At 44.3% G+C, this 57671-nt stretch carries 41 protein-coding genes (2 of these 41 running past the window's edge); 28 read left to right on the plus strand and 13 right to left on the minus strand.

The window, feature by feature from the left end:
* The 6 genes from BDE36_RS03475 to galB form a co-directional block, all read left to right on the plus strand.
* On the plus strand, positions 1–1687 hold the end of the coding sequence (locus tag BDE36_RS03475; RefSeq protein ID WP_141813737.1) for a hybrid sensor histidine kinase/response regulator transcription factor. It extends 2390 nt beyond the left edge of the window; only the last 1687 of its 4077 coding nucleotides appear in the window; its start codon lies off the left edge, out of view; it ends in the stop codon at positions 1685–1687.
* 170 nt (positions 1688–1857) lie between these two features.
* Positions 1858–4701: a TIM-barrel domain-containing protein gene (locus tag BDE36_RS03480; protein ID WP_141813738.1), complete on the plus strand. Its 2844-nt coding sequence runs from the start codon at positions 1858–1860 to the stop codon at positions 4699–4701.
* Positions 4702–4773: 72 nt separating this feature from the next.
* A complete protein-coding gene (locus BDE36_RS03485; RefSeq protein ID WP_141813739.1) occupies positions 4774–7878 on the plus strand; it encodes a SusC/RagA family TonB-linked outer membrane protein in 3105 nt (1034 codons plus the stop codon).
* A gap of 15 nt (positions 7879–7893) precedes the next feature.
* On the plus strand, positions 7894–9486 hold the full coding sequence (locus tag BDE36_RS03490) for a RagB/SusD family nutrient uptake outer membrane protein (RefSeq protein WP_141813740.1): 1593 nt from the start codon (positions 7894–7896) through the stop codon (positions 9484–9486).
* A gap of 30 nt (positions 9487–9516) precedes the next feature.
* Complete coding sequence (locus BDE36_RS03495; protein WP_141813741.1) at positions 9517–10935, plus strand: hypothetical protein; 1419 nt, start codon at positions 9517–9519, stop codon at positions 10933–10935.
* A gap of 67 nt (positions 10936–11002) precedes the next feature.
* Positions 11003–13447 carry a beta-galactosidase GalB gene (galB, locus tag BDE36_RS03500; protein ID WP_141813742.1) on the plus strand — a complete coding sequence of 815 codons (2445 nt, stop codon included), beginning with the start codon at positions 11003–11005 and terminating at the stop codon, positions 13445–13447.
* Between the two features lie 379 nt (positions 13448–13826).
* On the opposite strand, the gene BDE36_RS03505 is transcribed toward galB, so the two are convergent.
* On the minus strand, positions 13827–15050 hold the full coding sequence (locus tag BDE36_RS03505; protein ID WP_141813743.1) for a hypothetical protein: 1224 nt from the start codon (positions 15048–15050) through the stop codon (positions 13827–13829).
* A gap of 322 nt (positions 15051–15372) precedes the next feature.
* On the opposite strand from BDE36_RS03505, the gene BDE36_RS03510 reads away from it, so the two are divergent.
* Positions 15373–17697 (plus strand): glycoside hydrolase family 95 protein, encoded by a 2325-nt coding sequence (locus BDE36_RS03510; protein ID WP_141813744.1) that lies wholly within the window; start codon positions 15373–15375, stop codon positions 17695–17697.
* Here BDE36_RS03510 and BDE36_RS03515 read toward each other — a convergent pair.
* The gene (locus tag BDE36_RS03515) at positions 17669–18292 is read right to left on the minus strand and encodes an FISUMP domain-containing protein (protein ID WP_161987527.1); all 624 of its coding nucleotides are present in this window, start codon (positions 18290–18292) and stop codon (positions 17669–17671) included. The genes BDE36_RS03510 and BDE36_RS03515 overlap by 29 nt on opposite strands.
* A gap of 195 nt (positions 18293–18487) precedes the next feature.
* On the opposite strand from BDE36_RS03515, the gene BDE36_RS03520 reads away from it, so the two are divergent.
* Together BDE36_RS03520 and BDE36_RS03525 are read left to right on the plus strand one after the other, a co-directional pair.
* Positions 18488–20656: a glycoside hydrolase family 3 C-terminal domain-containing protein gene (locus BDE36_RS03520; RefSeq protein WP_141813746.1), complete on the plus strand. Its 2169-nt coding sequence runs from the start codon at positions 18488–18490 to the stop codon at positions 20654–20656.
* Positions 20657–20973: 317 nt separating this feature from the next.
* A complete protein-coding gene (locus BDE36_RS03525; protein ID WP_128771373.1) occupies positions 20974–22632 on the plus strand; it encodes a sodium:solute symporter family transporter in 1659 nt (552 codons plus the stop codon).
* Between the two features lie 211 nt (positions 22633–22843).
* Here BDE36_RS03525 and BDE36_RS03530 read toward each other — a convergent pair whose 3' ends face one another.
* From BDE36_RS03530 to dcd, 9 genes are all read right to left on the minus strand, one after another.
* The gene (locus BDE36_RS03530; protein ID WP_141813747.1) at positions 22844–24049 is read right to left on the minus strand and encodes a multidrug effflux MFS transporter; all 1206 of its coding nucleotides are present in this window, start codon (positions 24047–24049) and stop codon (positions 22844–22846) included.
* Between the two features lie 90 nt (positions 24050–24139).
* Complete coding sequence (locus tag BDE36_RS03535; protein ID WP_141813748.1) at positions 24140–24928, minus strand: L-fucose dehydrogenase; 789 nt, start codon at positions 24926–24928, stop codon at positions 24140–24142.
* Positions 24929–24979: 51 nt separating this feature from the next.
* Entirely contained in the window at positions 24980–25813 is an 834-nt protein-coding gene (locus BDE36_RS03540) for an amidohydrolase family protein (protein WP_141813749.1), read from the minus strand.
* On the minus strand, positions 25800–26657 hold the full coding sequence (locus BDE36_RS03545; protein WP_141813750.1) for a fumarylacetoacetate hydrolase family protein: 858 nt from the start codon (positions 26655–26657) through the stop codon (positions 25800–25802). Before BDE36_RS03545 ends, BDE36_RS03540 begins: the two co-directional genes overlap by 14 nt.
* 60 nt (positions 26658–26717) lie before the next feature.
* Positions 26718–27482 carry an SDR family NAD(P)-dependent oxidoreductase gene (locus tag BDE36_RS03550; protein ID WP_141813751.1) on the minus strand — a complete coding sequence of 255 codons (765 nt, stop codon included), beginning with the start codon at positions 27480–27482 and terminating at the stop codon, positions 26718–26720.
* Between the two features lie 142 nt (positions 27483–27624).
* Positions 27625–30105: a TonB-dependent receptor gene (locus tag BDE36_RS03555; RefSeq protein ID WP_141813752.1), complete on the minus strand. Its 2481-nt coding sequence runs from the start codon at positions 30103–30105 to the stop codon at positions 27625–27627.
* A 133-nt stretch (positions 30106–30238) separates the two neighbouring features.
* The gene (locus BDE36_RS03560; RefSeq protein ID WP_128771366.1) at positions 30239–30535 is read right to left on the minus strand and encodes an ATP-dependent Clp protease adaptor ClpS; all 297 of its coding nucleotides are present in this window, start codon (positions 30533–30535) and stop codon (positions 30239–30241) included.
* 111 nt (positions 30536–30646) lie between these two features.
* Positions 30647–33343: a carboxypeptidase-like regulatory domain-containing protein gene (locus tag BDE36_RS03565; RefSeq protein ID WP_141813753.1), complete on the minus strand. Its 2697-nt coding sequence runs from the start codon at positions 33341–33343 to the stop codon at positions 30647–30649.
* 78 nt (positions 33344–33421) lie between these two features.
* Positions 33422–33958, minus strand: coding sequence for a dCTP deaminase (dcd, locus tag BDE36_RS03570; RefSeq protein WP_128771364.1), 537 nt, complete (start codon positions 33956–33958; stop codon positions 33422–33424).
* 141 nt (positions 33959–34099) lie between these two features.
* Here dcd and BDE36_RS03575 point away from each other — a divergent pair, with 141 nt between their 5' ends.
* From BDE36_RS03575 to BDE36_RS03595, 5 genes are all read left to right on the plus strand, one after another.
* Positions 34100–34762, plus strand: a complete 663-nt coding sequence (locus BDE36_RS03575; protein WP_141813754.1) for a 4'-phosphopantetheinyl transferase family protein — start codon at positions 34100–34102, stop codon at positions 34760–34762.
* Between the two features lie 18 nt (positions 34763–34780).
* Positions 34781–35479, plus strand: a complete 699-nt coding sequence (gene lipB / locus BDE36_RS03580; RefSeq protein ID WP_141813755.1) for a lipoyl(octanoyl) transferase LipB — start codon at positions 34781–34783, stop codon at positions 35477–35479.
* 30 nt (positions 35480–35509) lie between these two features.
* Positions 35510–36874, plus strand: a complete 1365-nt coding sequence (locus tag BDE36_RS03585; RefSeq protein WP_141813756.1) for a DNA/RNA non-specific endonuclease — start codon at positions 35510–35512, stop codon at positions 36872–36874.
* Between the two features lie 241 nt (positions 36875–37115).
* Entirely contained in the window at positions 37116–37520 is a 405-nt protein-coding gene (locus BDE36_RS03590; protein WP_141813757.1) for a hypothetical protein, read from the plus strand.
* Positions 37521–37555: 35 nt separating this feature from the next.
* The gene (locus tag BDE36_RS03595) at positions 37556–37927 is read left to right on the plus strand and encodes a DUF2752 domain-containing protein (protein ID WP_141813758.1); all 372 of its coding nucleotides are present in this window, start codon (positions 37556–37558) and stop codon (positions 37925–37927) included.
* On the opposite strand, the gene BDE36_RS03600 is transcribed toward BDE36_RS03595, so the two are convergent.
* Complete coding sequence (locus tag BDE36_RS03600) at positions 37924–38661, minus strand: RDD family protein (protein ID WP_141813759.1); 738 nt, start codon at positions 38659–38661, stop codon at positions 37924–37926. The genes BDE36_RS03595 and BDE36_RS03600 overlap by 4 nt on opposite strands.
* 93 nt (positions 38662–38754) lie before the next feature.
* Here BDE36_RS03600 and BDE36_RS03605 point away from each other — a divergent pair, with 93 nt between their 5' ends.
* From BDE36_RS03605 to BDE36_RS03670, 14 genes are all read left to right on the plus strand, one after another.
* Positions 38755–39714, plus strand: coding sequence for a stage II sporulation protein M (locus BDE36_RS03605; RefSeq protein ID WP_141813760.1), 960 nt, complete (start codon positions 38755–38757; stop codon positions 39712–39714).
* Entirely contained in the window at positions 39714–40580 is an 867-nt protein-coding gene (locus BDE36_RS03610; RefSeq protein WP_141813761.1) for a hypothetical protein, read from the plus strand. Before BDE36_RS03605 ends, BDE36_RS03610 begins: the two co-directional genes overlap by 1 nt.
* A 43-nt stretch (positions 40581–40623) precedes the next feature.
* Entirely contained in the window at positions 40624–41400 is a 777-nt protein-coding gene (locus BDE36_RS03615) for a DUF4129 domain-containing protein (RefSeq protein WP_141813762.1), read from the plus strand.
* Entirely contained in the window at positions 41397–42578 is a 1182-nt protein-coding gene (locus BDE36_RS03620) for a DUF4350 domain-containing protein (protein ID WP_141813763.1), read from the plus strand. The genes BDE36_RS03615 and BDE36_RS03620 overlap by 4 nt, the downstream gene beginning before the upstream one ends.
* Positions 42578–43555: an AAA family ATPase gene (locus tag BDE36_RS03625; protein WP_141813764.1), complete on the plus strand. Its 978-nt coding sequence runs from the start codon at positions 42578–42580 to the stop codon at positions 43553–43555. Before BDE36_RS03620 ends, BDE36_RS03625 begins: the two co-directional genes overlap by 1 nt.
* Before the next feature lie 20 nt (positions 43556–43575).
* The gene (locus tag BDE36_RS03630) at positions 43576–44922 is read left to right on the plus strand and encodes a DUF58 domain-containing protein (protein ID WP_141813765.1); all 1347 of its coding nucleotides are present in this window, start codon (positions 43576–43578) and stop codon (positions 44920–44922) included.
* Between the two features lie 86 nt (positions 44923–45008).
* Positions 45009–45584, plus strand: coding sequence for an RNA polymerase sigma factor (locus BDE36_RS03635; RefSeq protein ID WP_141813766.1), 576 nt, complete (start codon positions 45009–45011; stop codon positions 45582–45584).
* A 74-nt stretch (positions 45585–45658) separates the two neighbouring features.
* Positions 45659–46699, plus strand: a complete 1041-nt coding sequence (locus BDE36_RS03640) for a FecR family protein (RefSeq protein ID WP_141813767.1) — start codon at positions 45659–45661, stop codon at positions 46697–46699.
* A gap of 151 nt (positions 46700–46850) precedes the next feature.
* Complete coding sequence (locus tag BDE36_RS03645; protein WP_202618182.1) at positions 46851–50222, plus strand: SusC/RagA family TonB-linked outer membrane protein; 3372 nt, start codon at positions 46851–46853, stop codon at positions 50220–50222.
* A gap of 17 nt (positions 50223–50239) precedes the next feature.
* Positions 50240–51751, plus strand: coding sequence for a RagB/SusD family nutrient uptake outer membrane protein (locus BDE36_RS03650; protein ID WP_141813768.1), 1512 nt, complete (start codon positions 50240–50242; stop codon positions 51749–51751).
* Between the two features lie 126 nt (positions 51752–51877).
* The gene (locus BDE36_RS03655) at positions 51878–53089 is read left to right on the plus strand and encodes a sialidase family protein (protein ID WP_161987528.1); all 1212 of its coding nucleotides are present in this window, start codon (positions 51878–51880) and stop codon (positions 53087–53089) included.
* 78 nt (positions 53090–53167) lie between these two features.
* Positions 53168–54232 carry a glycoside hydrolase family 43 protein gene (locus tag BDE36_RS03660; protein ID WP_141813770.1) on the plus strand — a complete coding sequence of 355 codons (1065 nt, stop codon included), beginning with the start codon at positions 53168–53170 and terminating at the stop codon, positions 54230–54232.
* 213 nt (positions 54233–54445) lie between these two features.
* Positions 54446–55522 (plus strand): aldose epimerase family protein, encoded by a 1077-nt coding sequence (locus BDE36_RS03665; RefSeq protein ID WP_235904387.1) that lies wholly within the window; start codon positions 54446–54448, stop codon positions 55520–55522.
* Between the two features lie 172 nt (positions 55523–55694).
* On the plus strand, positions 55695–57146 hold the full coding sequence (locus BDE36_RS03670; protein WP_211360905.1) for a family 43 glycosylhydrolase: 1452 nt from the start codon (positions 55695–55697) through the stop codon (positions 57144–57146).
* A gap of 128 nt (positions 57147–57274) precedes the next feature.
* On the opposite strand, the gene BDE36_RS03675 is transcribed toward BDE36_RS03670, so the two are convergent.
* A protein-coding gene (locus BDE36_RS03675; protein ID WP_141813772.1) for a mechanosensitive ion channel family protein crosses the window boundary here: on the minus strand, positions 57275–57671 show its 3' portion. Its footprint extends 389 nt past the window's final position; 397 of the gene's 786 nt are visible here — the last part of the coding sequence; the start codon falls outside the window, past its right edge — the gene reads right to left on this strand; it ends in the stop codon at positions 57275–57277.

Genomic DNA, 57671 nt, shown 5'->3' on the forward strand with positions numbered 1-57671 from the left:
CTGGAAAACGCCGCTTGCCTATGCAGCCTATATCGTTGCGATACTTGGACTTTTATTGTATATCCGCTGGCGGGGTATCAAAGAGCTCAAAAGTCAGTTTGCTGTCGAACAGGAACGGCAGGAGGCACAGCGGATGCATGAACTTGATATGATGAAGATAAAGTTCTTTACAAATGTCAGTCACGAATTCCGTACCCCACTTTCGCTTATCTTGAGCCCTCTCGATAAGCTGTTAAAGAACATATCCGACAGCAGTGATGAAAAACGTCATTTGCAGTTGATTCAGCGAAATGCGCGCCGTCTTCTCAATCTTGTAAACCAGCTAATGGACTTCAGGAAAATGGAAGTGAATGAGTTGAAGCTGCAGTTAGAAGAGGGTGATATAGTTGACTTTATCAAAGAGAGCTTTCAATCTTTTACTGATCTTGCAGAAAAAAAAGACATCAGGTTTTCGCTTAAATCTGCATTAAACAATTTCGTTACGGCGTTCGACCATGACAAGGTAGACAGGATCCTGTTCAATTTACTTTCAAACGCTTTTAAATTTACATCCGACGGAGGGACTATTTCCCTGGAACTCGCCCTGGAGCAAAGGGCGGGAGAGGCTTATGTCCTCAAGATCTCCATCCGGGATAGTGGAATAGGTATACCGAAGGAAAAACAGGAGTTGATATTTGAACGCTTTTTTCAAAACGATGTGCCGGGCTCTATGGTAAATCAGGGAAGTGGAATAGGACTGGCAATAACACGGGAGTTTGTAAATCTGCATCATGGAACGATCAGAGTCGATAGCGAACCGAATAAAGGAAGTTGTTTTACCGTAGAACTGCCGGTAAAAGCGTCAGGACAAATACTTTCGACCGTTATAGATGAGCCAGGCGCTCTTTTGAAAGGACGAGAGGAGTTTAGCGAGAAAAGGTTAACCATACTTCTGGTTGAAGACAATGAAGACTTCAGATTCTATTTGAAAGATAACCTGAGACAGTACTATAATGTCATAGAAGCCGAAAATGGAAAAACGGGATGGGCCAGGGCGCTTGGGAATCATCCGGACCTTATTGTGTCGGATATAAGCATGCCCGAAATGAACGGCATAGATCTGTGTCTGAAAATACGAAACGATAAACGTACTGTTCATATACCGGTTATTCTGCTTACCGCAATGACTGGCGAAGAGCAATTACTCAGAGGTTTGGAAACCGGAGCGAGCGATTACATGACTAAGCCATTTAATTTTGAAATCCTGATTTCGAAGATTAAAAATCTGCTAACACAGCATGAGTCATTGCGCAAGACATATCAAAGGCAGGTTGAAGTTAAACCTACCGAGATAGATGTTGTTTCTGCTGATGAGAAATTTATCCGGCAGGCATTGGCAATTATAGAGCGCAATATATCTAACCCGGATTTTTCCGTTGAAGAATTTAGTAAAGAAATGTGCATGAGCAGGGTGGCGTTATACAAAAAACTACTCCAGCTGACGCGCCAAACTCCTAGTGAGTTTATTCGAACTATCCGGTTAAAAAGAGCCGCCCTCCTGCTCGATAAGTCACAAACTACAGTTTCTGAAATAGCATATGAGGTAGGGTTTAATAATCCGAAGGCGTTTGCGAAGTATTTCAAGACTGAGTTTGGCGTTCTGCCATCGTCCTGGTCTAAACTCAAAAAGGAGGATAACTCTGAGTAGTTTAGCGTTTTATGGCCTATTGGCGAACATTTCGTATGCTGGTTAACATTTGCTCTCCTATTTGTAAACATTTCTGTACCCTCCGATTTTATAAGCTCCTGTAGTTTTACGGCAGTAAATAAGGCAATTCTGATTTCCGAAATATGCTTTATTAATTAACTAACCGAGTTATGCGTAAAAGAATACTAACTGTTTTTTTGACCTGCTTTTTTGTATCAGTGAAAGTTTTTTCCCAGTCTGCTGAGGTGAAGCGTCTGTCCGACGGAGTGCGGATAAGTGTGCCAGGCAAGGCCGGTTTGCCGGCACAGAGTATTCGCCTTCAGGTAATTTCTGACAATATCATCCGGGTTACTTCGGCCATTTCCGGCTTCCCGGTTACCTATAAAAGCCTTATGGTAGTCGACAGTCTTCCTAAGGCTCCTTCCTGGCATTTAAGCCAGTCCCCGGAAGCAGTCAGTCTCAAAACTGCGTTATTAACTGCCAACGTTAGCTTAATCAACGGAGCAGTAGCCTTTACGGATAACAATGGGCAGCCTATACTAAAAGAAGCGATCCGCACTAATGCTTCTTTTGTTAACTCCTCCTATTCTGGCGACGCTTTTTATAAGATTAACCAGGTATTTGAGACCGATGCGACAGAAGGTTTTTATGGATTGGGCCAGCATCAGAATGGCGTGATGAATTACCAGGGGCGGCAGGTTGTCCTGTCGCATTATAATACAGACGTAGCTGTCCCCTTTTTGATGTCAAGCAAAAATTATGGCATCTTATGGGATAATTATTCGATCACGAAGGTGGGAGATGTTAGAGACATTCAACCCTTGTCGGGACTGAAACTTTATTCTAAGGAAGGGAAGTACGGATGGCTTACTGCTACTTATAGCGGTAAAGAGAAGAGCAACGTGCTTGTTTCCCGTGCAGAGTCAGACCTCGATTACTCTTTCCTGAAGGATATGAAAACCTTTCCCGACAGCTTCAAGCTGGCGGATGGAAAAGTGAGGTGGGAAGGTTCTATCGAATCGCCTTACAATGGTCAGCATACTTTTTTTGTTAAGTACGCCGGATATATAAAAATATGGATAGGAGAGAAGCTTCTTGCTGACAGATGGCGTCAGCCCTGGAACGCTGGAGCCATAGAGCTTTCGTATGCGTTCGAGAAGGGCAAAAAATACCCGCTGACTATCGAGTGGATCCCCGACGGCAGCGAGTCTTATCTTTCACTAAAATGGCTGGGGCCGGTTCCGCTGGGACAGCAGAACCAGCTGGCCTTTAGCTCCGAGGCAGCCGATCAGATCGACTATTATTTCATCAGCGGAAGAAACCCTGATGAGGTTATCAGCGGCTACCGCAGTCTGACAGGGAAGGCCCCGATCATGCCTAAGTGGGCCATGGGCTTCTGGCAGAGCCGCGAGCGGTATAAGACGCAGGATGAAATATTAAATACCGTAAAGACATTCCGGGAAAGGAAGATTCCACTGGACAATATTGTTCTCGACTGGTCTTACTGGGCCCAGGACCAATGGGGCAGCCAGGAGTTCGATCCAGATCGTTTCCCTTCGCCCGGAAAGATGCTGAGCGATCTGCATATAAAATACCACACCCGCCTCATGATCTCTGTCTGGCCGAAGTTTTATAAGGGTATTAAAACTTATAACGACTTCGAGAAAAAAGGATGGCTCTATATGCGCAACATAGAGGACGGACGTAAAGACTGGATAGGCAAGGGCTACTCATCGACGTTTTACGATCCCTTTAATGCGGAGGCAAGAGCCGGCTTCTGGAGTCTATTGAATGATAAGCTGTATAAGAAGGGCATAGATGCCTGGTGGCTTGATGCTACAGAACCAGATATTCACTCAAACCTGGATGTGGAGACTCGTAAAACATTAATGAGTCCCTCTATTGGCTCAGGAATGCGGTATTTCAACGCCTTTCCGCTGCAGAATGCTAAAGGAATTTACGAAGGACAGCGGGCTGCCAACCCCGAAGACCGGGTATTTATCCTTACCCGTGCATCGTACGGCGGGCAGCAACGCTATTCGGCAGCTACATGGAGCGGGGATATTTCTTCCCGCTGGCATGATATGAAAGACCAGATCCCCGCAGGAATAAACTTTTCATTGTCAGGATTACCCTACTGGACCATGGATATTGGAGGTTTTTCAGTAGAGAAGCGCTTCGAAGATGCCAAAGAGAAGGATCTTGACGAATGGCGTGAGTTGAATGAACGCTGGTACCAGTTTGGGGCGTTTACGCCAATCTTCAGGGTGCACGGCCAGTTCCCATACCGCGAAATCTATAATATAGCGCCCGAAGATCACCCCGCATATAAAAGTATGCTGTACTATAATAAGCTCCGCTATCGTCTCATGCCTTATATCTATTCGCTTGCTGGTAAAGCTTATCATGAGAATTACACGATTATGAGAGGATTGATTATGGATTTTGCATCTGATACAGCGGTGAAGAATATCGGTGATCAATACATGTTCGGCCCATCGCTTCTGATCAACCCTGTATATGAATATAAAGCAACGGACCGGCAAGTGTATTTACCTCGCGGATCCGGCTGGTATGATTTATATAACGGCGAATACAAGGCGGGCGGGAACACTATCATGGCGGATGCTCCATATGAGAGAATACCGGTTTATGTGAAGGAAGGATCGATCATTCCATTCGGGCCGGAATTGCAGTATACTTCAGAGAAGGCGGCCGATCCTATAACCTTATATGTCTATGCAGGACTTGACGCCAGCTTTACCCTCTATGAAGACGAGGGAACCAACTACAACTACGAGAAAGGGGCATACAGCACTATTCCCTTTACCTATACAGAAAAAACAAAAACACTGACCATTGGAGAAAGAAAAGGAAGCTTCGACGGCATGCTTCAGAACAGGACTATCCAGATAGTATGGCTCAGTCACCGAAAAGCGAGTCCTTTAAACTTAAGCTTACAGCCAAAACAGAAAGTGAACTATACAGGGAAAGCAGTATCTGTAAAGATGTAAGGTGTTATTTATAAGCAACTATGTAAAATAAAGAATGCAGTAAACTGAATAAACAACCAAAAAACCAAAAGAATGAAAAGAACTATTACAAAAAGGAGGATAAGGGTTCTCTTGTGGGCCATTATTTCCATGATGCTGTATAGCGTCGCTGGTTATGCCCAGAACAGGACAATAACCGGAAAGGTAACAGCCGTTTCAGATAAGCAGCCTGTACCTGGTGTTGCGGTCAAAATAAAAGGAAAGACCGGAGGAACCAGTACGGATGTTGGCGGAGCTTTCACTATCAAAGTTTCCGCCGGCGACGTACTTCAGTTTAGCTCTGTGGGATTCCAGGCGCAGGAAGTTGCTGTAGGGCAAAGTAATACCATCAATGTGCAACTTAAGGACGATGTGAAAGATCTGGATGAAGTGGTGGTGGTGGGTTATGGCGTTCAACGAAAGAAGCTGGTAACAGGTGCAACCGTTCAGGTAAAAGGCGAAGATCTTCAGCGTCAGAATACAACCAATGCCTTAATGGCTTTACAGGGACAAACTCCCGGCGTGCAGATAACATCTACATCAGGGCAACCGGGTGAAGGTATGAAAGTTGTTGTCAGAGGTTTAGGTACTATTAATAACGCCGGACCTCTATATATCGTGGATGGAGTGCAGACCGGGGATATTTCCTATTTAAACCCTGCTGATATTGAGTCGATAGATATTTTAAAAGACGCAGCATCTGCGGCTATCTATGGTTCGCAAGCGGCGAATGGCGTTGTTTTGGTGACCACCAGACAGGGGAAAGCGGGCCAGGCGGCACAGATAAATTTCGATTCTTTTACAGGAATTCAAAATGTAGCAAGTAAAGCAGAGCTGCTCAACTCTCAGCAGTACGCTTCCATCATGAATGAAGCGGCAGTTAACTCAGGTAAATCGCCCTATTTTACCAATGAGCAAATTGCCGCAATGGGGCAGGGTACTAACTGGATTGATGAGATGTTTGTTAAAGATGCATTAACTCAGAATTATTCTTTAGGAGCACAGGGATCTTCGGGTGCATCCATTTTCTCAACTGCCCTGTCGTATACTTCTCAGGAAGGGATTGTTGGCGGAAAAGCATTGTCTGATTACCAACGATATAATTTTAAGGGGAACTCTGAACACAATTTCTATAAGGACATTGTAAAGATGGGACAGCATCTCACTTTCAGTTATGTTAAAAATAACGGAATCCAGGTGGGCAATCAGTATAACAATGCTTTGCGTGGCGCTTTTAATACCAGTCCGTTTGTTCCGATGTACGACGAGAATGGCAATTTCTTTGACAATACGGGCTCCGAATGGTTCGAAGGTGAGGCAAATCCTTACGCACAAATGGTTTATAGCAATCAGAACCGGAGAAATAGCCAGCGTTTGGTAGGTGATGTATATCTGATAATAGAACCAATTAAAGGACTTACTTTCAAATCGAGCCTCGGGATGGACTACTCGGTTTACGAAACCCGCTCGTTTTCTCCGATTTACAAGTTATCACTTTATGCCTATAATAATAGCACCAGCGTCACCCAGTCGATGGACAAAACGAGATCTTTCCTATGGGAAAACCTCCTTACGTACAAGTTTAACTTAAACGCAGATCATCATCTGGAAGTGATGGGCGGTACGTCGTCTTTTGACTATTCCGGATCTAACTTAAGAGGCACCAATACGAACCTTGTCTTCAGTGATCTCCCGCATGCGTGGCTCACTAACGCTACCAATTCTGAAGGCGCTAATATTTCCCTTGCCGGTGCCCCTGTTAATCCCGACAGAAGGCTATCCTACTTCGGGCGTTTCAATTATAACTACAGAGATACATATTTACTGAATGCTACGTTCAGGGCCGATGGATCCTCACGTTTTGCTGCTGCCAACCGCTGGGGTTATTTCCCCTCGATATCTGCCGGGTGGGTACTTTCTAATGAGTCGTTTTTGAAGGGCCAGCAGAACTGGTTAAACTACCTGAAATTCCGCGCCAGTTGGGGACAGGTCGGCAACCAGAATATTGACCCCTTTCAATACCTCACTCCAATAACTTTTGCCTATACCAATTATATATTTGGAGATAAAGAAACCAATCTTACCCCCGGTGCTTATCCTATCAGGTTAGGTAATCCCGATATAAAATGGGAAACTTCCGAACAAACAAACCTTGGGCTTGATGCCAGCTTATTGAATGGGAAACTAAATGTAAATTTCGACTGGTACGACAAAACCACAAAGGACTGGTTAATCGAGGCCCCTATCCTGGCGACAGCGGGCGCTAAGGCCCCCTTCATTAACGGGGGTAATGTCAGCAATAAAGGAGTGGAATTAGCCATTGCCTACAGGAGTAATTTAGGTGATTTTAACTATTCTGTAGGGCTCAATGGTTCTTATAACAAGAATAAAGTTGTCGATATCCCCAATGCAGATGGGATAATCCACGGCGAAGGGAATTTATTATTTAATAACTCCCTTGAGTTCTACCGTGCCCAGAGCGGATACCCGATTGGATACTTCTGGGGATTGAGAACCGACGGGGTATTTCAATCCGAACAGGAAGTTTCAGACCACCGGTCCACCTCGAATACTGTGATTCAACCAACAGCACAGCCTGGAGATGTAAGATATGTGGATTTGAATAATGATGGTGTGATTTCTGATCTCGACCGCACTATGATTGGTAATCCGAATCCTGACTATACTTTTGGTATTTCCCTTTCGGCGAGCTATAAGGCTTTTGATTTTTCAGTCCTTGCTTCAGGGGTGGCCGGCAATGAACTCGTCCAGTCATGGCGCAATCAGGCCAGCCAGTACGCCAATTATTCGACTGCTATCCTCGAAAGGTGGCATGGCCCTGGATCGTCTAACGTTATGCCCCGGGTAACTGAAGATGCCAGGAACTGGACCAACTTCTCCGATCTATATATTCATAAGGGCGACTTCCTCAGGATAAATAATATTACCCTGGGCTACGACTTTGGCAAAGTGCTCAAAAAGAGCTATCTGCGGCAGGTCAGGGTGTATGCTTCGGCGTTAAACGTGTATACATTTACCAAATACAACGGAATGGATCCTGAGATTGGTTACGGTACAGTGAGTTTTGCATCCGGTATAGATCTCGGGTATTATCCCCGTCCGCGAACCTTCTTACTCGGCGCTAACATCAGATTCTAATAAAACGTGATTGATATGAAAACATATAAGATATTCATACTGCCTTTGCTGATTTTGTTCACAACGGCTTGTAAAGACTTTCTGGATACCGAATCGTTAACGACGGCAAACGAAGAAAACTTTTATAAAACACCCGACGATGCATATAAGGCACTTGTAGGTTGTTATGATGGACTTCAGAAAGTATGGACAGATGGAGTTGCCCTTCCGGTTGCTTCTGAGGTTTTTTCTGATGACTGTTTTGGCGGTACGGGAAATTCTGACGGGCTGGGTTATCAGTTAATGGACGAGTTCGACAAATTAAGATCGCCTTCCGATCTCAATCTTTTCAATAAAAACTGGCAGTTTTACTATGAAGGAATCTATCGCTGCAATATGCTGATCAATAAAATGGATCAGATTGCCTGGGGGACCAACGCCACGCTGAGAAATACTTACGAATCGGAAGCACGGTTTCTGCGTGCGTACATGTACTTCGACATGGTGAGATTATGGGGTAATATTCCATTACTTACGACACCTTCAAAGGATAATATTCCGCAGGCAGCGCCTGATGAGGTATATAAAGTAATTGCAGAAGATTTGAAATTTGCTGCCGACAATCTTCCAGCTACCGCTTATGCATCCCAGCCTGTTGCCCAGCATGGAAGAGTGACAAAATGGGCGGCTGAAGCTCTATTGGCACGTGTCTATCTGTTTTACACTGGCTACTATGGAAAGAACGACCTGGTAGGTGTAGTCAGCAAAACACAGGCTCTCACGTATCTTGAAGATATCATTAGCAATGGCGGCTATGCCCTGGTAGAGGATTTTGCCAAGTTATGGCCGGCTTCCTCTCCGGAAGGCTATGCAGGGGAAGATAATAAGGAAACTATTTTTGCCATTAAATACACGGCCACCAGTGATTACGACGGAAACCTTGATGGGAACTTTTGGATGATCATGTATGGAATTCGTGACCAGTTTAGCTATCCTTATGGAAATGGCTGGGGCGGCGCTACCGTTAATCCGAAAGTCTGGAATGCCTTTGGCACTGGCGACACACGAAAGTTGGCTTCTATAATCTCCATTAAAGACGAGAAAATAACTTATACCAAGCAAAAAGGGCACCGGGAGTATACAGGATATTATATAAAGAAGTATAGCCCAATGGTTAATGAAGCCGGCGTGCCTCTCCCTGAAGCACTCTATGGGAATAAGGATTTTCAAAGAGGCCAGTTTCAGGACTACGTCTCTATCCGCTATTCCGACGTGCTGCTGATGGCGACCGAGCTTGGAAGTACAAATGCTCAAACTTATTTTAACGAAGTAAGACAACGAGCCTATAAAGACAGATATACTCCGCTTGTAGCTACTCCTGATAACATCCAGAAGGAACGCTGGCTCGAATTTGCCTTCGAAGGTATCCGGTATTGGGACTTGCTTCGTCAGGGTGTAGATAAGGCCGCAGCCCAGATAGCAGAGACAACAACGGTCCTGAATGGCAGGGTTAACGTAACTAAAACTATTTCGTCAGCAAAGATCAAAGAAACAAAAGGCCTTCAGCAAATTCCGTATACCCAGATCACGCTCTCCGATGGTGTTCTAAAGCAGAACCCAGGTTGGTAAATTTTGATTGTATAAATAAATATCTTAGTGATGAAAAGATCTATAAAACTGTTTTCCATCCTCCTTGGAATTTCGCTTTTTCTGATTACATGCCGGAAAGAAGAGTATAATCTTGAGCGGGCCCTTGATAAGTCGGAGATAAAATACTCCATCGTTCAGGATAAAAGTGCCGATGCAGGCGGTAACACGGTCATACTGAAAAATGAAACTGCAGGAACTATTTCCATGTGGGACTTTGGTACAGGTCGCTCCACAAATGCAGTCGACACCGTTCATTTTGCATTCAAGGGCGACTATACTATTAAATTCGCTGTCCTTACCGGGGGATCAATCGTAGAACTGGATCCTGTCACCATTAAAGTGACCGAGGATAATCTTAACTATGTAAATGACCCTCTGTGGACGGCCATTTCGGGAGGCGTAGGCCAGGAGAAGGTTTGGCTGCTCGATACTGATGCGAAATTCTTTAACGGTCCGCTTACTTTTTTTGGTGTCAATAACGGCTGGCTCAAGGAGGGAAACCCCTGGAATGGTGGGGCAAATTCTACCGGTTGCTATGGTGCTGATTGCTGGACCTGGGGGCCTGATCTTACCACTATTTATGCCGACAAGATGACGAAAACCGATTATGGAACCATGACTTTCAGCTTGAAAGGCGGCGCTATCTTTACTGCCGACAAAAAGTTTGAGAAAGTGACCCAAACAGGCACGTACTACCTGAATTCGGCAGGAAAAACGCTTTCGATCACTAACGGAAGTATTCTGCGAGATTATAAACCTGCTAAAAATGGCCTGAGAGGGATAAGCAACTGGTCTAATTACACAATTTTATCTCTTGACGAAAACACCATGCAGTTGGGAGTGATCAGAGATAAGGACGTAGACGGTGAAGGCTTGTGTATGCTGTCTTACAATTTTATTTCCAAGCAATATTCCGACAACTGGGTGCCTGAAGAAACGGGACCCGACGAGGGCTTCGACCCTACATTTGCCTCCGGAAAATTACTTGAGATGTTAACTGGTAATACCTCTTCCGGGCGGATGTGGGCACTGGATGCTGCGGGCAATCCTGTCGACTGGATTGCAAAGGGCAAGGGATGGACCAAGACTGCAGCTGATTCTAAAACATGGGGATGGAATGATGATTGGGACGCTATCGCCAAAAATTCATGGATCCTCTTTGATCGTCTCAATGGAGGGATGAATTATACCCTTAACCAGAACGGGTCGTTTACCAGGGGTATCTTCTCGATTAATCAGGAGACCAATGAAATAACCCTTAATGGGGGTACCCTAATCCAGAATCCAGGTCATTGGATGAGCCCAACGACCAATAAAATAAAAGTCATTAAGGCCTTCCCCGGAAAGGTCGAAAGCAAAGGTATCTGGTTTGGTACAAGCTACGATGCCGCAAAGGATGAATGGCTGGCGTTCCACTATATTCTTTAGTAATACATCCAGGTCAGTGTTGTTGAACAAACTACACTGACCTGCTTAAAAAAATAAAGTTGCCTCAATGAAGCGTTTACTTTCCTTCGTATTAACATGTTTGCTGGGCCTGTCGTTTAGTTCTGTTACGACTGCACAAGGATATCAAAGGCGCCAGTCTTTTAACCGGAACTGGCATTTTAAGTTAAATGCAGGAGAAGGCTGGCAATCGCCCGCTAAAAGCGATGCAGGCTGGCGTGTCCTTAACCTGCCGCACGACTGGAGTATTGAAGGTAATTTTAGTAAAGATAATCCCGCTACCCCCGGTGGCGGCGCATTGCCCGGAGGGACGGGCTGGTACAGGAAAACCTTTACTGTTCCAACCGAAAGCATAGGTAAGCTGGTATTTATTGACTTTGACGGGGTCTATCACCGTAGCGAAGTCTGGATTAACGGGCATTATCTGGGCAAAAGGCCAAACGGTTATATTTCCTTCCGCTATGATCTTACGCCCTATCTTAAGTATGGCACTGCAAAAAACCTGATCGCTGTTAAAGTCGACAATTCAAAGCAGCCGAACTCGCGCTGGTACTCCGGCTCGGGCATCTACAGAAATGTATGGCTTACAACTACCTCAAAGATCCATGTACCGCAGTCCGGTACCTTTGTTTCTACTCCCTGGGTTACACCTGCACGAGCCCGCACAAATGTTAGAACTACGGTTACAAATCAATCTGGAACACCCGCTTTGGTCACTCTTAATACAGTGATATATAGTCCTCAGGGAGCAGCGGTGTCAAAAGCCTCCGTAAAGAAGACGATTGCCGCAGGCGCAAGCCCTCAAATTGAGCAAACTCTTGAGGTTCTTAACCCTCTCTTATGGTCTGTATCACATCCCGCTTTGTACAAGGTCGTTAGCAAGGTCATCGTAAATAATCAGACCCTCGACACTTACGAGACGCCTTTGGGTATCCGCACTTTCAAGTTTGATGTTCAGAGTGGTTTTTCATTAAACGGACAGCCACTTCAGATCAGGGGCGTATGTAACCATCACGATCTCGGTGCACTTGGTTCAGCCTTTAATACACGGGCTGCAGAACGTCAGCTGGAAATTCTTAAAGCTATGGGCTGTAATGCCATCCGTACGTCGCATAACCCTCCCGCTCCTGAGCTGCTTGATCTTTGTGACCGCATGGGCTTTATTTTGATGGACGAAGCTTTCGATATGTGGAAGAAGCAAAAGAATCCCTTCGACTACCACCTCGACTGGGATCAGTGGCATAGGAAAGACCTGGAAGACATGATCCGCCGGGACCGCAATCATCCCAGCGTTTTTATATGGAGCGTAGGCAATGAGATCCAGGAGCAGTGGGGCGACGAGAAGAAGGGGGATACTACAGGAAGAGTCATCGCTCGTGAACTGGTGTCGATAGTAAAAGCACTCGATACGACCCGTGCTATTACCACTGCAAACAACGAGATTAATGAGTGGAATAATCTGATTAAATCGAATGCGTTCGCGCTGGTTGGGTATAACTATAATCACAAAGCATGGGCCGGTTTTAGCAAACGCTGGCCCGGAAAGAAATTTATCGTGACCGAAAGCACATCTGCATTGCAAACCAGGGGGCACTATGACCTTATTCCATTCGACACCATCAGACGCTGGCCCGAAGCCTGGGATAAACCCATTAAAGGAGGCGGAAACCCGGATTTTACGGTGTCAGCTTACGACCATGTCAGCGCACCCTGGGGTTCTACTCACGAAGAAAGCCTGATCGAGCTAAACAAGAATTCTCACGTCTCAGGTATGTTCGTTTGGACTGGCTTTGATTACCTTGGAGAACCTACTCCATACCCCTGGCCAGCACGAAGTTCATACTTCGGCATTATCGATCTGGCTGGCTTCCCCAAAGACATTTATTATCTGTATCAAAGTGCCTGGACAGACAAGCCCGTTTTACATATTTATCCGCACTGGAACTGGAAACAAGGCGACACTGTGGATGTAGTAGCATATTACAATAATGCCGACGAGGTTGAGCTCTTTCTTAATGAACAATCGCAGGGAACGAAGGCAAAGCAGGGGGACCGGATGCATGTTAAATGGCGGGTACCTTTTACTCCCGGCACTCTTCGTGCAATATCGCGGAAAGACGGTAAAAATGTACTGTCCAGTGAAGTGAAAACTGCCGGCAAGCCTGCAAAAATTCAACTCGTAGCCGACAGGGACACCATAAACGCGGACGGGAACGACCTGTCGTTCATTACAGCCCAGGTGTTGGATGGCGATGGCAACACGGTCCCCACAGCAAGTAACCTTCTTAGATTTAAAGTGACGGGCGAAGGCTTCCTGAATGCTACCGACAATGGAAACCCCACCAGCCACGAACGTTTTAAGTCGGCTGACAGGAAAGCATTTAACGGGCTTGCCTTAGCAATTATCCAGTCGCAATATAAAGCCGGGAAAATCCATATCGAGGCGGTATCGGAAGGCTTGGAATCAGCAGTCATTGACATAGAGAGCAAATAGATGTCCGGGCTGTTATCACTACCCTACCATAAGCTATCCCGCCACCATCTTCATTGCGGCAGCAATTCAGCTATCCTTTATTCCGTCTTGCCATCATCACCCTACCATAAGCTATCCCGCCACCATCTTCATTACGGCGGCAGTAACCAAATAGGCCAACTCTGCATCTGTCTTTTGTTCTTCTGTATTTCAGCCCTATCCCTTATTCCGATTTGCCATCACCACCCTGCCATAACCGTAACCTGCGGCCTTTTTCATTGCGGCAGCTCTAAACCCGGTATCCGCACACCCTTTCAAAGCAATGAAAGCAGCCGCGAGTTTCTTTTTTGGTAGCTTTTTTCTTTGCGGTCAAAGAAAAAAGTACAAAAGCACAAACTCCTTAAAACCCAAACCTCTTGCCAATCACCACAAAAGAAGCCCCTTCATCACTTTTCGAAGTGCTGACAGCCTGCTTCTTTATACCGCCCGGATCCCTTTCTTCAGTACCGCCCCCGGATCGCTTCCCCCGCCGCTGTTTCCTCTGACCTGCAGCCGCCAGTTCGGCCAGTTCGGCCATTTTCACTAACAAGGTATTCCCGTTGTACCCTTCCATTATGGAATAATCGTCCCAGGCCTGCTTTTTTGCTTCTGCCGATTGACCCATAGGCATTGCCTCAGCGATCTGAAACGCCGCTAAAATGGCTGCCGGACTGAACGAGAGGGTATTGATCAGCTCGATGTTATTATCCGTATCATTCCGCATCAGGCATTCCAGCGATAAGGTTACCAACACCATACATCCCTGGGGAATAGTTCCTTCCATTTCGAAGTCCTGTGCCTCCAGGGCCATCCCGTTGATCACTGTCACATCCTTTACAGCCACATACTCATAGTATTCGCTGCGGAAGTTGAGGGCTGTGACCAGAAAGCGCAGCCGGAACCTGCCGGTCATCTCCCTGAACTTTGCCGGTACCTTCAGGTCTGTATTGCTGTGGAGGGCATCCATCTGGATGCGGATCCTGCCTTCAGGGCTAAGGGATACCACCGGTTTTACCTTCAGGGCTTCACTCAGGGGACTTTCAGCATTGAATTCAAAGCCCTTCAGGCAGTCCAGGTCGCCATCGTGCAGGTCACGGTTGCCACGGGCCGCCGTTCTGCTGCCTAAGATGCTGTGGTATACCGCACTGTTGAAGCGGTTCACCATGGCCCCATCGTGACGGTTGCGGAAGACAGGCTTCAGGGCATCGCGGATAGAGGCCGCCGAGGTGCTGGCCAGTCCGAACTCGCAGGCGCTGGCGCGGCTGGCCAGGGTCTGTCCTTTCTTTCTCTCGGGAAGCTTCTGCACTACCGTATGGGTACGGAACCTTCGGAATACTACCGTGCCTGCCGTTCCGCGCAGGGCACCATTTTTCTCTAAAATTGCCATAATCGTTATTAAAGGGCTAACTGAAGCGTCGTTAAGGCCCGGGGGAGAATGATTGAATCGAAGGTCCAGAGGGTCATGGGCGCCGGAGCTGCCGGTTTGCAAAGTAAAGTTGAGATAATACAACAGAAAGGTCAAGACAAATTCGCAATTTAAACACAGTATAAAGAAGGCAACCAGATTACTGGCTAAATCGTGCATAAAGTCCGCCTTTATACACAAAAGGCGGGCTCTGGGCGGAACATAAGCAGTATATCAGTGGCATTAATAAAGACCAGTCTATACTGGGGGTGAAGGTTGGTATAACGAGTGTGGAGGCGAAAATGGTCTGGGGGTATTCATTTGTCCGGGATGGTATCTTTTCTCTTCTTTGGCTGATTTAACCTATTTTTCTCTTAATTCCTTTCTGATAATCTGCATGAGGCAGGTTGTGTATTTATTCAGGAGATATAATTTTTAATTACTAATTGGTAGCTTTATCGTTCCCTCCGGGGATGCAATAAGTAGATTTAAACGTCAATTTATGAAAAGTAACTCTTTTGTTTTGCAAATGTTCCGCCTGCTACTGCTCTTTATATTGCCGATGTCATCTTTTGCCCAGCAAAAGCCTGACGACCTTAAAATTTGGTTTAGCCGCCCTGCGGCTAACTGGAATGAAGCATTGCCTGTAGGAAACGGAACTCTTGGAGCAATGGTTTTTGGTGGAATCGCGAGTGAAAGGTTACAGCTGAATGAGTCTTCTGTGTGGACGGGGAAGCCGGAAGATTTCGTGAATCCACAGTCGAAGGCTGCTTTGCCCGAAGTGAGGAAGTTGCTTTTCGAAGGCAAGTATGCAGAAGCACAAAAACTCGCGCAGTCGGCAATGATGGGGGATAAGAAAACGAACAGCTCATACCAGACTCTGGGCGATTTGCATATAGATTTTTCGTTGCCGGAAGGGGAGGTGTCAGGTTATACAAGAGATCTTGACCTGGAAACAGCAGTTTCCAAAGTGACATACCAGGTTGAAGACGTCACTTTTACAAGGGAAGTCTTTTCGAGTTTTCCTGCGAACGCGCTTATCATCAGGTTAACGGCAAGCAAGGCAGCGTCGCTGAGTCTTGCATTAAAGTTGAGCCGGCCAGGAAACAAAGCAAAGTTGGAGGCATCGGGGAACGAATTAATGATGTCGGAACATGTTGGTGATGGCACCGGCGTAAAGATGGTAACGAGGGTAAAAGTGCTCAATGAAGGTGGTTCGCTGCAAGCCGCAGGGACATCAATAAAGGTGGATAAGGCAAACACCGTTGTGCTTCTCCTCACAGCAGCCACCGACTACCGGGGAACTAATCCTTCGGTCGTTTCTGCGAATCTTATTTCTTTATCAGAAGGTAAGTCGTTTGAAACTCTAAAGAGTGATCATATCGCTGATTATCAAAAATATTTCAAGCGTGTAGAGCTTGATCTCGGAACGACGGACGCCGTTTATTTTCCTACCGACAGTCGTATCACAGCGGTTCAAAATGGTAATTCGGATCCTTCTCTGATAAAACTTTATTATCAGTTTGGCCGGTATTTGCTTATTAGCAGTTCCCGTCCCGGTGGACTGCCGGCGAACCTTCAGGGAATCTGGGCAGACGGGTTAACACCTCCCTGGAGCGCCGATTATCATATCAATATCAACATCCAGATGAATTACTGGCCATCGGAGATTACAAATCTCAGCGAAATGCATATGCCTTTTCTTGGCTTTTTGAACGAACTGAAGCCCGATGCAAAGAAAACCGCAAAGGATATGTACGGACTGAAGGGAACTGTGGCACATTTCACTACCGACCCCTGGCACTTTACAGAAACGTACGGCCAGACACAATGGGCAATGTGGCCGATGGGCATGGCATGGAGCGTTCAGCACTTATGGGAGCATTATTTGTTTACGGAAGACCGGAAGTACTTAAAGGAGCTCGCATATCCTCTGATGAAAGATGCTGCGACATTCTGCGAGCAATGGCTTGTAGAAGACCCACATACCGGTTTGCTTGTTTCCGGGCCGTCCATTTCACCTGAGAACACATTTAAAACAAAAAGCGGAGCGATAGCTACCATGGTAATGGGGCCTACCATGGATCATATGATCATCCGTGACCTGTTAACTAACACCATAGCTGCTGCAAAAGTCCTTAAGCGCGATTATAGCTTTAGTAGGAGATTACAGGGAATTCTTAAACGGCTTTCGCCTACGAAACTTGGCAAGGATGGAAGGATTATGGAATGGACAGAAGAATTTGAGGAGCCCGAACCCGGTCATCGTCATATCTCCCATTTATTCGGATTGTATCCCGGTAAGCAGATAAGCTATCAGCAGAACCCGGAACTGTTACAGGCGGCAAGGAAAACGCTGGACTACCGGATATCCCACGGTGGAGGACATACCGGGTGGAGCCGCGCATGGATCATTAACTTTTTTGCCCGCCTGCGCGACGGTGAAGCTGCATATCAAAACCTGAGTGCTTTATTACAGAAGTCGACGTTGCCGAACCTTTTCGATAATCATCCTCCTTTTCAAATAGACGGCAATTTCGGAGCTGTAGCGGGAATTACCGAGATGCTAATGCAAAGTCATGCCGGAGAAATCGAATTACTGCCTGCCCTGCCTGCGGTGTGGCAGAAAGGCTGCATCCATGGCATTGTTGCCCGGGGAGGTTTTGAAATCAATATCGACTGGCAGGAGGGCAAGCTGTGGTACGCGACCATCACCTCCCGGCTGGGAAACCCATGTACACTTCGTTATGATGATAAAGTGATTACGTTCCCTACCGAAAAAGAGAAAAGTTATTCCTTTAACGGTTCCTTACAAAGCGCAGATTAAACTTATACACCGGATTAGCACTGTCGTTATAAAATGTGAATCTATATTGCGAGTTCGCTCCTTCCTGAATGCTAACGGTAGTGCCATCTGTAGTCCAGAACTCACAAATGTCCCCATCCTGAGGGGCTGAATTATTTAATGAGTATCCCGCGGGATATGCATTGAAGCCTGACTCGTTAGTTCCCGATATATTTTTCCAACGCGACTTTGAGGCCAGCTTCTTTAATGGCTCGGGATTCAAAGCTTCAAAACCGTTGAATACAACTCCCTGCGATTCCGCTAGTTTTATAAAGTCTTCCCTCGAGGGAATTCTCCAGCCTTCAGGTAAAACGATGGCTTTTGCTTCTTCGAACGTATAATATTTTCCATACTCTGGTTTGGTCTTTGCATCATCATAAAATATTCCTCCGGCACCGGCATAGTTTGTAACAGTCCAGATCTGATCTCCAATGGCTATTGTTTGGTAATCCTGACCCGTTATTGCAACAGATGACGTTTGTTCCGGCGTCTCTTTCTTATTTTTCCTGCATGATAGAGATGCTGTTATTAAAAGAAGCATCAAGGGGAATGTAGCGCGTAATTTCATAATGGACATGACGCAGGGATTTAACATTTCGTTACAGGGCCATAAAAAATTGACATGATAACAGGCGGGAGTTAACATTTCGCACCCTAAATAATTACATTTATTGTCCATTATATATTCTGGAACTACTTACTTTTGGATACTGGTCTTTTGTGATTTTCACTCACGAAGCGTATTTGAATCAACTTATTATAAACCGATATTATGAAAATTCCCTTAACTAAGCTGTTCTTATCTATTGCCTGTGTTTTATTGTATGGCGGCACTTCATCCTTCAGTCAGGAGAAAAGCGATCCGGCAGCAGAAGCTAAAATTGAAGACCTGATCAGGAAGATGACTCTTGAAGAGAAAATTGGTATGATACATGCTAATTCTTCGTTCACTTCTACCGGTGTCCCGCGTCTCGGTGTTCCTGAACTGACCACTTCCGATGGCCCTCACGGCGTACGGCCGGAACATGGCCGCGACTGGGTATTGGATAATAAAGGAAACGACTCGTCTACCTATCTTCCTACAGGTATCACGCTTGCTTCCACGTGGAACCCCGAACTTGGATATGCTTTCGGCGCTGTATTGGGAAGTGAAGCCAAATATCGCGGCAAAGATGTAATCCTTGGTCCCGGGATCAATATTATACGCACTCCTCTCAACGGAAGAAATTTTGAATATATGAGTGAAGACCCTTATTTAATTTCGAAGATGGTGGTTGGCTATATTAAGGGTGTTCAGGATCAGGGAATCTCGGCAAGCCTGAAACATTTCATGGGGAATAACCAGGAGATAAGAAGGGATGGCATCAATGTGGAAATGAGTGAACGTGCCTTACGTGAGATTTATCTTCCCGGTTTTAAAGCCGCGGTAATTGAAGGTGAGGTAAATACGGTGATGGGATCATACAACAAGTTGCGTGGCGAATACTGTACTTATAACGACTATCTGATCAATAAAATATTAAAGGGCGAATGGGGTTTCAGGGGGTTGGTAATGAGCGATTGGGGTGCTATACATAGTACGAAGGAGGCGCTATTAGGCGGTGCTGATCTGGAAATGGGTACTGATCTTTCCATGCTCCCCAATCCCGACTATAATAAATTTTACTTTGCCGATCCTGCATTAAAAATGGTACGTAGCGGAGAGGTGTCTGAGAAAGTTATAGATGATAAAGTAAGACGGATATTAAGGATAATGTTTAAAACGCATATGTTCGATAAGCGTACTCCCGGTGAACTCGCTACAAAGGAACATGCCGCAGTAGCAAAGAAAGTAGCAGAGGAAGGTATTATCCTCCTGCAGAATAAGAAGAATATTCTGCCCGTTAGTAAGATGGTTAAGACCATCGCTGTAATTGGTGCGAATGCGAACAGGGAGAATGCAATGGGAGGCGGGAGTTCGCAGGTTAGGCCGCCTTATGAAGTCACTCTTCTCGCAGGTTTGCAAAACCTTGCCGGAAGTGACGCTGGTATACGGTTTGAACAAGGCTACACAATTGCGCGAAATGCGAAGGCTGATCCGTCACTGATCCAGAAGGCTGTGGATGCAGCTAAACACGCCGATATAGCGATTGTTGCCGGGGGCTGGATTCATGGATATGATTACAGCAAGTGGGATGATAATGCTTATGACGCTGAAGGATTTGATAAACCAAGCATGGAAATGCCTTTTGGACAGGATGAACTTATTACTGCAGTGGCCAGGGCAAACCCGAATACAATAGTTGTATTGTATGGCGGCGGTCCGATTGACATGTCGGCCTGGGTGAATAAAGTGAAAGGAATTATCCAGGCAGGTTATCCTGGAATGGAAGGCGGCAGTGCACTTGCAGAAATTATTCTGGGAAAGGTGAATCCTTCAGGAAAGCTCACTGTAACATTTCCAAAGAAACTGCAGGATTCTCCAGCTCACAAATTAGGAGAATACCCTGGCGACAGTGTTAATGTTCATTACAATGAGGACATTTTTGTAGGGTACCGGTATTTTGATACTTACAAAGTAAAACCGCAGTTTGCTTTCGGGCATGGTCTGTCGTATACTACTTTTGAATATGGTAAACTTTCGGCAGCTATCGTTAATGGAGACACGTTTGTGAGACTGAACGTTAAGAACACCGGAACAATGGCAGGTGCAGAGATTGTTCAAATATATGTTCACGATAAAAAGGCATCATTGAAAAGACCTGAGAAGGAGCTTAAATCGTTTAGTAAAATATTCCTGGCGCCAGGGGAGGTGAAGGAGCTGATTTTTAAACTGGATAAGGAGGCCTTCAGCTTTTTCGACAGCAAGCAAATTAAGTGGGTGCTGGAGCCCGGAGGATTTGAGATATTGGCGGGGAGTTCTTCCGTTGATATACGCTCAAAGGTCGAAATAAAATTATAAGACTCCTGGAAAGGCTTGATTTGTTAATCAGGCCTTTCGTCTTTTAGAGGCTAAAGAAAATTAAAATGAGGCTTTTAAAAACTAAATAAATATTCATACTTTAATCCCCTCGGAATTGTGTCTTTTACACTTATTAATAAAAGGCCTTTTTGTTAGGTTCCACAACAGAAAAAATGTTGTGGAAATTAACTTTTATCAGAACCGATAATGCATATTTTGAAGAATATGATACATTTGCGTGCGCTTAAAGCGAAAGGAAGGATCTTAAGCAATTAAATAACTAAATATAAATAAAGAATTAGAAAACCTGAATTCAAATGAACACTCTGGACACGAAAGATTACATTGTTTTTCTCATCTATTTTGTAATGGTTGCAGGATATGGATGGTGGATTTATAAGAAGAAAAAGTCGAGCAGCTCGGCCTCTAAAGATTACTTTCTGGCTGAAGGATCTTTAACATGGTGGGCTATCGGAGCTTCGCTGATCTCCTCTAATATTTCTGCTGAGCAATTTGTAGGAATGAGCGGATCAGGTTTTAAAATCGGCCTGGCTATAGCTACTTACGAATGGATGGCAGCTCTAACGCTGATTATCGTAGCGGTGTATTTTATTCCTGTATATCTTAAGAATAAGATATATACGATGCCTCAATTCCTCAACCAGCGCTATAACAGTACTGTAGCAATGGTAATGGCGGTATTCTGGCTTCTTTTGTATGTGGTGGTAAACCTTACTTCAATATTATATCTCGGAGCTATTGCCGTGAGTGGTGTATCAGGAATTGATTTAAACTGGGCTATGATCGGTCTTGCAGTTTTTGCAATTTTCATTACCCTCGGAGGGATGAAGGTTATCGGGTATACCTCTGTGGTTCAAGTGTTCTTTCTGGTTTTAGGTGGACTTGCAACGACTTATATAGCGTTAGACCAGGTTGCTGAGCACTTTGGTAACAGCACACTGTTGGGCGGTTTCAAGCAAATGATGACCAGTGCGCCCGAGCACTTTCATATGATCCTGCCGAAAACAGACCCGAATTACCTGGATCTTCCTGGATTGTCAGTTCTTATCGGCGGTATGTGGATCGTGAACCTGAACTATTGGGGATGTAACCAGTACATTGTTCAGAGGGCGTTAGGTGCCGACTTGAAGACTGCCCGCACAGGGATCCTGTTCGCTGCTTTCCTTAAGCTATTGATGCCTGTTCTTATTGTTCTTCCAGGGATCGCTGCTTTTGTACTTTTCAAAGAAAAGTCAGGTGATTTCGCTTCAATCACGAACCCCGACAAGTCTTACCCTGTTCTGTTGAACCTGCTTCCGGTAGGATTAAAAGGTCTTTCTTTTGCTGCATTATCTGCAGCTGTGGTAGCCTCCCTTGCTGGTAAAGTAAACAGTATCGCTACTATTTTCACCCTTGATATATACAAGAACGTTTTCAATAAGAATGCAAGTGAGAAGAACCTTGTCATCATCGGAAAAGTAACGGTAGTGGTTTCGATGATACTGGGCGTTGTTATTGCACCACACCTTGGAATGGATAAACAGGGCGGGTTCCAATATATTCAGGAGTATACCGGTTTCGTTTCCCCTGGTATTTTTGCCATGTTCATCCTTGGATTCTTCTGGAAAAAGACTACTTCTAACGCAGCCCTGTTTGCTACTATCGGCGGGTTTGTGTTTTCGGTAATACTTAAGGTTCTTCCCGGACTGGTAAATCTTAAGTTCCTTTACCCGATCGGATTTGCATCTCCGACTGCTTCCGGCGTTTACGAGATTCCTTTCTTAGATCGTATGGGTATTGTGTTTGTAGTCTGTGTGGTCGGTATGTATATCATCAGTATGATCGAGAACCGGAAAGGTTTGAGAATAAATGCTCTGGAAGTGGATACGAAGATGTTCAAAACAAACCCAGGCTTTATAATTGGATCTTTGATTATAACCGGAATACTTGCGGCACTTTATATCGGATTCTGGTAGTCAGAATTAGTAAATTAATATTTGCGGAGCCCTTTTCTGATTCAGAGAAGGGCTCTGTTGTTTTGACCTCTCAGCACGGGATGTCTTCTCCGCCCGCCTTACAGTAATCTACCTGTGTTATGTTAAGAGTAAAATAACTTGCTTCTTTTCATAAAGCGAAAACAATAGTTTATTTACTTAAGACTTACGACGTATTACGTATAACTTCATTCTATGCTTTAGAATGAATAAACTTTCTGCTGATCACTATTCTGCCTGTTATAAGAATGATGAAGCTTATCGCCGTACAAACAGCGATTACCATTGCCATGGGCACTGCTGTTCCATTATGGAGATAGCTCACCGCTGCCGAAGCAAGTGCAGCAATAACCATTTGCATACTACCGGCGAGTGCAGATGCTATGCCAGCATTCTGCTCAAATGGTTCTAGAGATAAGGCTGTAGAATTAGGAAAGACAAAACCCTGCATCATTAGGTAAATGAAAATTAAAACAAATGTGGTGATGCTGGTAATCAGGCCTGTTACTGTGCCTGCAAATAAGAGGATGCCCGAAAGCACCTGAAGGGATGCGGCTACTACGACGATATCCCTGCTTGTCCTTTTTTTCAGGAACACGCGGTTCAGCTGGCTCGCAGCAATAAGGCCCGTTGCATTTAAACCAAATAACCAACCATATTCCGTTTCTGACAAGCCAAAAAGTTTCATAAACACAAAGGGCGAGCCTGAAATATAGGCAAACATACCGGCTGAGGCAAAGCCGCTTACAATGGCATAGGTAAGGAACATGGGTTGCTTTAAGACTACATAAAAGCGGTTAATAACCGCCGCAGGATAAAGCGCAACGGTCTTGTCGGCTGCTTTGCTTTCAGGAAGAAACCGCGCGGTTGCTAACAAAAGCATTCCTCCGATAGCGGTTAATAATATAAATATAGACCGCCATCCAGTGTTTTCAGCCAGGAAGCCCCCTAACGTCGGCGCGATTATAGGGGCGATCCCCATGATCAGCATCAGCAATGAAAATATTTTGGCAGTTTCCGACACGGGAAAAAGGTCTCTTACCATGGTGCGGCTGATGACCATTCCCGAGCATCCTCCCAATGCCTGAAAGAATCTTAAAATAATCAACGCATTCACTGAATTGGTAAGCGTACATCCGAATGAAGCCAGCAGGTAGAGGCTCAGACCTGCGAGAAGGGGAATTTTTCTTCCAAAGCGTTCTATAATCGGTCCGAAGAAAAGTTGTCCGGCGGAAATACCAACGAAGAAGCTGGTGAGCGACAAGGCGACATGGGAAACATCCGTTTCAAGGTCGTCTGCAATCGATGGAAAGCCGGGAAGGTACATGTCGATAGAAAGCGAGCCTATCGCAGTTAAAGCACCTAACGTTATAATTACAGCTGTTTGATTTCTGACCATGTTCTAAGATTTACCGACTCCTAATAAGTCGGCAAATCTAATACATAGGTTTTTGTAAAACGTTTGTATTATTTAAGTAAAAGGAGTGCGTTAAGCATTTGCCAGGGCGCGGTCCAGGTGCACATAGCCGCCGTCGACGAAGATCAGCTGGCCGGTAGTATGGCTGGATACCTCAGAAAGAAGAAAAGCGGTGGTATTGCCAAGTTCTTCTATTGTTGTCATGCGTTGTCCCAAAGGAATTTTATCGCAGATCTCCTTTAACTTTTCCTGCGGATTCTCAAGTGTTTCGATCCATTTTTCGTATTGAGGAGTCCATGATTCAGCAACGATTACAGCATTCACACGAATCCCGTATTTAAGTAACTCAACAGCCCACTCCCTGGTCAAAGCGTTCCTTCCGCCGTTGGAAGCTGCATAACCGGAAGTGTGTCCCTGGCCGGTTACTCCTGTTTTAGAGCTGATATTGACAATTGAACCTTTCGACTTTTTAAGTTCCGGAAGGGCAAAGTGGGCCATCAGGTAATAATGAACGACATTCCTGTGCAGCGACTCCACAAATTGGAGGTAGTTTCCATTTTCAAGGCCTACACCATCATTTAATCCTGCATTGTTGACAAGCCCTTCTATTCTTCCGAACTTTTCAACAACACTCTGTACAACTCTTTCACATTCTTCTGGCTTTGTCAGTTCGGCCGCGATAGAGAAGGCCTTTCCGCCTTCCGCGGCAATTTCTTTCTCTGTTTTCAGGTTATCAGATTCATTGCGTCCGACGATGACGGGTATTGCTCCTTCGCGTGCAAGTGTTTGTACAATGCCTTTGCCAATCCCTTTGGCGCCTCCGGTCACAATAATCACCTTGTCCTTAAGTTTTAAATCCATAGTTGTCAGATATATCTTTTGTTCTTTCAAATAGGCGCCTGTAATATACAGTTATCCTAACGAATAAAATTCTGCCGCGTTCCCGCCCCAAAACAGCTCTTGTTCTGTATGTGTGAGGCTGGATGTATAAGTATGAACAATGTCTATCATTTTATCGTAGGCTCCAGCTACATTACAGACCGGCCAGTCTGACCCGAACATTATTCTTTTTGATCCAAATGCTTCAAATACCACATCAAGGTAAGGAACAAAGTCTTCATATTTCCAGTTATACCAATCGGCTTCTGTAACCATACCAGACGCCTTGCAATATACATTGGGACATAGTGCGAGACGTTTGATGTCGCCAGCCCACTCTTCAATGAGTTTGTCTTTGATTAGGGGTTTCGCAATATGGTCAAGCACAAACTTTTGATCGGGGAAGGCATCAGCCAGAGCAGCAGCGTATTGAAGCTGATCAGGGTATATTAGGATATCATACGAGTAGCCGTACTTTTGAAGCGCTTCGATCCCTCTTTTGAATTGTGGGGTAAGCATCAGGGCGCGGTCTGTCTCCCCCTGTAAAACATGTCTGAATCCTTTTATCTTTTCGTGCCTGCGATAGTACTCCAGGCTTTTTTCAATGTCTGCGCTCTGCAGGTCTACCCATCCAACTATCCCTTTTATAAAAGAATTGGAGGCGGCCAATTCCAGCAGGAAGTTATTGTGATCTTCCGACTGATCTGATTGAACCGCAATACAGCCATCCATCTGATGCGCCTGAAGAACGGGTAACAAATCAGCAGGAAGAAAATCACGTTGTATTACCGACATGTCATTTGTTATCCAGCTATCCCGTACGGGATCGAAACGCCAGAAATGTTGATGCGCATCAATTCTTTGCATAAGCCCTCACATTCTGTGTAGAAGTTCCAAGTCCATCGATTCCCAGTTCAACAACATCACCTGGTTTTAAATAAACAGGGGGATTCATTCCAAGTCCTACGCCGGCAGGTGTACCTGTAGAAATGATATCGCCGGGTAAAAGAGTCATAAACTGGCTGAGGTATGATATAAGAAATGGTATCTTAAAGATAAAATTATTTGTATTACCATCCTGCATTGTCTCGCCGTTTACTTTGAGCCATAAGCGCAGATTGTGAGGGTCGGCTACTTCATCCGGAGTGGCAAGGAAAGGTCCCACAGGGGCGAATGTGTCGCATCCTTTTCCTTTATCCCAGGTGCCGCTTCTTTCCAGTTGGAACTCTCTTTCAGATACATCGTTATGAAGGCAATATCCGGCTACATAATCCATTGCCCCGGCTTCTTCAACATAACTTGCTTTCTTGCCAATTACAAAGGCAAGCTCTACTTCCCAGTCGGTTTTTACTGAGTTTCGGGGAATAATAATATCGTCGTAGGGGCCTACAAGTGATGTGGTCGATTTCATAAACAGCACCGGCTCCGGGGGGAGAGCGGCATTGCTTTCTTTTGCATGGTCGGCGTAGTTAAGGCCGATACAGACAATCTTAGATGGGCGGGCGACGGGTGATCCAAGTCGCGTCCCTTCTGCGAGAGGACTGAGTTTATCTTTATTCTCTTCTACGAAGTTTTGCAAGCGTGCAAGACCGCCTGTCTCAAAAAAGCTTTCATTAAAGTCTTCACCAAATGCCGAAGCATCATAATATACTTCATTGATTATAACTCCCGGTTTTTCTTTATTCAGTTCACCGTGACGAATTAATTTCATAGTTTTTGGGTCTTCTGTTAGGGTGTAAATTAGAGATTAATAATAGGACAATGTATTTTATTAGTTATTCAGTTTAATGAATCCGCCATCAATGGGATAGTCGTTCCCTGTGATAAACGATGCTTCGTCTGAACATAAATATAGTACAAGTTTGGATATTTCCTCAGGTGAGGCCATTCGTCCGATAGGTTGGGTTCTCGACAGTTTTTCAAACATTTCCTGCTCTTGCCCCGGATAGTTTTTTGCCAGAAATCCGTCGACGAAGGGCGTGTGAACTCTGGCAGGGGAGATGCTGTTGCACCGTATATTATCTTTAATATAGTCTTTGGCGACTGACAGCGTCATGGCATACACGGCGCCTTTGCTCATCGAGTATGCAAACCGGTCGGGCAGGCCGACGACTGCCGCTATGGATGCAAGGTTTAAAATCGCACCGCCACCATTACTTTTCATTGAAGGAATAACAGCGTGGAGACAGTTGTAAACTCCCTGAACGTTTACCCTGAATACCCGTTCGAAATCTTCAGATGTGGTATTGTCGGCCCGGCCGATGTGTGATACCCCCGCGCTGTTGACCAGGATGTCAATTTTCCCAACATGTTGAAAGGCTTTTATTACCTCCTGCTGGATTGAAACGTCGCATACAAGAGCAGAGGCCTTGCCTCCGGCCTCTTCTATTTCCCTTACTGTAGCTTCTGCGTTCTCAACGTTTAAGTCAGCCACATATACGTGAGCCTTTGCTGCGGAAAAGGTAAGTGCAACCGCTTTGCCGATTCCACTTCCTGCACCTGTAACTACAGCTGTTTTATTATCTAAACTGAACATATCTGTGATTTTGATCTCTGAATGTATAAATTAGATTATAAACTTCAGAATAAAATCGCGCATTTAATAATTGTAATGAAAAAGGACAAGCAGCCATCCTCAATTGTCCATTGTCAACTGTCCATTCTCAATTGTCCCCTGTTTAAAACTCTTCTCCCGGCACGCCACCTTGTTGTTCCTGGTTATTCCGGTCGTTCTTTCTGTTCCTTTGCTGCTGTTCTGTATTGCCGAAACGATAACTAAAGGTGAGCGTCCCCATGCGTCCCTGCATTCGCCTTTGGAACTGCCGGGTGAACGCAGCCGTTTCGGTAATCATTCCCCATTTACGCGAATTGAATACATCTCTCATATTGAAAGAAATGCTTCCTTTCTTTTTTAGCACGTCCATTTTAACTGCGGCATCAGTCCCAAACATTGCACGCCGGCTGCCTTGCGCCGTCACCTGGTGCGACATGTAATTCATATTGATTTGGGTAGACAGGTTTGGTGATAAGGATATGTTTGTTGTTAGGTTTCCTGTCCAGTTATAGCCGCTGTTACTTTCGATATTAAATTCTTCGCTGCCGAAGAACTTATTGTAAAAGACGTTTGCATTTGCTGTTACATTAAATCCTTTTGCGATATCGGCACGGCCAATAATTTCCAGTCCGCCAGCCTGGTTACGCGACAGGTTAGAGAATTGAGTTAGAGTAGTAATGCTGTCGATCTGCAGCTGAATACCTTCCACCACATCGTTTACCTGCCTGAAGTATACAGAGGAGGTAAGCGTAAATGATTTCCAGTACTTCATATAGCTAAACTCAAAGGAGTGGATGTCTTCAGGTTTTAAGTTGGGGTTCCCTACCCGGATGTTATTGGGGTCTGATACATCTCTGAATGGATTTACCTGCCAGCCTCTGGGACGGTTGACGCGCCTGGTATAGCTGAGCTGCAGCTGATTATCGTTCTTTAATTTCTGTGTTAAAAAGATACTTGGATATACTCTGAAATAATCCAGCTTACCTTCAGTACTTCTTATCTGCATGGTTGCGGTATCAGTATTACGGTATTCTGTGTTTAAATAAGCTTGCTCGGCACGTAGTCCGATCTGGAAACCAAAGGTCTTTGTTATCTGATTTTGGTAACTGGCGTACGCAGCATGCACAATATCTTCAAGCGTGAAATCATTCGAAAGGTTGTAGTCCCTGGTAAAGCGATCGGTCCGGTAATTGTAGACGTCGGATACCTGCGATTCATCACTGTTTCTGATGGTAGTACGGTAGCCGGCTTCTAATCTCTGCTCCTGACTGAATGGAAGGGTATAGTCGATCTGTATATTATAGTTATCTCCGGCTTCCTTGTTCTTTGATATCCGGCGGTCCATTGTATCTCTCTTTGCACCTGAAAACTGATAGAAGTCCTGATTGAATGTTTCGTCTTCATTCTCCTCTCTGCTTCCAAAGGAGAAGTTTGAAGTCAGCTCTTCTCCCTGACGTTTAAATTTCCGGCTGAAATCGAGACTCAGGTCATAGCCGCTATCTTCTTCATTTTCAGTGGAGGCTCTCCTGCTTGTGCCGTCCAGATTATTACTGTAATTCTGGTACAGGTAATCGATGTTTTCACTGTCTTTTCCATCTCTGAAGCTGAGGTTCCCAGAAGCGCCTATCGTTGTTTTCTCATTTATATAGTAATCAAACCCAATCTTTGCCGTGTTACTTATGTTGTGCCGGCGGGCGTCTGACACGTTATTCACAATCCGGTTGCTGTCGCGAAATGTTGTATTGTTAAATCCGCCGCCGTAACGGTTGGAATACCGATAGCTGTAATTGCCGTAGAGGTTCAGCTTTCCGCTGCGATAACTAAGATTAGTACTTGCGTTGTAATTATCCCTGTTTCCTGCTGATATGGCAACAGATCCGTTTGATCCCAGCTTTTTATTCTTTTTCAGCACGATATTGATAATACCTGTTTGACCTTCAGGGTCATATTTGGCCGAGGGATTGGTGATAAGTTCGATGTTCTCAATCGAGCTCGCCGGCAAAGATTGAAGAACAGAGGCAATATCACCGCCGCCGATTGCGGAAGGTTTTCCATCGATCAGGATGCGTACATTTCCGGTGCCTCGGAGGCTTACATTACCGTCAATGTCGACTGAAACCGTGGGTACGTTTGCCAGAAGATCTGTAGCTGAGCCACCTTCACTTACGATGCTTTGATCAACGCTAAATATCTTTCTGTCAACACCCAACTGGATGGTGCTGCGCTGACCCTGCACCACTACCTCATTCAAGATACTTGACTTCCCTGCCTGGAGTTTAATAGTGCCAAGATCAAGGGATGGTTGTGCCGAAGTAAGAATCAAAGGGTCTCGGGAGTAAGGCTTATAACCAACGAAGCTGATTTTGAGAATATACGTTCCAAGGGGTAAGGCCGGAATATTAAAAATGCCGTTAGTATTGGTTTGTGTAGTCTTTGTTGTTTTTCCTGTAGATTTATTTATTACAGCAACGGTTGCGTAATCAATTACTCTCTCCGTTGATGCATCGATCAATTTCCCGCTCAATGTACCCGTTTCCGGCGATTGTCCAAATGTTGAAATTGTACAGAGAAAGAAGAAGAAATATATCGTAGTTAAAACTTTCATAATGCAAGCCTGCCAGATTTTTAACAGCGTTTGCAAAGAAAAGTGATTACGAGGCTATTATTATGTCCGTAACCATTTTATTACAACAAGTATTTTAAGAGATGACAAAGGACTTTACAAGTATAATGCAATGCTAGTCGATACTTACAGATAGCCCTTCCTGTTGCAGGATTTTACGATAGACTTCAAGTTCAGTGAATGAGCCCTCCAGAATTGCACACTTACCATCGTTGTGCACCCTCCATGCTATTTTTTCGGCCTGCGGCTCAGAATAATCCAGATATTTTACGAGACAGTATATAACGTGATCAAAAGTGTTGACTTCGTCATTCCACAAAATAAGCTTATGCCCCGACTTTAATCCGGCCAGCACTTCCTCCAATGTGAAGGTTTCAACTTCTGTTTCTGTTTCAGCAAAGCGAATATTCATAGGATGCAAATTTACGGGAATTGTTTTATATTCCCTTCATGGAACGGAAACCGGTGGAACTTCCTGGCCGGATCCCGTCTTTGGCCCTTCTTTATGAGCGGTTCAAGGCTGCTATTTGACAACAAACCTCACAACCTGCCGGGCTATTCCACCCTTACCATCCAGTCCTTCCGTAACCACTTTATAGGTGCCTCCTTCGCCGGTTGTGAAGAACTGGAAAGAAGCTTTACCTGTAGAATCGGTTAATATATTGGGGGTCCAGAATACCGTATTGCGCAAGTCGGGAAGTTCTTTGCTGGTTTCGGGCTTGTCATAGTTTGGCATATAAAATTGCCTTGCTATATAGTATCCCTGAGGGCTGTAGGTAGTAATACCAGGAACATACGATCTAATGGAATAATTAGGGTCGCCTCTTTTAGTGTTAATGATAAGTACGCCACCACCGCCTCTCATTCCATAAATTGCAGTATTTCCTATTGTTCTCAAAACTTCAATAGACTCAACGTCATTTGGATTGATCATGCTGAGAAGGTCCGGTTCCATAGGCATGCCATCCACGATCAGCTGCATGGGGGTATTCATGCTGCGGGTTGAATAAGCTATGCCGCCCTGTATAATAACTCCTGCAGCGAGCCCCTGCAAGCATTGCTCAAGACTGGTACAGTTTTGAAGCCTGTCGGCCTTTATTACCTGATCAGCGTGCCCAGCGCCATTCAGATTACTCGAGTTTCTTACTTCGGGCCGTCTTTCAACAATTTTAACTTCTTCGAGCATAATGTTCCGGCGAAACATGCCGTGTTTCTTAAGCTCGGCGATATCCTGGTTTCTGCTTTTAAGGTACGACAGAAGTGTTGAGTTAATATTAACTTCTATGTCAGGATAGTTTTTGCTTCGGGTAACCAGCTGAGGCGGCACGCGGTCGATTTCAATATCAACATTCTTTTTATCTTTAGCGTTGCGCGCCTGGATTACAACCCTTGTGCTGTCGGTAAAACTGAGGTTATCAAATGCAAATCGGCCTTCAGCGTCGGTAACAGTGTCGAGCAGCATCATACTTCCTCTCGAAGCTAAAAGCGTTACTTTCCCTCCAACGACAGGTTTACCCCCAAATGTTTTAACTCTTCCGCTAATGCTGAGGCCTTGCTCTGGCTTGAAAGCCAGGTTGGGGAATGAGTTTGCCATCAGACTTTTCCACGTAAAGCGCCGCCAGCCCTGTGTTAAAAGCAGATTGTCAAGCTGCCCGTTTTTTTCGTCGTTTGCTTCTGTGAAATAGTAATTTGGATTTTCTATATAGCCCTTTAAATCAGATGAGAGCAGCAAATTAGAAAGGATGGTTGTTTCTGCTTCATCATTGAAAGGAATCTTCGACTCATTAGTTACGGCTACAGAAAAGTTGCCGACTACAGGCTTTCCGGCGGTATCCACAACATTGACAGTCATGTTAACTTTCTGTCTCTTAGTGTACGATGGTTTATCGGTACTAATATTAAGCTTAAGCGTCTCTTCGTTCCTGATGAACACCAGCCTTTCTGCAACGGGTTCGTAAGAAGGGGAAAACAGCGTTAACTGGAGTATTCCTGTAGGGAAACGTTTCTTGGGAATATAGGCCGATATTGCTCCTTTGTTTATACTGTTTCGGGCAGCAAACTTAACTACTCCATTTGACTGAGCTACGAGGGTAAGTGGCCCTTTTTCCAGCAGGTCGGGGCTGGCTGAGATCCTGACTAATATATTGTCGGCGTGATTGTTCCCCACAGCCAGAACGTAACCTGAAGCGCTGGCAGACGGTAGCTGAAGTTGTTTTTCAGAGCCGTCAGTAAATTTTACAATGGCGGTATAGGTGTTTCCCTGCTCGGGAAGCAAACTAAAGAAACCCATGCCGGCATGTTCCGACTTAAACTCGGTCACCGGTTTGTTGTCCTTATCAACGATACGTCCGGAGATTTCGGTACTGCGCCCGTCTGCTCCAACCGCTTTAAAGGCTATCTTGGATCTAAGCCCCGAGACCATCTGTCCTCCTTCGGGAAAAAACTGCACATCAACATCTGCGGAGGTTGCCTTAACCGGAAATACTTTACTTACTACTGTTTTTTCGTCAAGCTTTAGCGTGGTGCTTATTTTTCCTGACTTGAGTATAAAGGGTTGGGAATTGACAAAGTTTATCACAAGCCTGCCTTGTGCATCGGTCAGGCCTTTTCCCTTTGCTACGTTCCTTGAATCAAGCTCGATATTGTAACTTACCTCTTTGTTAGCAAACGGTTCGCCGTCAATATCACTGTATACAATTACCGCACTTACATTTTCCTTCGTGCCGACTTTCGTGAAACTGTAGCTTACATTTCCAATAACCTTATTTGCGAAGGAGCTCCCGATTTTAATGACCTTGTCAAAATAATACTCTTCGCCGAAATTACGCATCCAGTTGGTATAGGCTCTGAGCCGGTAGTTACCTTCCGTTAATGAGTCGGTTAATGTGAAGTCGCCCCAGGCAAGACCTGCAATTACCGGCAGCCGCAATGACGCTTTTATAGAATCTTTTTCGTTAATGAGTTCTACATATAATATCTTGCTAAGATTCGAGAGTTCATTCTGTTCAGCATTGACGATGTAAGCCTTGAACCAAATACTATCACCGACACTGTAATAAGGCTTGTCGGTATGTATATGCACTTTTTCCTGAGGATACTCATCTTTGAACTTTTCGAGTTTTGAAAGCAGGTTTTTCAAAGGGTCATCGTCGCGGATGAAGCTAAAACCATAGGCTGAACAGATCAGCACGCAGCAAAAAAGGAAATATCGACTTTTCATAAAGGTTTATAATGGAAGAAAAGAAATAAAGCCTTAGTTTGCTAGTAGTGAGGCTTTTGTTATTGATAATGTTGATTGTTAAAAAGTATTTTTCCACATCATGCTTTCTACCGGCCTGGTGGTCTTCCGGTTATACTTTGCATCGCCTTTCGAATTGTAGAAGGTCTCTATTTCTCCTGCAACTTCAAAGTAGATAAGTTGCCCGATCGGCATGCCCGCGTAGATCTTTACCGGTTGTGTTACAGAGATTTCAAGCGTCCACGTATTGCAAAAGCCCACATCTCCTTTTCCTGCTGTGGCGTGTATGTCGATCCCTAAGCGTCCGGTACTGGATTTCCCTTCCAGAAAAGGGACATGAAGATGTGTCTCTGTGTATTCCATCGTGACACCAAGATACAGCGTATTGGGCTGCAGCACAAAGCCATCTTTCGGTATTTCAAAGTGTTCGATTTCATTGTGAAGCCGTGCATCCAGTACCCTGTTCTTATAAGTAGCCAGGTATTTACCAAGGTGGACGTCATAAGAGTTGGTTCCCAGGCACTCTCTGTCGAACGGTTCGATAATGATGCTTCCGGTATCTATTTCTTCTAAAATGCGTTTATCTGAGAGGATCATAGTATTTTTAAGGTTAGCACTAAATTAGGCATTATATTTTTGAGTTTGTGTAAAATTTTCAGATGGTAATTTTACACAGAATCAAGAACAATGATAACTCTTTATGGTATTATTGTAACTTGTTTTTGAAGGTATCAGATAATGGCAATTGCTTATCACAGGCAGCTAGATGAGAAAACCGCCTTTGCAGTCTGGAAGATTGAAGAGAGCGCAGAGGAGTTAGTTTCGCGGCTTCAGCTGAAGAGCGGGGAGTTGGCGTATATTGAGAGTTTGAACAATGGGAAACGGAACCTCCACTGGTTAAGCACACGCGTATTGTTGCGTGAAATGTTGAACACAAACAGGTATATAAATTGTGAGGTAGACGAACACGGCAAGCCTTATCTCGTTAATTTTCCACATCAGATTTCCCTTAGCCACTCGTTTGATTATGCAGCTGTGATGATCAGTGAAGACAAGCCAGTCGGTATTGATATCGAACTCGTCAAAGAAAAGATAGTTAGGATTGAAGATAAATTTCTCTGCCGGGAAGAGCTTCTGTTTATAGACCCGGCTCACACGATAGAACATTTGTATATCTGCTGGTGTGCAAAAGAAGCTATTTATAAGCTGCAGGGAAAACGAAATGTTTCATTTAAAGACCACATAAGGCTCCATGCTTTTCCTTATGCTCCCGAGGGCCGGTTTGAGGCCAGCCTGGAGACGGATCAGGAATTTAAATCCTTCGATGTTAATTATGAATCATTTCATGATTATATGATAGGTTATGTGGCTGGTGAACGTGGATACTCAAGCAATAAGTGAGGGAGTTTTACTAATTCAATGAAGAATAAAAAAGTGCACTTTCAGGATTGGGGACTGGTGGACTATCAGGAAGCCTGGGACCGGCAGGAGCGGGTATTTGCCGGAATTGTAGCTCAGAAAACGGCAAACCGCAACGCCGAAGTTATTCATCCAACCGACAACTACCTTATTTTTACGGAGCACCCGCATGTGTACACTCTCGGTAAAAGCGGCAAGCAGGATAACCTGCTGCTCGATGAGCAGGGCCTGGCGGAAAAGCATGCTTCATATTACAAAATAAACAGGGGAGGTGATATTACGTACCACGGTCCCGGACAGATTGTTGGATACCCGATTCTGGACCTCGATAATTTTTTTACAGATATTCACCTGTATCTCCGTACACTCGAAGAAGCCATCATCCTTACTTTAAAGGAATATGGTATTGAGGCCGGAAGATATCCCGGTTACACCGGTGTGTGGCTGGATGCCGATAATGACAAGGCCCGGAAGATCTGTGCCATGGGTGTGCGCTGCAGTCGCTGGGTTACTATGCACGGCTTCGCTTTTAATGTAAATACGGATCTTTCGTATTTCAGGAATATTGTTCCATGCGGTATTGACGACAAGGATGTTACTTCTATGCAGCGTGAACTGAGCCGGGAGGTGGAAGTGGCGGAAGTGAAGGAAATACTAAAAGGAAAGATAGCGGAGTTGTTTGGGATGGAGATCGTGTAGGGATGCCAAATTTGCCTGAGTCTTGTTGTTATGAAATTACATCGTTTGCTCTTTACTCATCTTTCGTCTTTATTTATCCTGATTATTTGTACCAATGCTACTGAAACTGCAGTGCCGGAAAACGGAATGCGGAAGTCGGTGGCCAGACTGTTCCAGCCTGATCTAATTCTGTCTGAAGCATTTGAGTTGGGTTCGAAAAATGCCTATGCAAGTGAGAACGTTACTTTTGCAACGGGCCTCTGGAGTCTGGATGACGCGATGACGGGTAGTCTTGCAGCAGACAGGAAGTCGGGTGCACAATCCGTCAGGATACGTAGGCTGGGAAAGCTGCGTATGAAATTTGATACTGAGCGTGCGGTGTCGAAGGTTACTTTAAAATATGCAGTCTTTGGAGCGGACGGCCCCTCTAACTTCCAGCTTTGGGTATCTGATGACAAAGGGAAACGCTATAGGCAGGCAGGCGCTACAGTTACAGCTGCGGATACTACATTAAGAACGGCGACATTCGTGGTAAACGCGGATGATGCTGTCCGCTTTGAGATCAGGAAGACTACCGGCGGGAACAACCGGATTAATATTGACGACTTCGTTGTTTACAGTTACAGAGAAGTCGCTACTGCTGATAGTAGTATTAGCGATACGTTCGGTGATAACACAAACATGTTATTGGGGAATCCAAGCGGTGCGATCAGCAGTGTTCTCAATCCTAATAATTACCTGATAGATCAGACCTATTTCGTTGAGAGTTACGACAGGGATAAGACTGGCCCTAACTGGGTAAGCTGGTATGTAGGCAGCACTAGTCTGGGCAGCGCCAAACGTGTAAATTCATTCAGGGTAGATGAGAGACTGCCCCTGAGCTGGTATAGGGTGAGTAGCTCAAGCTATGAAGGATCTGGATTTAACAGAGGGCATAACTGTCCGAGTGCTGATCGTACGTCTACCACAGAAGCTAACCGGGCCACCTTCCTGATGACCAACATGATCCCTCAGGCTCCTAATAACAATCAACAGACCTGGGGTAACCTTGAAGATTATACCCGGTCGCTGGTAAATGCCGGCAATGAGGTTTATGTTATTATGGGCAGTTACGGAAAAGGGGGGGTGGGGTCAAAAGGCTTTGCCGCAGCAATCGATGATGGTAAAATATGCGTGCCGCGCAGGATATGGAAGGTGATCGTGGTGCTGCCTGATGGCGGAGAAGATCTGAGGCGTATAAATTCAAGTACTCGTGTTATCGCTGTTAATACGCCCAATGATAACGATGTGAAACCCGACTGGCGACTGTATCGCGTGAATGTAAGAAGTATTGAGAAAGCTACTGGCTATAATCTTTTGTCGGCTCTTCCTAAAAGATTGCAAGATGTATTAGAGACCAGGGTCGATAGTCTTTAATTGTATTTTAATCTACAGTTTTCCAGCTTAGAAATAAATCCTATATTGCCTTTACAACAAACTACTTCCAATGCACTTAAAAATATTCAACCTTATTTTCCTGTTAATTTTTTGCAGCTGTTTCTTCTGTTCAGCCCAAAGAAGTCCATCAATTGGAAAGGGCCATACAAAGACTTTGCGTGGGGTCGCACTGGAGCATAAGCAAATTTATAGCTTTTCGTGTATCCCAATGTCCATTGAAATGATACTGAAATTTAATAAGCGCGTCGCTCCGGATTATTATGATCTTCAAAAGGACTGGAAAGATAAAAACGATGGAACGTTCAGTAATTTCGATGGCAGAACCATTTCAGGTATAAAATTTAAACATCAGTTTAATATAAGCAGGGGAGACGATTTTCCATTTGACAGTCTGTTCAAAACTATTGACGCTGAGTTAGCGGAAGGGAGAAAGGTAATTGTGTCGCTTCCATCTGGGCGGGATTTTTGGCATATGTTTGTCATCGACAGTAAAATGGGCGGTGATGATTACCTTGCGTTCAGCCGCTATTACAATGACGGCAACCTTGTAACAAAAGAGTATGTCAAGAGATCGATTCGGGAGTGCGGAGGCACCGACATCTTAACATATCGGGTTATAAATTGAAAGCCCATTAATACAGTCCATGGCCAGTAAAACACATGAAAAACGTTTATTACACTTTAGCCGCAATTCTTTTACTAATGCTTGCCGGGGTGTTTTATTATGTTGATCCGGCTACATCTGACCTTTATCCCTCTTGTCTCTTTCATAAGTTTACTGGCCTGCAATGTCCGGGATGTGGCTCTCAGAGAGCTATACACGCTATATTGAACGGCCGGTTTTCAGAGGCTGCTCATGATAATCTGCTGCTTGTTATCAGTCTGCCTTTTCTCTTGGCTTACATTGGATCCACGGCGAGAGGGATACTCATGGCAAAAGGACCGGGAACCCCTTTTCAATTTAACTTAACAATGCGGCTAATCGCAGGTGCCGCAATTATTGCTTTTTGGGTAATAAGAAATATATATTAAACTTCTGCTCTTGCCGCCAGATAATTATAGTCCTTTATGATGCTTTGTAGAAAGCTGAGGTCGTCCATTTGGACATTACGTAAGGAGAGGTGTTCTTTAACCCGGGTTGCAGTATCATATAAAAGAACAGAATTGCCGCTTTTTCTCACATTGTTTATTACTTCATGAATAAGGACAATGTCTTTGTCCTGTAAAAGAGTTACTTCGGGGAAAACCGGTTCATAGGCTTCTTCGGGTGGTACAAAAGCGACGTGCTGTATATCGGTTCGGGGAACGGTTTTTATTAGCGTTGTTCCGGCGACGATGTCTCCTATCCGCTGTTTATTTTCTGACAACGCTACTGCAATGATTGCTGCAACACCTGAAGTGAAGGTGATGTCGACTATCCGGAACATCCATCTCAACAGGTATTGGCCTACCGTCGGAGAGGAGCCGTCGAGGCTGATCACCCTGATCTTCATTGCTTTTTTGCCGATGCTCTGGCCGTTAAAGAGTATTTCGCAGAGCAGGTCATAAAATACCACTACTGATGTAAAGAGTATCACGGCGAATCCGGTGCTGACGTCGTCCATTCGTCCGCCATATCCCAGTATTGTGGCTAATATTGCGAAACCAAAAAATAACAAAATAAAGATGCCCCAGTCAATAAGGTATCCCAGTATCCGCTCGCCCAGTCCGGCTACTTCGTAGTCAATGTCGATGTTTTGTGATGTAGTTATTTTAATGGTTTGCATTATTGCTCAATAAGGAGCTACTAAATTAAACTTTTTATTGTAGAATTGATTTTTGTGAGTATTTTAACTGCAAATATCCAGGCCTTATAATTTATGAGGGAAGCCTTATTTGTTAAGCAGAATTCCGATAAATGGAAAGAGTTCGAGAACCTTAGTTCAGGCGATCCCGATCAGCTTGCTGAGCGTTTTATTACAATAACCGATGACCTTGCTTACGCGAAGACCTTTTATCCGAAGTCAAAGACTACCGTTTATTTAAACGGGCTTGCGTCAAAACTACACCAGTCCATTTATAAAAACCAAAAAGAGAAAGGCAGCCGGATTTGGCAGTTCTGGAAAATGGAGTTACCTCTGCTTTTTTTTAAACACCGGAAGAAGCTTCTGTATTCCTTTTGGTTCTTTATTATATTCTCTTTGATTGGCGCCTTATCGGCAAAGTACGACAGCTCCTTTGTAAGGCTTATTATGGGTGATAGTTATGTAAGTATGACTAATGAGAATATAGCAAAGGGGAATCCGTTTGGTGTATACAACCAGCAGGGGGAGTTTTTAATGTTCCTGAGCATCGCTTCCAATAACATTTACGTAGCCTTCACAATGTATGTGTGCGGAATTTTTTTCTCGGTGGGAACGGTCTACTTTATAATACGAAATGCAATTATGCTTGGGTCTTTCCAATATTATTTTTTCGGCAAAGGGCTGGGTTGGGCTTCTGTTCTGGTGATATGGATACATGGAACACTGGAGATTTCGGCGATAATAATCGCTGGAGGAGCAGGACTGGTATTGGGTAACAGCTTGCTTTTTCCAGGAACCTATAAGAGGATTGTCTCGCTGAAAGCCGGAGCGAAGGAAGGACTCAAGATTGTGATCGGTTTGGTGCCGGTATTTATTTGTGCGGCATTTTTGGAGGGGTTTGTAACAAGGCATACTGAAATGCCGGTTTGGGCAAGCGTTTCTATCCTCGTACTCTCGCTGGTTTTCATCATCTGGTATGTAGTTATTTACCCTCATCAGCTAAATAGAAAAATTAAAGAAACACAACAACAATAATGGAACAGAAAGTAGAGCTCAGAAAGGTCCGCGACTTTGGAGAGCTGATTAACGACACTTTTGTATTTACTAAACAGAACTGGAAGCCCCTGCTGAAGGCTTATTTTACTATTTGCGGGTTCTTCCTGGCGGCAGCCGTGATTGTGGCAGTGCTTCAGCAGCAGAGGCTGCTACAGGCTTTTGGTTCTCTTCCAACCGGCACCAGTCCATTTGCCGTATACGGCTGGGATACAGTGATCAATGTGGTGCTGGTGATGCTGTTCTATGTGATGATGACACTCACTACCTTTTCATACATGAGCCTATATAAGGAAAAGGGCAATACAGCGCCATCGGTTGAGGAGGTGTGGAGTTACGTACGTTACTTTTTCGGGCGGATGTTTGTAGCGCAGATCCTGTTATCAATACTTATTATTATTGGCTTTGTTTGCTGTTTTATACCGGGCGTCTATTTAATGCCGGTTACCGCAATCATGCTGGCGAGCATTGTTTTTGAGAATTCATCGCTGGGTTACTCGTTCGACAGGGGCTTCAAGCTGATTAAAGGACAATGGTGGACTACTTTTGGCGCTATGCTCGTCATGATGGTAGTATACTATGCAGTGAGTATAGTGCTGGTGCTGCCGATAAGTCTAATTACAGGAGCGGGAGTGTTTCTTGGAAGATTTAACATGCCTTTCCCTTTTCTCGCGGCGACCGTCGTGTTACAGTATCTGGCTCAGGTCTTTATGATTCTATTGTATCTGTTGACAGGAATTGCTTATTTCAGCCTGGCTGAAGAGAAAGACGGGGCCGGGCTCAGCGAAAGGATCAGCAGTATCGGGAAAAGTGATCCTTCGGCTGATCTTCCCGAAGAACAATATTAAAACACGGCAAAGTGGTGTTAAGAGGGCTTAAAAGACAACTAAATTGAAGACCGGGAAAATACTATTCATTCTTTTCCTTCTTTTTGCTATGATTGTTCCGGGCATTCAGGCCGGGACCGTCCTGACAGTAAAAAAAGATAGTGCCGGCGCGGTGGTGAAGAAAGCTCCGCAGACGCTCCGGAGAGACGAGATGCATCTTCATGTGAGGGAATTTAGTAAAGAGGCTCTTAATGCTTATCGTCGCGACAAGGATTTTAATTATGATGAGAAAGGCGGAGACACGTCTGTTTCCTGGTGGGAAAGGTTCTGGGGTTGGGTGTGGGAGCAGTTCAGAAAGATACGCCTTTCTGCAGTTCCCGGATCAGCCACTTTCTGGAAAGGCTTCTTTATCGTTGCTTTTAGTGCAGTGATCATCTTTATCATCGTTAAGTTAACAGGTATGGATATCACGCTGCTGTTTAAAGGAAGGCCAAAAGTGGTGGAAGTGCCTTATCGTGAGTCGTTGGAGAATATTCATGAGATCTCTTTTGATGAGGAAATAGAAAACGCTATAGGAAATCATGACTTCAGGCTTGCCACCCGTTTGCTTTATCTAAAGACGCTGAAGCGCCTGAGTGATTCAGGGCGAATCAAATGGGAGCTCGATAAGACAAATTCAGCCTATATCAACGAGTTGAAGCATCCGGTACAGAAGAAGCGATTCGGGATGCTTACACGCGAGTTTGAGTATGTCTGGTACGGTGGCTTTCCGGTAGACCTGCCGGTGTTTGAAAGGATAAGGAATACTTTTTTGGATTTTAACAGGGAGGTCTACAGATGAAACAGCTAAAGACTTACCTGGTGATAGGGGGTGCCCTGCTTTTGGTTTACCTCGTAGCCCAGTATTACAGGCCTAAACCCATCAACTGGACCGTTACCTTTAATAAGGAAGATAAGATCCCCTATGGTACTTACGTGGTATATAACAGGCTAAAAGATATCTTTCCAGAACAAAGGATCCGGACGGAGCGGCGGGCTCCTTACCTTACTTTTACAGAGGACACTGTTGAAACGGGATCGTATATACTGATTGCTGAAACGGTAAAGATGGACGAGTACGATTTCCATAAGCTCAGGAATTATATGCTGAGAGGAAATACGGTACTCATCGCTGCTTATTATCCCGGCACTTATCTTACCGACTCACTTGGAATCAAGATCAACACAGAGTTAAGCCTGGGAAGCGAGGAGAATACGTCGCTTCACTTTGTTAACCCTTCCCTGGATCCATCAAGAAAATATCGTTTTGATAAAGGAATAGGGCAGCAGTATTTCAGTGGTTTTGATACCTCGAAAGCGGTGGTTCTTGGAATGAACAACAGGGGACATGCAAACTTTATCAGGTATACTTACGGTAAAGGAAATCTGTTCCTGCTTGCCAGCCCCTTCTTTTTCTCTAATTATAACATGCTTAAACCGGATGGCGCAGAGTACGCTTCGAAGACTTTGTCGTACCTGAAGCCAGGCAGAGAAGTGGTGTGGGACGAGTTCTCTAGTCTGGGCAACGAAGACAATAGTTCGCCAATGAGAGTGTTTCTTCGCAATCCTTCCTTGAAGTGGGCATGGTATCTTTCACTTTTCAGCCTTCTGATCTTTGTGATTTATGAGATAAAAAGAAGGCAGCGTATTATACCAGTGATAGAGCCTCTTAAAAATACTTCTGCCGACTTTGTGAGGGTTGTAGGACGCGTTTATTACGAGCAGAAGGATCATACTGACATTGCGAAGAAGAAGGTTGTCTACCTGCTGGAGTTTATCCGCTCGAGATATCATTTGAAAATGGAAAAGCCGGATAAGAAGTTTTCTGACCTGCTCAGCGCCAAATCGGGTATTGATAATGTGCTTATAGTCGACCTTGTCCGGCAGATGGCCCAGCTGGCGCGGTACAATATGGTAAGCGAACGTGAGCTAATAGAACTAAATAAGAATATTGAATCCTTTTACCAGAAATCAAGATAATGGAAGAAGAAATTTTTGAGAACCGGACCGACCTCAGTCAGCTGAACGCATCTGTTGAGCAAATCAGGGAGGCATTAAGTAAGATCATTATAGGGCAGAACGAAATGATCGACCTGCTGATCGCAGGGATCCTGGCCGATGGGCACGTACTTATTGAAGGCGTACCGGGGGTTGCAAAGACACTTACAGCCCGGCTCCTGGCGCGTAGTATTGATTCGGACTTTTCACGTATCCAGTTTACGCCCGACTTGATGCCTTCGGACGTGCTTGGCACGTCTGTATTTAATCCCAAAGAAGCGTCCTTTGAATTCAAAAAGGGTCCGATATTTGGCAACGTAGTCCTCGTAGACGAAATAAACAGAGCCCCGGCGAAAACACAGTCGGCTTTGTTTGAGGTGATGGAAGAAAGGCAGATAACGATAGATGGTCATACTTATAAAATGGATGAGCCTTTTATTGTTCTGGCTACTCAAAACCCGATTGAACACGAGGGTACTTATCGTTTGCCGGAAGCGCAGCTTGATCGCTTTCTTTTCAAAGTAGAGGTGGGATATCCTTCGTTGGAGGAGGAAACAATGATTCTCATGCAACAGCATCAGCTGAAGACCAGTGATAAATTAAATGAAATTCAGCCAGTTCTGTCAGAGCGACAAATTATGGACTACCGGGCGCAGGTAAGGGGCCTGCATGTAGAGCAGAAGCTGCTGGAGTTTGCAGCGCAGATTATCCATGACACCAGGATCAGCAAGTCACTCTATCTTGGTGCTTCTCCAAGAGCGTCGTTGTCGGTGATAAACAGTGCGAAAGCTATCGCAGCAATGCAGGGAAGAGACTTTGTTACTCCTGAAGACATCATAAGGGTGGTCCCTCCGGTTCTGCGTCACCGCATAATACTTACGCCTGATAAGGAAATGGAAGGGGTTTCGGCAGACGAGGTACTGGCAGATATAATTAAGAAGATAGAGGTGCCGAGGTAAGTAACTCAAAACACATAGCATTGAAAAGTTTTTTCGCCAAATATTACCGCAACTTGTTTTTGAGCAACCGCCTGTTTATGGTATTGGGCTGCTGTGTTGTATTGTTCCTGCTATCGTTTTTCTTTCCGTGGCTTGGTGATTTACCCGCTTTGTTTTTATGTACGGCGGTACTTCTTCTTAGCGCTGATATATGGCTTCTTTACCGCGTGGACGAGGGTCTGTTCGCCCGTCGTAACGCTCCGGAGAAGCTTAGCAACGGTGACGAAAATAAGCTGGGGATCTATATTGAAAATTTTTATCGCTTTGCCGTCAGTGCGAACATTATAGACGAGATCCCTTTTCAGTTCCAGAAGCGAGATCTGTTGTTTGAGACGCAGCTTAAAAGCAAACAGCATAAGATCCTGGAATATTTTCTTAAGCCTTTAAAGAGGGGCGAATACGAGTTTGGCGCTATTCATGTTTATGTAAAATCGCCCCTCGGCTTTATCAGTCGCCGGTACTCTTTTGAACAGACGATGGTTTTGCCCGTTTATCCCTCTTTTCTGCAAATGCGAAAGTATGAGCTGATGGCTGTTTCCAACCGACTTAGCGAAGTAGGAATAAAAAAGATCAGAAGGCTGGGGCACAGTATGGAGTTTGAACAGGTGAAGAACTATGTTTCGGGCGATGATTACCGTACAATTAACTGGAAAGCTACTGCCAGGCGAGGTGAATTAATGGTGAATTCGTACACGGACGAAAAGTCGCAGCATGTGTATTGTGTGATCGATAAGTCGCGGGCCATGAAGATGCCTTTTGATGGGCTAAGTCTCCTCGATTATTCCATTAATGCCTCACTGGTTTTATCCAATATTGCTATCCTGAAAGAAGACAAAGCCGGCCTGATAACGGCTTCGGAAAAGATAGGAACGGTAGTGCCGGCCGACCGGCAGGCGGTGCAGATCAGAAAGATATTGGACGTCCTTTATAAAGAAAAGACCCGGTACCTCGAAATAAACATGGAGGCGGTGTATAACAAGATCAGAAGCACTTTGAAACAGAGGAGCCTGATTGTTCTATTTACGAATTTTGAAAGTATGTCGGCCCTGCAGCGTCAGTTGCCTTTTCTTAAAAGAATTGCCCGCTTTCATTTACTTCTGGTTGTTTTTTTTGAGAACACCGAGCTGAGAAAATTAAGCGAAGCGCCTGCTGACGACGTAGAAGGAATTTATATCAAGACTATCGCTGAAAAGTTCACCTTCGAAAAGAAGCAGATTGTAAAGGAACTGGCAAAGTGGGGAATCCAGTCTATTCTCACGTCTCCCCAGGATCTTACCGTAAATACCATAAACCGCTATCTGGAAATAAAGGCGAGGCAGGAAATATAACTCTTTGGCCCCGCGAGGAGGTGAAGCGTTTAATTCTTCTGTTACAAACTTAAATTTATTAGCTTTGTTCAACCTCTATAAGCCGAATGAACTACCAGTTATTGTCAGATTACGAATTGATGGATCTGCTAAAAGCTTCCGACGAAAAGGCTTTTGAGGAGATATATCTGCGGCACTGGAGAGGGGCCTTCTTAACAACGTATAAAAAAACCGGAAATAAGGAGCTTTCCGAAGAATTGCTCCAGAATGTGTTTTTGGATCTGTGGAGAAAAAGGGGCGCAGTTAACATTCAAAATCTTCCTAATTACATATATAGCTCAGTAAGGTATGCTGTCATTAATCATATTAAGTCGCAGATTGTTCAGGAGAAGTATCTTGAGTATAGCATGACACATGCAGAACAGGAGGAAGCATCTTCTGATCATCTCGTCCTGATGCGGGATCTGGCTGATGCTATAGAGAAGGGTATTTCACTCTTACCTCAAAAGACGCAGCAGGTTTTCAGGCTAAGCCGGTTTGATAATCACACAGTAAGAGAAATTGCGCAGCAGCTAAAAATATCTGAAAAAGCAGTAGAATATCATATTACACGCTCGCTTAAGACAATGCGATATTATCTGAAGGATTACCTTCTTTTCCTGATCCTGTTCTGGATCTTTTAAAAAAAGTAAATTTTCTTTTAGGGGTATAGGCCCTGTTCTTTACTTATAGATTAAACAACCATTTTGATCTAATTATGAGCAGAGAAGCCTTTCATCAATTATTGCAGCGCTATCTTGACGGAAACTGTACTTCTGAAGAAAAGAAGATAGTAGAGCAATGGTATGGATTGCTTGACAAGAACGATCTGCCTGAGGTTCCTGAAGAAAGCTTTAATGAAATAGAACAGCGGCTCTGGGATAAGGTAAAGCCTGAATCTGAATTTGTGGAACGTCGCGCAGAAAAGAAGGTGGTGAGATCAATGTGGATAAGGATATCCGTGGCCGCAGCCGTTGTTTTGGTGACATTGGTAGCCGGTCTTCTGACGCGTTATCAGAATGAGGAACCAGAGTTTTTGGCAGAGAACGCATTATCGAACCTTGGCGAGAAAATAAATCATACCGATCACAGGATAGCCGTCCTCCTTGAAGATGGCAGCCGGGTTGTATTAAAGCCGAAAGCGTCAATTTCCTACCCAAGGCACTTCAGCGCCAGAAAGAGGGAGGTTATTTTAAAAGGAGAGGCCTTCTTTGATGTAAGCAAGAATCCTGGAAGGCCATTTCTTGTGTTCAATGACGATGTTATTATTCGTGTCGTTGGTACAAGCTTTACGGTAAAGCCAGGCCGGGGATTTAGAAAAACAGAGGTGTTAGTAAGCAGCGGCAAGGTAATCGTGACGGAGAAGCCGACGAGGAAGAGCTTTGCCAGGCTATTTAATCTGGAGGACAAAGTGGAACTAACGCCTAATCAAAAAGCCACGTTTGACCCTTCGGATGGCCACCTGGAAGTCGGCTTGGTGGATGATCCCGTTCCGCTGATATCGCCTGAGAACGGCAGTCGTCAATCAGTTAGTTTTATCTTCAACGAAAGCCCCATCTCATCGGTTCTTGATGAGCTCGAAAAAGTATACGGAGTAAAGATTGTGACCCGTAATGATGCGATGAAGCATTGCACCTTCACAGGAGATCTCTCCGGACAAGATCTTTACAGTAAGCTTGAATTTATCTGTCAGTCAATTAAGGCTTCCTACGAAATAAAGGGTGTAACAATATATATCGAAGGAAAAGGATGTAATTAACCAATTCGTAAACAATAAAATATAGATTATGAAATAAGAGATACGAAAGAAGTAGGAAAAAAAACTGGCAATATGAGGGTATTGCCAGTTATAACCCATAAGGGTATTCTGTCCGCTAACCATTTTATTCACGAACAAAACTTTTAAAGTTATGAAAAAAAAGCGATTTGTTGCTTTAATAAAGACAGCAATGAGAGTGACTTTTACACAAATTTTTCTAGGTATTTTATTCACATGTGCTTCATACGCGAGCAATGTCACTGCTCAGGGTGTATTGAACAGGGAGATCTCTTTGTCAGTGGAGCAGGGCGATATAAAACAGGTGTTAAAGCAAATTCAAAACCAGGCAGACGTAAAATTCGTCTATAGCCCGTCGGCCATACGTGCAGATAGGAAAATTTCTATGAATGTGACATCAAAGCGTTTGGGGGAATTTCTTGATGAGGATCTAAGCGCTCTGTATATTAATTATAAAATTCTGGACGGTAAGATCTTACTGTTCAATAGAGAGAATGCTGGAAAGGCAGAGAGTGAATCAGCACTAAGGGTCAATGTTACCGGAACTGTCAAGTCTTCCGCCGGCGAGTCTTTACCAGGCGTAAGCGTCAGAATTAAAGGATCTACAGGAGGCTCTTCGACTGATGCTAGCGGACGGTTTGTATTAAATGTTCCGGACCTGAACGCAACTCTTGTTTTTACATATATAGGATTTACTACTCAGGAAGTTCCCCTTAATGGAAGAACGAATATCAGTGTTGTCCTTCTGGAATCTACAAGTAATCTTGAGGAAGTGATCGTTATTGGTTATCAGACTGTAAGAAAACGGGATGTGACCGGGGCGAATGTTACTGTAAGCACAGTAAACGCGGCTAGGGTTACTGGGAATTCCGTTGCTGAGTCTATACAGGGCTTGTCTCCCGGCGTGACCGTGAGAAATGGTGGGGCGCCCGGTCAGAATTCGACGATTGAGATCAGGGGGGTTGCCAGTTTTACGACTACAGCGCCCTTGTACGTAATAGATGGTATGATTGCAGACGCCAATTCAACTATTAACTCCAATGATGTAGAATCTATACAGGTATTGAAAGATGCTTCAGCTGCTGCTATCTACGGATCCAGGGCAGCCAATGGCGTGATTATAATAACCACTAAAAAAGGAAAAGAAGGCCCTGCAAAAATTAATCTTTCAGCCCGGTATGGTGTGCAGCAAATCCCCAAGCGTTGGGATGTGATGAACGCCCGTGAATATGCAGATTTAAAAAGCCAGGCATTCATTAATTCGAATATGCCTGTTCCTGCGAATATTTCTACAGGTTTCGATCCTTCTATTGATACTGACTGGCAGGATGAAACGATCCAGACTGGTGGTGTGCAGGACTATAACCTTAGTGCATCAGGTGGAACAAAAAACAGCAACTATCTAATTTCCGGGAGTTATTTTGATAATAAAGGAGTGGTTCGCGGTTATGACTTCAAAAGAGGAAGTCTCAGGATAAACACTGAGGCACAAAAGGGGAGACTAAAGATTGGAGAAAACCTCTTGTTAAGTCACACTTTAAGTAAGTACCCGGTTGGCATTAATGCTTTCTATGATATGCCACAGCTTTTGCCTATCATACCCGTTCAGAGTAGCGCATATATAACAGATGACAACCCATGGGGGTACGGTATCGGTACAGATGCCGCGACCACATATGCTATAAATCCGGTCGCTCTCAATAGCTTGAGAAAAGGGAAAGACACTTATTCAAAAGCAGTTGGGAATGCGTACCTTGATTTTAAATTAACTAACTGGTTAAACTATCGCTTTAATACCGGCCTTGAAGTGAGCTTCGACGCAATAAATGAAGTGAGAAAACCTGGCGCCTGGGCGTATAAACAGCCCGCAGCTACAGAAAGTTATGTACAGGAAACAAGGCGACGTTTTTTAAGTACCCTTTTCGAACATACCCTGAATTTTGAAAAGACTTTTTCAAAACACTCTTTAAATGGTGTCGTTGGTTTCTCCGAGCAAACAGTGAAAGTTGAGGATGTTGGTGCAAGAAGATTAGGGCTTTCACAGTATGAAGGGAATTACCTTACGACTATAAGATCAGCCGGGGGAGCGCAGACAAATTCCGGAGAAATTTCTAATTGGTATAAAACGAGAGGAATATTAGGACGCGTAAATTATTCTTATGATGATAAATATCTGTTCACTTTCTCGAATCGCTATGATATGGATTCTCGCTTCGCGGAAGACTACCGGAATGCCTATTTCCCCTCGGTAGGACTGGGCTGGAGGATTAGCAAAGAGGATTTCTTTAAAGTGAACTGGATATCGGATCTGAAGCTCCGCGCTTCTTACGGTAAATTAGGTATAGTTACTATAGGATCATATCAATACCTTTCCTATCTGAATCAGGGTCCAGTTGCTATTTTCGGGCCGGGACAAACGCCTAATAACGGCGCCACACAAGCAAGGCTCTCTAATGCAGATCTTACCTGGGAGGATAGGATAAGCAAGAATATCGGGTTAGACGCAACGCTTCTGAATGGCAGTGTCACCGCAACTCTTGACATATACAATACTTATTCAAAAAATGCCCTGCTTTATATTGATCTTCCCCGATATTTGGGGAATCTACAGGGTAACCCGCCTGTGAACGCAGCTTCTATTCGAAATAAAGGCGTAGAAGCAGCAATAACCTACCGGAACAATAAAAGTGATTTTAAATGGGATGTGTCCGGCAATTTTACAACGATTAAGAATGTTGTAGAGAGTGTTGGCAATCAAAGTGCTCAGAAAAACTATATTCAGGCCAATAATGCCCGTACACAGGTGGGTAGATCAGTTGGTGAGTGGTTTCTCATTCAAGCGGATGGTTTGTTCCAGAACCAGGCTGAAATAAACAATTATAAAAACTCTCAAGGCCAGATAATTCAGCCGAATGCAAAACCAGGCGATGTAAGATACAAGGATTTGAACGATGATGGGAAAATTGACGACGAGGACCGCGCTTTTGATGGCTCACCCTGGCCAACGTTACAAACAGGTTTTCAGTTTAATGCCTCTTATAAGCGATTTAACCTAAACTTACAGCTTGTTGGTATATTTGGTTATAAGGTATTTAACGATGTTAGGAGGGTTTTAGATAGTTATGAAAATACTAATTTCCGGAGTGATATCAATCCATGGACGCCTGACAATACTAATACATCGGACCCTCGGATAGGAACAGATGTTAATGACGTGGGGTTGTCCATTAATCGTTTAACAAGGACCAACAGATGGTTGGAAAACGCCTCTTACCTGCGCGTAAGAAATCTTGAACTTGGCTATAATATACCTTCCCGCTTATTAAAACAGGTAAGTGTGGGCAACGCACGGATTTACCTTAGCGGTCAAAACTTACTCACATTGACTAAGTATAAAGGACTTGATCCTGACGTTGTTGGTAATGGCATTCAAGAGCGTGGGCAGGATAATGGGAACTGGCCCGCTAGCCGAATTATTTCTTTTGGTTTTCAATGTGATTTTTAATCTATACAAAAATGATTATGAAAAAAGTATTGATGACACTATTTGTAACGTGTAGCTTGTTACTCAGTAGTTGTGTTAAAGATTTAACAATAGATAATCCGAATGAGTTTTCTATGGAGGTTTTCTGGAAAACAGAGACAGATGCGGTAAAAGGAGTAAATGCAATCTATAGTACGTTGCACAGAGGCCCGATGTCGAGGTGGTTGTTCTTCATTACAATTATAAGGTCTGACGAGGGCTACAGCACCAGCCCAGATCCGGACTTAAGGAACAACTTCGACAGATTTATTATCACTGATACGAATTACGGTAATATTGCTGATGTTTGGTTGGATATGTATATCGGGATATTCAGGGCAAACCAGGTACTTGATAATGTGCCCGCTATTCAGATGGACGAGACGAAGAAGCAGAGACTTCTTGGAGAGGCTAAATTCCTGAGAGGGATGTTCTATTATCATCTTGCCAGCATATGGGGAAGAGTGCCGCTGCAATTAAAAACTTCTACACCTCTCGATGCTCCACCTCTTGCATCCCTTGGAGAAGTATGGGGTCAGGTAGAGAGTGATCTTACAGATGCTGTTACTAAACTACCCGCCGTATATTCTAGTCCGGAAGACCTTGGTCGTGCCACCAAGGGTGCTGCTTATGCATTACTTGCAAAAGCACAAATGCAACAACAGAAATATACTGAAGCATTGCAACCGCTTCAATGGCTTGTAGAGGGTGAAGGTAAAGCCATTTACGATCTCATGCCAAATTTCAGAGATAACTTCCTTATTACTTCTGAAAATAACAGAGAATCCGTTTTTGAGTGGCAGTTTGCTGAAAACCTTGCCGATAATCATGATGATGATACAGACCCAAGAACTGGAAATCTCAACTATGGATCTTCACTTCCTCAGTTCTTTTCTCCGGTAGGCTGGTCTGACGGGGAAGCAAGAAGGTGGCCTGTGAACGAGTTCTTGCAGGAACAGACCACAAGTGGAGCAAGAGATCCGCGTTTGGCGGCTACTTATTTGTATAACTATACAGATGAAAGAGGTCCTAACTTTTCAATGATCTATGGACAGACATTTACAGCCCGTTTTGGTGCTACAAATGAAAGAATCTGGTTTCGAAAATTTTTAAATGACCACTGGAAAAATGAAGAGGGTTATCGTTCTCCTAATAACTACCGTTTCATTCGCTACGCTGATGTGCTTTTGATGTATGCTGAATGCCTTAATGCGGTAAATCGTACTACTGATGCATACCAGTATGTGGACAGAGTTAGACAAAGAGCTGGTCTGGCCCGCTTATCGGTTGTGAAGCCAGGGCTCAATAAAGACCAGTTTTTGCAGCAGATCAAGCACGAGCGGATAACAGAACTGACAGGAGAAGGTCATCGCTGGAACGACCTCGCGAGATGGGGCGAGCTCGGTCCACAATTGTCATCGAGGGATGAAGGTTTTGCCAATTTTGTCAAAGGAAGGCACGAGTACCTTGCTATCCCGCAAATAGACAGGGATATTAATCCGAATTTATGATAACAACCTACAGGATATAGCCGGACACTGCTGTATCCTGTAGGTTTATCCCGATGCACTCATGTGCTGAAGGACAGAAAGAAAAGAATGAATCTATCTAGGACACCTAAAGCAACATTTATAACGATGAAATGGAAATTAGAACTTTGGGCGGTGATCTTTTTTGTTCCTTTTTTGTTGACCGGATGTAAAAAGGATAAGGACAGCCCTGTAGACCCAAAACCTGAATCTCAGGAAAACTACCATCCCGATGACCTACCTTCAGCTGATAATACTTCTCCTTCTTTAACAATCAATTGGAGCAGCACGGCAAAGAAGCTTTCGCACGACATTTACAGCGCTGAATATGGTCGGGTAAAGAAATTAGGCGGCGACACTTTATTGTTACTATACCATTGTGGCATACAAGGTAACGAATGGGATAATATAGCTTTAAGGAAAAGTTTTGACGCCGGACAAACATGGACGACCGCCGAAATTATTGTGCCGGATAATGACCCCGCGTACTACGGTTTTGCAAATCCCGAACTGCTTGTTCTGAAGAATGGCTGGTTGATGCTCGCTTATACCGGACGGGGAAATCCGGATGACAACGCTCACGACAATATTCAAATTCGCATAAGCAAGGATAGGGGGAAGACATGGGGGAGCCCTGTTATTGCTGCCAGAGGCCGGTCCTGGGAGCCTGCAATGATCCAGTTTGATAACGGCGAAATAGAGCTTTTTTATTCCAGTGAAGCAGCATGGTGGCCTGCAACGAATCCGCAGCAGGAAATCCTCATGGTTAGTTCAACCGACAACGGCGCGTCGTGGAAAACCCCTGTTCGCGTTGCTTACATTAGCGGCATGCGTGATGGAATGGCAACACCTTTGCTGCTAAAGGAGAATAAAGGGATCGTTTTTCCAATAGAGTCGGTAAATAACTCCAAATCACCTTTTATTGTCTGGTCATCGGTGGATGCTAAGTGGAATTACAAAGGTTATGGAACTTTAGATAATGGAAGGAGATGGCTGGCGACAACACAGAATATATGGGGTGGTGCGCCATACATTATTCAGCTGCCTTCTGGTGAAACCATTTTGTCTGTTCAGGATGCGGGAGGGAGAGCTATAGGGTCCGACTGGAAGAAGAATACCATGCTGGTTCTTGTTGGGAATAGTGTGGCGAAGAATTTTTCGCGTATCTCTTATCCCTGGCCAAATCTTCCTACTAATGAAGGTGCCTATTATAGTTCTACCTTTATGAAAAATGATACTACTATTGTACTTGTTACTACAAGAAATTTCTCCGATGGACATAGCGAGATATTTTGGAAGGAAGGTGTGATTTCGAGATGATGTGTAAAAAATTAGAAACTTTGTACAAAAAACATTAAGAAGTAAATAAATCTTGCTAAGCTTGTGCTGAAAATATATATGCAAAAGCTTCTCTTTAGAATATTGTTTATCGTATTTGTTTTTGCTCCCTTTTCGGAAAGTGGAGCCCAAAGCGCTGAATTAACTACTTTTACTAATCCTCTATTGCCTTCGGGTGCTGATCCGTTCAGTTTTTATAAAGACGGATACTACTATTATATGCACACTTCGGGCAGCAGGTTAGTATTGCGGAAAACCAAAAGCATAGCTGAGCTGGCAACAGCCGAAAAGAAAATAATTTTTGAGCCTGAATCCGGTAAATCATGGTCAAAAGAGCTTTGGGCACCTGAGATACATTACATTAAGGGAAAGTGGTATGTCTATTTTGCAGCCGACGATGGAGATAATAAAAATCATCGGATGTTCGTCCTGCAGAACTCATCAGAAGACCCGATGAAGGGTGAATGGGTCTTTAAGGGAAAAATAGCCGATCGTTCTGATAAATGGGCTATAGACGGTTCCATCCTCGATTACCGCGGTAAATTGTATATGGTATGGGCAGGCTGGGAGAAAGATGTAAACGGGCAACAGGATATCTATATCGCCAGAATGAAAAATCCTGTGAAGATTAAAGGGAAAAGGGTCCGGATCTCCAGTCCTGTTTACGAATGGGAGAGGAACGGTAATCTGCCGGGTGAGGTCTCCCATGTAAGTGTAAACGAAGGCCCCCAGCCGTTAATGAATAAAGATAAGCTGTTTTTAATATATTCAGCCAGCGGTTGCTGGACCGACTTTTACGCTCTTGGTATGCTTACGTTTACAGGACGCAAAAACCTTCTTGATTCGGCAGCGTGGGTAAAAAGCCCGAATCCGGTGTTTCAGCAGTCACCTGAAAATGCGGTATATGGACCGGGCCACAACTCCTTCTTTAAATCTCCCGATGGAACGGAGGACTGGATTCTCTATCATGCAAATCCACGGCCAGGAGACGGATGCGGAGGTAACCGTTCGCCGCGGGCTCAGAAATTCACCTGGAAGGCAGACGGATCTCCTGATTTTGGGATGCCTGTTAAAACAGGCGTTCCGTTACCGGTTCCTTCTGATAAGCGTGAATTAAAAAACTGAATTTATCAGCAGAGAATTAATTAAAAAGTTAAATTTGAGACCAATAATCTTATTTGATGGGTATAAACCGTTAAATACAACAGTTAAGTTACTTCATAAAAACAATTATAAGCATCAATGAAAATCCAACTAAAAACCCCGTGGCTGTACGCAGCTTGTTTACTTGCTTTAGGAGCATGCAATAATCCATCAAAACAACAAAAAACTAGTAATATGACCGACTCACAAGCTGCTGCAATCCCATCAAAGGAAGCATTTCAGAAAACGATTGACGGTAAAAAGACCGATCTGTTTATATTGAAAAATAATAGTAATGCAAAAGTTGCCATAACAAATTATGGAGGACGTGTAGTTAGTTTATTGGTTCCCGATAAGAATGGAAAGGTTATCGACATTGTCAATGGGTTCGATAATGTTGACGACTATACAAAAGGAGGTGATACTTATTTCGGCGCATTGATTGGAAGGTATGGCAACCGTATTGCAAAGGGTAAGTTCAGTCTGGATGGGAAAGAATACACGCTCGCAACTAATAATGCACCAAATGCACTTCACGGCGGTCCAAAAGGTTTTTCAAGGGTAGTATGGGATGCGAAGCAACTCTCTGATAACCAGCTTGAGCTGACCTACAACGCTAAGGACGGCGAAGAGGGCTATCCCGGAAACCTTCACGTTAAGGTTACGTACACCTTGACCGGAAGCAATGACCTGGAGATTGACTATGAAGCGACAACTGACAAGAAAACAGTTCTCAATCTTACTAATCACTCATTCTTCAATCTTAACGGTGAAGGAAGCGGTACCATTAACAATCACTTAATGCAGATTTTCGCTGACCGTTATACTCCGGTAGATTCAACGTTGATCCCTACTGGTAAACTTGAGTCAGTTGAGGGAACACCGTTTGATTTCAGGAATCCTACAGCCATTGGTGCCAGGGTTGATCAGGAGAACACACAGCTGAAATACGGTAAAGGATATGACCATAATTTCGTAATAGCTGACAAGAAATCTTCTGTATTGAAGAGGGCAGCTACTGTTGTTGGCGACAAATCAGGTATCGTTATGGACGTTCTGACAAAGGAACCTGGCATTCAGTTCTATGGCGGAAACTTCCTTGACGGTTCTCATACGCTGAAGAATAGCACGAAGGATGAACACAGGACTGCTTTCTGTCTTGAAACCCAGCACTTTCCTGATTCTCCAAATCAGCCGTCATTCCCCTCTACTGTTTTAAATCCGGGAGAGACCTACAAAACTACTACTGTTTACAAATTTTCTGCAAAATAATCCGGAAGCCCCGGTTTTCAAAGACCGGGGCTTTTCTTTTTCTATCACCTGCCCTTCTGCTTTCGTTTTTTATTAGCCTCATATCATTAATACAGTGACTCAATTCTCATATCTAAAGACTCAGGTTTCAGCTAAAAGTCTCATATTCTTTTTTTTAATCGTTATCTTTTCTTTGAATATAAAGGCACAGCAGCTGGTACTTCCTGGCGACAATCCCGATCCTTCAGTTGTTAAGATAGGTGATACATACTGGGCAAGTGCTACTACTTCAAACTGGCTTCCCGCATATCCCCTGTTAAAATCAAAGGATCTTGTTAACTGGAAGATGGAAGGAAGTATTTTTAATAAACTGCCTGAGTGGGCCGACTATTATTTCTGGGCTCCGGAAGTTACCTATGATAAGGGTAGGGTATATGTGTATTATACAGCTCACAAGAAAAATGGCAACTTGTGTGTCGCCGTGGCGAGTGCCGATAAACCTGAGGGACCGTATCGGGATCACGGGCCTTTGATCTGCCAGGAAGTTGGTTCTATCGACGCCTTTCCCATGCGTGATGAAAATGGCAAGCTGCACATCATCTGGAAAGAGGATGGAAATAGTGTTGGTAAACCTACTCCAATCTGGATCAGTGAAATGAATGAAGAGCGCACCGCGCTCATCAGTGAAAAAAAGGAATTATTCAGAAATGAACAGCCATGGGAGGCAAACCTGGTAGAGGGCGTTTCAATGATTAAACACGGCGATTATTTTTATGCATTTTATGCTGCTGCCGGCTGCTGCGGACCGGGCTGTACCTACGTAAGTGGTGTTGCCAGATCAAAGAGCCTTTTTGGGCCATGGGAGAAGTACGATAAAAATCCTCTTTTGGTTAGTACAGAAAAATGGAAATGTCCCGGACATGGAACCCCTGTTGAGATGGGTGGAAAGTTTTATTTCTTATATCATGCCTACGATGCTAAAAGCGGGGCCTTTGCCGGACGACAGGGACTGCTTCAGGAATTTGTTTTTACTTCCGACGGCTGGATTCAATTTATGGATACCGCTTCAGATAAGTCAGCAATAGTGCCTTTAAGTATATCTGACGAGTTCAAAGGAAGAAGCCTCTCAGAACTATGGCAATGGAGCGTATTTCAGAACCTGGACTATAAGCTAACGAAAGGTAACCTGGAATTATCTGCCTTGCCGGTCGTCTCCGGATCTTACATCGGGCAGAAGACATACACCGCCGACTATACAGCAGATGCGGTCGTTTCTGTTGCAAGATCGACTGCAGAATCAGGGATCGCTGCAATCGGCGATGACAATAATATCGTGACCATGTCAGTGGCTGGCGACACGCTACGCGTGTCTGTAATCAAAAGAGGTAATGCAGCATTCATGATGGAAAAGACTGTAAAAACAAAGGATAAATTACACCTTCGCATGCAGGTAAAGAATGGTAAAGATATTACGTTCCTTTACAGTACTACGGGAAAAGACTTTAAAGTGTTCAATGACGAGAGCATAGATGCAACTTTTCTGCCACCATGGGACAGAGCAATCCGTGCAGGTTTGACTTCGAAGGGTGACGCATATAAAACAGCGGTATTTGAAAGCTTCTCGCTTAAGAGCATTGGAGAGTAAGGTTTTACGTTTTCGAGAGTTCAGCTTGTTTGATCAGTTTAGCAACAAATAAGCCTGTAAGTAATCGCTAGCTTTTAACACGCCAATAGCCAACAGCCAATAGTAGCTAACAGCCGAAGGCTGTTAGCTTACATCCCGGGCAGCTTAATTCCGGCGTTCTTAAGATCGCTGATCAACTTCTCTTGGAAGTTAAGTTTTGCATCAATAAAACCATGGGCGTTCACCCAAACGTTAACCATCATCTTATATCCATCAGGCTCAAGAGCAGAAACCCCTATACGCGGTTCAGGAATTTTTAAAATGTTCTCAGAACTTTTTGCTGATTCTTCAAGAATGGCTTTTACGGCCTGCATGTCAAACCCATAGTTAAATTTAAGTTCAATATCCATTCGCCTGTTACCCTGACGGCTTACATTAATGATAATTTCATTTGATAGCTTACTATTGGGAATGATAACCGTTTTGTTCTCGAACGTAGTGACAACGGTATAAAATATCTGTATGGAAGATACTATTCCTTCCTGT

Source organism: Arcticibacter tournemirensis (genome assembly GCF_006716645.1).
Lineage (GTDB): Bacteria > Bacteroidota > Bacteroidia > Sphingobacteriales > Sphingobacteriaceae > Arcticibacter > Arcticibacter tournemirensis.

What these genes read in the sequence shown, in the direction of transcription:
- BDE36_RS03480 (WP_141813738.1), top strand. Translation starts at nt 1,858, where the DNA reads ATGCGTAAAAGAATACTAACTGTTTTTTTGACCTGCTTTTTTGTATCA.
- BDE36_RS03485 (WP_141813739.1), top strand. Translation starts at nt 4,774, where the DNA reads ATGAAAAGAACTATTACAAAAAGGAGGATAAGGGTTCTCTTGTGGGCC.
- BDE36_RS03490 (WP_141813740.1), top strand. Translation starts at nt 7,894, where the DNA reads ATGAAAACATATAAGATATTCATACTGCCTTTGCTGATTTTGTTCACA.
- BDE36_RS03495 (WP_141813741.1), top strand. Translation starts at nt 9,517, where the DNA reads ATGAAAAGATCTATAAAACTGTTTTCCATCCTCCTTGGAATTTCGCTT.
- galB (WP_141813742.1), top strand. Translation starts at nt 11,003, where the DNA reads ATGAAGCGTTTACTTTCCTTCGTATTAACATGTTTGCTGGGCCTGTCG.
- BDE36_RS03505 (WP_141813743.1), bottom strand. Translation starts at nt 15,050, where the DNA reads ATGCACGATTTAGCCAGTAATCTGGTTGCCTTCTTTATACTGTGTTTA.
- BDE36_RS03510 (WP_141813744.1), top strand. Translation starts at nt 15,373, where the DNA reads ATGAAAAGTAACTCTTTTGTTTTGCAAATGTTCCGCCTGCTACTGCTC.
- BDE36_RS03515 (WP_161987527.1), bottom strand. Translation starts at nt 18,292, where the DNA reads ATGTCCATTATGAAATTACGCGCTACATTCCCCTTGATGCTTCTTTTA.
- BDE36_RS03520 (WP_141813746.1), top strand. Translation starts at nt 18,488, where the DNA reads ATGAAAATTCCCTTAACTAAGCTGTTCTTATCTATTGCCTGTGTTTTA.
- BDE36_RS03525 (WP_128771373.1), top strand. Translation starts at nt 20,974, where the DNA reads ATGAACACTCTGGACACGAAAGATTACATTGTTTTTCTCATCTATTTT.
- BDE36_RS03530 (WP_141813747.1), bottom strand. Translation starts at nt 24,049, where the DNA reads ATGGTCAGAAATCAAACAGCTGTAATTATAACGTTAGGTGCTTTAACT.
- BDE36_RS03535 (WP_141813748.1), bottom strand. Translation starts at nt 24,928, where the DNA reads ATGGATTTAAAACTTAAGGACAAGGTGATTATTGTGACCGGAGGCGCC.
- BDE36_RS03540 (WP_141813749.1), bottom strand. Translation starts at nt 25,813, where the DNA reads ATGCAAAGAATTGATGCGCATCAACATTTCTGGCGTTTCGATCCCGTA.
- BDE36_RS03545 (WP_141813750.1), bottom strand. Translation starts at nt 26,657, where the DNA reads ATGAAATTAATTCGTCACGGTGAACTGAATAAAGAAAAACCGGGAGTT.
- BDE36_RS03550 (WP_141813751.1), bottom strand. Translation starts at nt 27,482, where the DNA reads ATGTTCAGTTTAGATAATAAAACAGCTGTAGTTACAGGTGCAGGAAGT.
- BDE36_RS03555 (WP_141813752.1), bottom strand. Translation starts at nt 30,105, where the DNA reads ATGAAAGTTTTAACTACGATATATTTCTTCTTCTTTCTCTGTACAATT.
- BDE36_RS03560 (WP_128771366.1), bottom strand. Translation starts at nt 30,535, where the DNA reads ATGAATATTCGCTTTGCTGAAACAGAAACAGAAGTTGAAACCTTCACA.
- BDE36_RS03565 (WP_141813753.1), bottom strand. Translation starts at nt 33,343, where the DNA reads ATGAAAAGTCGATATTTCCTTTTTTGCTGCGTGCTGATCTGTTCAGCC.
- dcd (WP_128771364.1), bottom strand. Translation starts at nt 33,958, where the DNA reads ATGATCCTCTCAGATAAACGCATTTTAGAAGAAATAGATACCGGAAGC.
- BDE36_RS03575 (WP_141813754.1), top strand. Translation starts at nt 34,100, where the DNA reads ATGGCAATTGCTTATCACAGGCAGCTAGATGAGAAAACCGCCTTTGCA.
- lipB (WP_141813755.1), top strand. Translation starts at nt 34,781, where the DNA reads ATGAAGAATAAAAAAGTGCACTTTCAGGATTGGGGACTGGTGGACTAT.
- BDE36_RS03585 (WP_141813756.1), top strand. Translation starts at nt 35,510, where the DNA reads ATGAAATTACATCGTTTGCTCTTTACTCATCTTTCGTCTTTATTTATC.
- BDE36_RS03590 (WP_141813757.1), top strand. Translation starts at nt 37,116, where the DNA reads ATGATACTGAAATTTAATAAGCGCGTCGCTCCGGATTATTATGATCTT.
- BDE36_RS03595 (WP_141813758.1), top strand. Translation starts at nt 37,556, where the DNA reads ATGAAAAACGTTTATTACACTTTAGCCGCAATTCTTTTACTAATGCTT.
- BDE36_RS03600 (WP_141813759.1), bottom strand. Translation starts at nt 38,661, where the DNA reads ATGCAAACCATTAAAATAACTACATCACAAAACATCGACATTGACTAC.
- BDE36_RS03605 (WP_141813760.1), top strand. Translation starts at nt 38,755, where the DNA reads ATGAGGGAAGCCTTATTTGTTAAGCAGAATTCCGATAAATGGAAAGAG.
- BDE36_RS03610 (WP_141813761.1), top strand. Translation starts at nt 39,714, where the DNA reads ATGGAACAGAAAGTAGAGCTCAGAAAGGTCCGCGACTTTGGAGAGCTG.
- BDE36_RS03620 (WP_141813763.1), top strand. Translation starts at nt 41,397, where the DNA reads ATGAAACAGCTAAAGACTTACCTGGTGATAGGGGGTGCCCTGCTTTTG.
- BDE36_RS03625 (WP_141813764.1), top strand. Translation starts at nt 42,578, where the DNA reads ATGGAAGAAGAAATTTTTGAGAACCGGACCGACCTCAGTCAGCTGAAC.
- BDE36_RS03635 (WP_141813766.1), top strand. Translation starts at nt 45,009, where the DNA reads ATGAACTACCAGTTATTGTCAGATTACGAATTGATGGATCTGCTAAAA.
- BDE36_RS03640 (WP_141813767.1), top strand. Translation starts at nt 45,659, where the DNA reads ATGAGCAGAGAAGCCTTTCATCAATTATTGCAGCGCTATCTTGACGGA.
- BDE36_RS03645 (WP_202618182.1), top strand. Translation starts at nt 46,851, where the DNA reads ATGAAAAAAAAGCGATTTGTTGCTTTAATAAAGACAGCAATGAGAGTG.
- BDE36_RS03650 (WP_141813768.1), top strand. Translation starts at nt 50,240, where the DNA reads ATGAAAAAAGTATTGATGACACTATTTGTAACGTGTAGCTTGTTACTC.
- BDE36_RS03655 (WP_161987528.1), top strand. Translation starts at nt 51,878, where the DNA reads ATGAAATGGAAATTAGAACTTTGGGCGGTGATCTTTTTTGTTCCTTTT.
- BDE36_RS03660 (WP_141813770.1), top strand. Translation starts at nt 53,168, where the DNA reads ATGCAAAAGCTTCTCTTTAGAATATTGTTTATCGTATTTGTTTTTGCT.
- BDE36_RS03665 (WP_235904387.1), top strand. Translation starts at nt 54,446, where the DNA reads ATGACCGACTCACAAGCTGCTGCAATCCCATCAAAGGAAGCATTTCAG.